Source organism: Streptomyces sp. NPDC047000 (assembly GCF_040644295.1).
Taxonomy (GTDB): domain Bacteria; phylum Actinomycetota; class Actinomycetes; order Streptomycetales; family Streptomycetaceae; genus Streptomyces.
Window position 1 is genome coordinate 203,550 of the sequence record NZ_JBEYWE010000002.1, and the last position, 57,671, is coordinate 261,220.

Genomic DNA, 57,671 nt, shown 5'->3' on the forward strand with positions numbered 1-57,671 from the left:
GACGGGCCCGCACCCCCCGGCCGGGGGGTGCGGGCCCTTCCGTGTCCGCTGTGGCGGCGGCTTCGCCTGCCCGCCCGCGGCCGTTGCGTGAGCCGGTGGCAGAGGCTGTTCAGCGGGTCTCCGGTACGAGACGCTCCGGGCCGCGCGCCGTCTCCTCACGCAACTTGTCGCGCAGGTCCTGCTGTGTCCGGGACGGCGGCCCCAGCGCCACCGCCGGCGGCAGCCCCCGGACCGCCCGCCCGGCCGGTACCGGCGGGTCGTAGCGGGTGGGCGCGGTGTGCAGGGTCAGGGCCGTCGCGCCCGCGATCACGGCGGTGAGGACGAACGCCGCCCGGGTCCTCGCCCGCACCCGCTGCTCACCGTCGGCCCGTACGTGCGGCGGGCGGCCGGGGTCGAGCCGCTCCGAGGAGGCGAGCAGGGTCAGCCGGTGGTGCAGCTCGGCGGGCTCGGCCAGTTCCGGGAGGTACGAGGCCGCCGTCTCGCGGGCGTGCACCAGCCGGTACGCCGTCGCGCGGGTGCTGGCCTCCGTCTCCGCCGCCGTCTCCGGGAGGCCGAGGCCGACACCGTCGTGGAGGAGGAGGGTGCGGCGGTGCGCGGGCGGGAGGCGCAGGAGTACGTCCATGAGGGCGCGGTCGGCCGGTGAAGGGCCGGGTACGGCGGGTGCGGCCGGGGGGAGGGGCGGTTCGGGGCGGCGGTGGCGGCGGTGGAGCCGGTGCCAGGGGGAGAGCGCGTACTCGTGGGTGGCCGCGCGCACCCAGCCCGCCGGGTCCCGGTCACGGGCCACCTCGGGCCAGCGTTCCCAGGCGAGTTGGAAGGCGCGCTCGACCGACTCGTGGGCCAGGCCGCGGCGGCCGGTGAGCAGATAGGACTGGCGTACGAGAGCGGGTGCGCAGAAGGCGTAGAGGGCGTCGAACGCCTGAGCGGGTGTCAGGTCGGGCGCATGCTGACCTCGGGTCACAGTGCATCCCTCCACAGAAAAAAGCACATAAGCGCATTTTGGGCGACACTGCGAAGGTCTGCCTGTTACGGGGGAAACGAGTGTGACGTTGGGAGCATGACGGGCGTGACGCAGACGCCCGAACGCCCGCCTTCGCCCCTCCGGCCCTTCCCGCTTCTCCGGATGCCCGACGGACTCGACCGCCGGAACCACCGGAACCGCGGAGACCGGCGGTGGTGGCGACAGCGGCCCGGTCGAGGGCCCGGACTGGCCGCGGGCGTGCTGGGCGGTGTGGTCGCGGCGGGCCTCGGACTCTGCTGGTCCGCGGTTCTCGTCATGGTGCTGTGGATCGCCTCCCCGTACCCCGACAACGGCCCCGGCGGCGCGCTGCACCTCGCCGCGGCCCTGTGGCTGCTGGCGCACGGGGCCGAACTGGTCCGCACCGACACGCTCACCGGCGCTCCCGCACCGATGGGAGTGACCCCGCTGCTGCTCCTCGCGCTGCCGGCGTGGCTGGTGTACCGGGCGGCCCGGGACGCGGCGGAGGCGGCGGAGGGGCCGGAACGGCGGGGTGACGACGCGGCGCCACCGCGTCCGAGCCCCGCTCACGCCCCCCGCGCGCCCCGCGTCGGCCACGCCGTCCGTGTCGCGCGGAACGTGTGGACCGGAGTGCTCCTCGGCTATCTGCCCGCCGGGGGCACCGCGGCGCTCTACGCCTCCGGCGGCACCCTGCGTCCGGAATGGGCCTGGACGGCGGTGTGCCTGCCGCTGCTCGCCGGGGCGGCGGCGGGCGCCGGCGTGTGGACGGCGTACGGCAGACCGCTCGAGCCGCTGCGCGGGGCGCTCGTACCGCTGCTGCCGGGGTGGCTGCGGCGGCTGCCGCCGGGTCAGGCCGCGGCGGTCCGCCTCGGTACGGCGGTGCGCGCGGCGGCGGCCGGAACCGCGGTGCTGGTCGTCGGCGGGGCGCTGCTGTTCGCGGTGTCGCTCGGCTGGCACGCGGGGGCGGCGCACACGTCCCTGGTCCGGGGGACGGGCGGCTGGCCGGGGCGGGTCGCGGTGCTGCTGCTCTGCGCGGCGCTGCTGCCCAACGCGGCGGTCTGGGGCGCGGCCTACGGCCTCGGTCCCGGTTTCGCCCTGGGCGTGGGACATCTGGTGACCCCGCTGTCCGCGTCGCCGGCCCCGCTTCTTCCCCGGTTCCCGCTGCTGGCGGCGGTGCCGGAGGCCGGGGCGGGTGCCTTGCCGAACTGGGCGGCGGGGGTCGTACCGCTCGCGGCCGCCGCGGCGGCCGCCTGGGTCACGGTGCCGCACCCGAGGAGGGCCGCGAAGGGGGCGGGAAGAGAGGCGGCGGGGAAGGGCACCGCGCCGGTGCGGCCGACGGCCCGCACCACGGCCGCCACCCCTGAGGTCACCACGGCCACGGCCGCCGCCGCAACAGCCACCGCCGGCCTGGCGGCCGTCCTGTGCGCGGCCGCGGTGGCGGCCTTGGCGGCGGTGTCGGGCGGACGCCTCGGCGTGGCCGCCCTCGCCGCGTTCGGCCCGGTGTGGTGGACGACGGGAGCGGCGGCCCTGGCCTGGCTGACCGTGGTGTCGCTCCCGCTGACCCTGGCCCTCACCCTCCTGCGCCGCAGACCGAAGGAGAGGGCCGCGACGGCGAGTGCGGGGACGGTTCCTGAGACGCGGCGGTGAGTACGTCGCTCCGGCCGCCGTCCGGGGGAGGTGCCGGCAGCGTGGCTACGGCGAGGTCGGGACGGCGGCGCAGCCCCCGGACGCGGTGAACGTTTCACGCCACGGCAGTGCCACGGCAGTGCCACAGCCGCACCGCAGCCACGCCTCCACCGCGCTGCGCTGCCGCTCTCCGCAGCAGCCGAACACCCCACGCTCGCGCGGGACGCGCGGCCGCAGTCGGCGGGCCGTCAGGCGTTGTTGCCCAGGAAGTTGCGCAGTTCCTTCGGCAGCAGGTCGGAGCAGGACTGTCTGGCCTGGTGGGTGAGGGCGTCGTTGGTGCAGGTGTAGTAGTCGCGGTAGACCAGATGGGTCGCGAAGGTCGCGGCGACCAGGACGAGGGCCAGGGACGCCGTGACCAGACCGCTGATCGCGGCCGTGGTCGGCGGCCTGCTCCGGGAGTCCCGGGCCGGCCCGGTGTCCGGGTCGGGGGCGCGGCGGGACGTGCCGCGCAGGCTGCTGATGCTCCAGTACACGGCGAGCGCACCCAGCAGCAGAGCCACGTACGGCCAGCCGAAAAGGATGAAGAAGAACGCCCACATACCGCACAGCAGTGAGTAGCGCGCCCGGCGCTGCACCGGATCCGTGGGGTCCCAGCGCATGCCCGGTCCCGACGGCCCGCCCGGCCCCTCCGGTCCGCCCTGCCCGCCCTGGCCCCCCTGGCCTGCCGGTCCGCCGTGCCCGCCCGGTGCGCCCGGACGCTCGCCGAAGCCGCCTCCCGCGGAGCGGCCCGGCTGCCGGTCGCTCCACTGACTGCCCCAGGGGACGTAGCCGCCGTCACCGGGGGAGTCGGAGTCGTCGTCCTTGCCGCCCGCCGGGCGCCGGGGCTGCCACGGACGGTCCGGGGTGCCCTCCGGCGGCGGTGCGAAGGGATTGCCGTCGTCCCGGCTCCCGCCGCCCTCGTCGCCGCCACCGCTGTCACCGCCACCGCTGTGGCCGCCACCGTCGCGTCCCTCGCCGTGCCGGCCGCCGCCCGTGCCGTTCCCGCTGCCTATCGGCGAGGAGGCGTCCGGGGGCGACGCCGGGCGCTCCCGCAACAGCGCGTGGCCGTCACTCGGCGCAGGGCCCCGCCCGGGCAGCGCGAGGCCGCCCCGCTGCCCTTCCTGCGGCGGTGTCTGCGGCGGGAGCGGGAGGAGTCGCAGGCTGCGGTCCGGCATCAAAGTGAGCGTCTTCCCCTTGTGGCGACGAAAGTCCGCCGACGAATGGACGAATGGACGAATGTCTGAGCGAGCTGAGTGAACCGAGCGAGCCGGGCGGGCCGGGAACGGAGTGGTCCGGACGACGTGAACGGGCTGGGTGAACAGGGCGAACCGAGTGAAGCTGTCATCTCGTGAACGTGCCGCGCACGGGCCGCGTTCCCGAACCGGGCTCCTCCCCAGACGCTACCTTCCGGCCACGCCCCCGTCAGGCGGGGGCCGTCCGATGTGCCGGTATCGTTGCTGACGGTCGTCCGCTTCGTACAGTTCCCCGTATCCACGGGCGCGAAGCATTCGTACGACCATACAAACGCTCTCCCGAGAAAGGGCCCCACCGTGGCCGCCAAGCCCGTGGCCAAGCGCCTCGTCGTGCTGGTCTCCGGATCCGGCACCAACCTCCAGGCGCTCCTCGACGCGATCGCCGATGCCGGTCCCGAGGCGTACGGCGCCGAGATCGTGGCCGTCGGCGCCGACCGCGACGGGATCGAGGGCCTCGTGCGCGCGGAACGCGCCGGACTGCCCACCTTCGTACGGAGGGTCAGGGACTACGCGACCCGCGAGGAGTGGGACGCGGCGCTCGCCGAGGCCGTCGCCGCGCACCGTCCCGACCTCGTGGTGTCCGCCGGGTTCATGAAGATCGTGGGGAAGGAGTTCCTCGCGCGCTTCGGAGGGCGGTTCGTCAACACCCACCCCGCCCTGCTGCCCAGTTTCCCCGGAGCCCACGGCGTGCGGGACGCACTCGCGTACGGCGCCCGGGTCACCGGCTGCACCGTCCACTTCGTCGACGACGGCGTCGACACCGGCCCGATCATCGCCCAGGGAGTGGTCGAGGTCCGGGACGAGGACGACGAGAGCGCTCTGCACGAGCGCATCAAGGACGTCGAGCGAAGGCTGCTCGTCGAGGTCGTGGGGCGCCTCGCCCGCAACGGCTATCGCATCGAGGGACGAAAGGTAGTCATCCAGTGACCGTCACCGCCGAGAACACCAAGCGGCCCATCCGACGGGCGCTCGTCAGCGTCTACGACAAGACGGGCCTCGAGGACCTCGCGCGCCGACTGCACGCGGCCGGTGTCGAACTCGTCTCCACCGGTTCCACCGCCTCCCGTATCGCCGCCGCCGACGTCCCCGTCACCAAGGTCGAGGAGCTCACCGGTTTCCCCGAGTGCCTGGACGGCCGCGTCAAGACCCTGCACCCGAAGGTGCACGCCGGCATCCTCGCCGACCTGCGCCTGGAGAGCCACCGGCAGCAGCTCGACGAGCTGGGCGTCGCCCCCTTCGACCTCGTCGTCGTGAACCTCTACCCGTTCCGCGAGACCGTCGCCTCCGGCGCCACGCCCGACGAGTGCGTCGAGCAGATCGACATCGGCGGCCCCTCCATGGTGCGCGCCGCCGCCAAGAACCACCCCTCCGTCGCGGTCGTCACCAGCCCCGCCCGCTACGCGGACGTGCTCGCCGCGGTCCAGGACGGCGGCTTCGACCTCGTCACCCGCAAGCGGCTCGCCGCCGAGGCGTTCAAGCACACCGCCGCCTACGACGTCGCCGTGGCCTCCTGGTTCGCGTCCGAGTACGCCCCCGTCGACGACTCGGACTTCCCCGACTTCCTCGGCGCCACCTGGGAGCGCGCGCACACCCTGCGCTACGGCGAGAACCCGCACCAGCCCGCCGCCCTCTACACCTCCCACGCCGGCGGCCTCGCCGAGGCGGAGCAGCTGCACGGCAAGGAGATGTCGTACAACAACTACACGGACACGGATGCCGCGCTCCGTGCCGCGTACGACCACGCCGGGCCGACCGTCGCGATCATCAAGCACGCCAACCCGTGCGGCATCGCGACCGCCGCGGACGTCGCCGAGGCGCACCGCAAGGCGCATGCCTGCGACCCGCTGTCGGCGTTCGGCGGCGTCATCGCCGTCAACCGGCCCGTCAGCAAGGAGATGGCCGAGCAGGTCGCCGAGATCTTCACCGAGGTCATCGTCGCGCCCGGCTACGAGGACGGCGCTCTCGAGGCGCTCACCAAGAAGAAGAACATCCGTGTCCTGAAGGCCGCGCACGGCCCGTCCGCCCCGGTAGAGGTCAAGCCGATCGACGGCGGCGCGCTGCTCCAGGCCGCCGACCGCCTCCAGGCCGACGGCGACGACCCCGCCCACTGGACGCTCGCGACCGGCGAGGCGCTGTCCGAGGCGGAACTCGCCGAACTCGCCTTCGCCTGGCGGGCCTGCCGGGCCGTCAAGTCCAACGCCATCCTGCTCGCCAAGGACGGCGCCTCCGTCGGCGTCGGCATGGGCCAGGTCAACCGGGTCGACTCGGCGAAGCTGGCGGTCGAGCGGGCGGGTGCCGAACGGGCACGGGGCTCCTACGCGGCGTCCGACGCCTTCTTCCCCTTCCCGGACGGGCTGGAGATCCTCACCGAGGCCGGCGTCAAGGCCGTGGTGCAGCCCGGCGGTTCGGTCCGCGACGAGGCTGTGGCGGAGGCCGCGCGGAAGGCCGGGGTCACCATGTACCTCACGGGGACGCGGCACTTCTTCCACTGACCGCCGCCGTTCCCCGGCTCGCCGGGCCGTACGACGAAGCGGCCGCCGGTTCCCGGAAGGGAACCGGCGGCCGCCGCCGTTCGTTCAGTCCTCGTGCCACCGGTGATTCCGGAGAACCAGCGGCTCAGTGACTCGGTGATTCAGCGACTCACTGCGAGCGTATGACGATCGAACCGCACACCTTGTCGGCGAAGGTCTGCCGCTTGGCGTCCCAGGCGGGCCACAGCCAGCCCAGGTAGCAGGCGATGCTGTCGAGGGCGTGGGCTATACGGCGGACGAAGGCCATGCCGACGCCGAGCGGCTGGCCGGTCTCCTCCTTCAGGAGGCGTATGCCGAGGGCCTTCTTGCCGAGGGTCTGGCCGGTGCGGCCCTCCATGATGAGCTGCCAGATCGCAAGACCCAGCAGGATGAGGATACCGACGATCATGAGCGCCGGGGTCTTCCTGCCGAAGAGGACGAGGAGGTACGGGACGAGGAAGACCAGACCGTCGACGAGGGTGCCCAGGAACCGCTGGCCCCAGTTCGCGTACGCCGGCTGCGCGCCGTAGCCCGGAGCGCCGTAGCCAGGGGTGCCGTAGCCCGGCTGAGCCTGCTGCGGGTAGCCGTAACCGGGCTGGCCCTGCTGCGGGTAGCCGTAGCCCGGCTGGCCCTGCTGGGGGTAGCCGTAACCCGGCTGCTGCGGGTTCTGCGGCTGACCGTAAGGATTTTCGGGCGAGCCGAAACTCATGACTGTCTTCCTCCGTTGACGAACTGGGGACGACGCGGATGGCGCGGAGGATCGTCAACGAACGAGCGGTTTGCCCCCCAACACGGACCGCGGCACTGCGCCGCTCATCGTCGTAGCACAGACAAGTGGTTGTCCAGCTCAAATGGTCAGTAGTTGTGCAAGTGCAACATCCTGGATCATGACGGGCGGGGCGGAAGCAGAGGCGTGGGAAAGACGTGGGGAGAACAGTGGGTACGGGCAGCGAAACAGCAGGGGACACGCACGGAGCGGTGACCGGCGGCAGCACCCGGGGGTCCGGGGCACCCGAATTGAACCGTGCGCCCGCGATCCGCGAGGATGGAGTCATGACCGCCCAGATTCTCGATGGCAAGGCCACCGCCGCCGCGATCAAGTCCGACCTTGCCACCCGGGTCGCAGCGCTGAAGGAGAGGGGCGTCACGCCCGGCCTCGGCACGATCCTCGTCGGGGACGACCCCGGCAGCCAGAAATACGTGGCAGGCAAGCACCGCGACTGCGCGCAGGTCGGCATCGCCTCCATCCAGCGCGAACTGCCCGCCACCGCCACGCAGGAGGAGATCGAGGCGGTCGTCCGCGAACTGAACGAGGACCCCGCCTGCACCGGTTACATCGTCCAGCTGCCGCTGCCCAAGGGCATCGACGAGAACCGCATCCTCGAACTGATGGACCCCGACAAGGACGCCGACGGCCTGCACCCGATGAACCTCGGCCGCCTCGTTCTGGGCGAACCCGCCCCGCTGCCCTGCACGCCCAACGGGGTCCTCACCCTGCTGCGCCGCTACGGCGTGGAGCTCAAGGGCGCCGAGGTCGTGGTCGTCGGCCGCGGCATCACCATCGGCCGCCCGATGCCGCTGCTGCTGACGCGGCGCAGCGAGAACGCCACGGTGACCCAGTGCCACACCGGCACGCGCGACCTGTCGGCGCACCTCAAGCGCGCCGACGTCATCGTCGCCGCGGCGGGCTCCGCCCATCTGATCCGCCCCGAGGACGTCAAACCGGGCGCCGCCGTGCTCGACGTCGGCGTCTCCCGGACCGCCGAGGGCAAGATCGTCGGCGATGTCCACCCCGGTGTCGCCGAGGTCGCCGGCTGGATCTCCCCGAACCCGGGCGGCGTGGGCCCGATGACCCGCGCCCAGCTGCTCGTCAACGTGGTGGAGGCGGCGGAGCGCGGTGTCGCCTGACGCGAGCAGCAAGGAACACGCCCCCGGCCCCCTGGCCGGGGACCCGGAGCAGGCGCCCACCCCACCCAGGCCGACGTCGACGGCCAAGCCTGCGTCCGCGCCAAGGGATGCGTCCACGGCCAAGCCGACGTCCGTGGCCGAGTCGGCGTCCGTGACGAAGGGGGCCCCTGTGGCCAAGGGTGCCGCCGTCGACCTGAGGGGCGCGGGGAACTGCGCGACCGGCCACGACGAACCGGTACACGACACCGAGCCCGACCGCACCGCGTCCGAAGCCGCCGCCGCTGAAGCCGCCGAGGCGGCGGAGGCGGCCGAGGCCGTGGAGGCCGCCGCGGAGCAGACCGTCCGCGACGCGATCAGCGTGCCCGACGTCCAGGGCCGCGCCCGCCGGGTCACACGCCGGTTCCCCCTGTTCACCAGGGACACCGCGCGCCCGGAGGGCGGTGGCCGTGCCGCGCCGGGTGACGCTCCCGCGCCCGCCCGGCAGTGGCCGATACTCACCGTGCTCGGGCTCGCCGCCCTGGGGCTGCTGGTCATCGCCCTCGACCAGTTCCGGGCCGGCACGCTGCTGATCGGGACGGCGCTGCTCGCCGGAGCCGTGCTGCGCTGGGTGCTCCCCGGGGTCGGCATGCTGGCCGTGCGCTCCCGGTTCACGGACATCGTCACCTACGGGGTGCTCGGCGGCGCGATAGTGCTGCTGGCGATGATGGCCCAGCCGCATCCCCTGCTGGAGATCCCGTTCCTCAAGGACACCCTGCATTTCACACTGAACAACTGAGGCACCCGGCCCCCCGCCGCCGGGTGACCCGCGGCCCCGGCGCACACGGGTACGGCGGACCGTCCCCTCCCCCGAGAAGGACGGTCCGCCGTCCCGCCCCACTCTTCTGCACCGCGGTCGGTCCGATCAACGCCTGTCAGAGCCCTGTGGCACGGAAGTGACCGTTCCGCTACGTGCTCGCGGCAGGACGGCGCGCGGCGGACCGCGCCGATGCCCTGGCGTGGCCCGGAAGACCCCGTGCGCCTCCGCTCCGGGAACTGAGATCCTCGAAGCACGCATCCCTGTGAGTAACCACCCCCGGGTACTCGTCAGGAGCCCCACGCGCGGGGGAGGCGCGGCGGACACGCGGTGGCACATCGGTACGGACCCGGGGGAGGAGGGGGAAGGAATGCCTCGCTGGAGGGCCTTGCCGGACGATCTCGATCCGCAGGTCAAGGAGTTCGCGGAGCAGTTGCGGCGGCTCGTGGACCGCAGCGGTCTCGGCGTCGCGGCGCTGGCCGACCACACGGGTTACAGCAAGACGTCCTGGGAGCGCTACCTCAACGGCAGGCTTCTCGCACCCAAGGGTGCGGTCGTCGCGCTGGCCGAGGTCACCGGGACCAGCCCGGTTCACCTGACGACGCTGTGGGAACTCGCCGAACGGGCCTGGAGCCGGTCCGAGATGCGCCATGACATGACCGTGGAGGCGATACGGATCTCCACGGCGCGCGCCGCGTCGGCGGGGACCGGGACGGTGGCCTCCCCGGCCCCGGCGCACACGGGCGGCAGGCCGTCGGCCCCACCGCCGTCGCCGGCACCCGCCAGGCCCGGCGTGACCGAACAGGCCGGGACCCGACCGGCCGGAAGCGGACCGGCGGTGCCGCGGTCCGCCCCGCCGGAGGACGCCGTCCCCGGCAAGGCCACCTCCGGCGCCTCCGGCGGAAACGGCGGGGACGGCACCGCCAACTCGTGGGGGGTTTCCGGGTACCGGGGTCCCTCGAGGTCCGGCGGCCGTCCGGCACCGGGTACGGCGGCGGCGTCCGGCGGTACCGCGCGGCCCGGACCGGCGACCCCGGACGCCGAGACCCCGTTCGGTCCGCAGGGTGAACCGCCGCGGGCCCGCGCACCCCGGCCGGCCGGTCCGGCGGGCGGACCGGGAAGCCCCGGCAGGTCCCGAGGCCCGGGTGGATCCGGTGCTGCCGGGGGCTCCGGCGGCCTGGGCGGCCCGGTGGGCGGACGACGGCTGGTGATGTTCGCGGCGGGCCTGGTCGGTGTGCTGGTCGTGGTCGCGGTGGCGCTGTTCCTCACCCGTGACGACGGCGGGAACGGCGAGGCCGCGCATCCGAAGGCGAAGCCGTCGGCCACCGCCACGCGGAAACTGCCGCCCGGGGTGAAGTGCGCCGGGACCGGCTGCACCGGCAAGGACGCGGAGGCCATGGGCTGCGCCAAGGACACCACCACGGTGAGCACGGTGAAGAGCGCGACCGTGGGCACGACGCTCGTCGAGGTCCGCTACAGCACGGTGTGCGGTGCCGCGTGGGGCCGTATCACCTCGGCGGCGCCGGGCGACCGGGTGACGCTGACCGCGGGCACGAAGAAGGTGTCGGACGGCATCACCACGGCCGGTGACACCATCGCGTACACCCCGATGGTGGCGGCGAAGGACGGCTCCGCGGCGAAGGCGTGCGTGACCCTGGCGTCAGGACAGCAGGGCTGTACGCCGTAGGGCCGTAGGGAAGTCCGTCCCCGTCCGGCATGAAGCGGTCGGCGGTGGGCACGCGCTCGGTATCCCCCCACGGGATTCCGGTCGTGTGCCGGTGCCCCGTCCGGCGGCCGCCCCTCCTCTCCCCTCTCCCGGACGGGGCGGCCGTCCGGTGTGCCCGGGGCATGGCGCGACCGGCGACAGGCGGTGTGCGCCGCACGACCCGGCTCGGCGGTCGTGGTCGTGGTTGTGGGACGGGCCACACGAGCCCGGGCGTCCGGTATCGGGGAGGCGCGCGATAGCCTGGCGGCCGGATCTCTCTTGACGCCAAGATATCGATCATCTGTGCAGGTGATCGCTCATCGCGGCGGCACCGGCCCTGGGCCGGCACCGGTCACGAGCCGGTACCGGCCCGGTCCGGGACGGGGGATCCCGTACCCCCGGGGCGGGGACGCCCCACCGCCAGCTGTCCTACGGAGAACGCCATGACCCGCACTCCCGTGAACGTCACCGTCACCGGCGCGGCCGGCCAGATCGGTTACGCCCTGCTCTTCCGCATCGCCTCCGGCCAGCTGCTCGGCGCGGACGTGCCGGTCAAGCTGCGTCTGCTGGAGATCACCCCGGCGCTCAAGGCGGCCGAGGGCACCGCCATGGAGCTCGACGACTGCGCGTTCCCGCTCCTCCAGGGCATCGACATCTCGGACGACCCGAACGTCGCCTTCGACGGCACCAACGTCGCCCTCCTCGTCGGCGCCCGCCCCCGCACCAAGGGCATGGAGCGCGGTGACCTGCTGGAGGCCAACGGCGGCATCTTCAAGCCCCAGGGCGCGGCCATCAACGCCCACGCGGCCGACGACATCAAGGTCCTCGTGGTCGGCAACCCGGCCAACACCAACGCGCTCATCGCCCAGGCCGCCGCGCCCGACGTACCGGCGGAGCGGTTCACCGCGATGACCCGCCTGGACCACAACCGCGCGCTCACGCAGCTCGCCAAGAAGACCGGCACCACGGTCGCCGACATCAAGCGCCTCACCATCTGGGGCAACCACTCCGCCACCCAGTACCCCGACATCTTCCACGCCACCGTCGCGGGCAAGAACGCCGCGGAGGTCGTGGGCGACGAGAAGTGGCTGGCCGAGGACTTCATCCCGACCGTCGCCAAGCGCGGCGCCGCCATCATCGAGGCGCGCGGTGCCTCGTCGGCCGCCTCCGCCGCCAACGCCGCCATCGACCACATCCACACCTGGGTCAACGGCACCGCCGAGGGCGACTGGACCTCCATGGGCATCCCGTCCGACGGCTCCTACGGTGTCGCGGAGGGCCTGATCTCCTCCTTCCCGGTCACCTGCAAGGACGGCGTGTACGAGATCGTGCAGGGCCTGGACGTCAACGAGTTCTCCCGCACCCGCATCGACGCCTCCGTGCAGGAGCTCTCCGAGGAGCGCGACGCCGTGCGCGCCCTGGGCCTCATCTGATCGTCGGCACCCTTCGCGGTGGGCCGTGTTCCGGTTCCGACCGGGACGCGGCCCACGCCTGTTTCCCCTGGTGCCGTCGTGAGCGGTGACGCCGCATGCGATCCGCGCTCCTCACGCGATTGCATCGAGCGGGTGATACTCGCTGTCCCCGTCCCTCTTGTCCCCCTATGCTGATGTGATGTCAGCTCGCTTTTCTGCGGGCTGAGTTCCACGCATCGGGGGATCCGTGTGAGCACCGCGTACCTGCCAGGGCAGCAGAATCCGGAGCCGGCGCCACGCCCTGTCGGCCCGGACGCCGTCGCGCCCGTGCCGCCGCACGCCAGTGAGGCCACGCGCCTGCTGTGCGCGGGCACCTATCTGGACGCCGGTTACCGCGACCGGGTGATCGAGCAACTCCATCTCCACATGCAGCGCTTCGTGGCGCCGTCGCTGGGACTGGACGCGGCCCGGGTCCTGGCGCACGCGCTGCGCGCCCGGCGGCGTGAACTCGGCTGGGCGGGCCTCTCGCTGGGGCTGTGGGCGGCGGGTGGCGCGCTGACCCGCGGTCTGGTCCTCTTCTTCCTCGCGCCCAGCGTCAGCCTGTGGATCGGGAGATGGATCAGGGGCCGTGCCGAACAGCCGCCGGTGTACCGCAGAGTGCTGGCCTTCTACTTCCGCTGGGGCGGGCGGCTGGAGTTCGCCGCCCTGTGCATCGGCACCGTCCTCGCCGCGTTCGGAGCGGGGGGCGGCGGCTCTTCCGTGGCCTCCTCGTCCGAACCGCCCAGTGCGTTCGATCTGATCACCTTCAAGGCCGGGACGGACGTGCTGGCGGGCGTGTTCAAGCTCTGGGAGGCGTGGGCGGCGATCGTCCTGCTCCTGCTCATCGCGGGCTGTGAACTCGCCGGCCGGATCGAGTTCGCCGCGAGCATGGCGGCCGAGCTGTCCCCGCGGCGATTCCCGGACGCCGCCGCCGACCCGGCCGAGCGGAGCGAAGGACAGCGCTTCCGCCGGCTGGCCCACCGCATCCGGACCGAGCAGCACGCACCCCTGATCATGTACGAGGAGGCACGTCCCTTCCGCGGGGCGGGCGAGGCCTACGACATCTGGGTGCTGTCCGTCGAACTGCGGCCCGACGAGATGAAGAAGCAGCAGCCGATCAGCAACCGGGCCGTCCTGGAAAGGATCCGGCCGTTGCTCGAACGGCTCCGGCTGCCCGCGGAGTACGCGGGACCCGGGGTGCGTGACCGGCTGCGCGCGCTGGAGATCGACGAGTGCGTGTTCCTGCCCGCCGAGGGGCTGCTGCGGCGCGACGAAGCGCCCTATCAGCCCCAGCAGTTCGAGTTCCACCGGGCGCAGGCGGTCGAGGAGGGCGCCGAGAAGCGGCGGCACTTCCTGCGGATCCGGGTCGGGGGCTGGGAGGAGGAACTGGTGGTCACCGTGTTCGTCCGTATCCACACCCAGGGCAGGATGCTGATGCTGGAGATCGCTCCGCATGTGCTCCAGCCGGTGCGCGAGGATTTCAAGGACGCCGACCGCGCGGCGCACCGTTTCCGCCACAACAACCACCTCGGCAAAGCAGTCTGGGCCCTCGCCCGGGTGCCCGGCTCACCGGCCCGCTGCATCGTCGTCATCGGCAGGATGGTGGCGTACCTCTGGCGGCAGCTGACCGGGGGCTACACCAACGCGCTGCCCGAAGGCCCCGCCCTGTCCGTGCGGGAACTGGGCGCGGCCGAGGCGGGATCCTTGTTCCACGAGATGGACGTCCTGCGGTACCTGAAGAGCATCCAGGACCGCGTCGCGAACGGTGTGCGGTCCGCGCTCGCCGAATGCGGTTACCAGACAGGCGAGTTCGTTCAGCAGGTCAACAACATCAGCAACGGGGGCGTGCACATCCGGGACATCTCCGGAGGCACCTTCGCCTTCGGCGACCACGCGCGTGTGTCCTCGTCCACTTCGCCGGCCCCGTCCGCCTCGACCCCTTCGTCCGCCGCGTCCACCCCCCTCGGCGGAGGCGGCGCCAAGCCGTAGAACGCCGCACGCCGAAAGCCGCACGCCGCGCGTCACAAGCCGAACGCCGAACGCCGAAAGGAGCCCGCGCCCATGGGGTCGGACGAATCCAGGATCAGCATCCGCGACATCTCGGGGGGCACCTTCGCCTTCGGCGACCACGCCCACGTCGAGAGCCACCACACCACCGGCGCGGAACCGGCCGACGAGACGTCGCGCGAACTGCTGCTCGCGGTGAGGGAGCTGCGCGCCGACCTGGCCCGGGTGCGGGCCACCGAGCAGACCGCGACGCTGGACGCGGCGCTCGCCGACACCGAGGACGAGATCACCCGCACCGGCCGGGCGGCCCCCACCCGCCGGGAGCGGCTGCGTGAACTGCTCGCCGATTCCCAGGCGCTGCTGACCGTCCTCGCCTCGGCGGGCGCGGTGGCCGGGCTGGTAGGGCTGTGAGAGGAGCACCGTGAGCGGGGGACCGAGACACTGGAACGAGGAGACCCAGCGCTGGGAGGACCCGGGCGGCGCCGCGGCCGTGAGCCCCCCGACGCTGCCGGGCCGGACCACGCCCCACCCCATGACGCCACCGACGCCGTCGACGCCACCGGCGGCACCCCCGGTCCCCCCGTCGTGGTACGACCCGGAGCCCGGCACCCCGCTCCCGGCCCCTCCGCTCCCGCCCGCCCCGGACACCGCCACCTGGCCGTCATCACCACCCCCGGACCCGGGCGGCACCCCGCCCGGCGGCGGCCACGGCGGGCGCCTCGTCCTGACCGTGATCGTCGGTGCCGCCGCGGCCGGAGTGGCCGTGAGCCTGGTCCTGACCCTGGTGATCGGTGGCGGCGGCAAGAACGACGCCCGTCCGAGGACCACCCCGACGGCCACCACGGCACACGCCTCCCCGACCCCGACCACGCTCCCGACCTCCACCACCCCGACCACGGCCCCGGGGTCCCCGGGCTCGCCGTCGGCCACGCCCACGGGCATCGCGACCGCCCCCTTCCAAGGCGGCGCCCGGCTTCCCGCGGGTTACGAGGCGTACCAGGACGACCAGGGCTTCCGGATCGCCCGGCCCAAGGGCTGGAGCCGTACCACCACCGCCTCGGTCTTCGGTTTCGCCGTGGTCAACTACCGCAGCCCGGACAGGAAGCAGCGTCTCCAGATCTACCAGGTGGAGGAGGCGTCACCGGACGCCTCGTTCGATCTCTTCCTGTCCGACCAGACCGCCAAGCCCGCCGGTTTCCGGTCGGTGTCCCGCGAGAACCTGGACACCGCGGACTTCACCGGCACCCGGGTCGCCTGGACGGCCACACGCATCAAGGGCGAATCGGACGTGGGCACCTGGCACGTCTACGACGAGCGCTTCGTGGCCCCGGACGGCAAGATCTACGCCATAGCGGCGTACGGCCCCGACACCGGCGGTCACCGCACCCGGGAGCTCCGGAACCTCACCACGGCACTGACCTGGTTCTGCCCGACCGGCGCGACCTGCGAGACCCCACAGGACTGACAGGACTGACAGGACGGGCACGACGGGCAGGACGGGCAGGACCGGAGGGGTCTCGTCCCGGGTCTAGGCCGCGGGCAGCCGGCGGGGAGGACCCTTCTCCGCCGCCCCCTCCGCGGGCGCCTCCCCGAACCGCGCCAGCAGCAGCGCCCCCGCCACCGCCACCGCGAACCCCAGCACCGCCAGCCAGGCCAGGCCCTCACGGGTCCGGTCGCCGAGCCACACCACACCCACCACCGCCGGGCCCACGGTCTCCCCGACGACCGTCCAGGCGGTGGCCGTCGTCACCGAACCCCGTTGCAGGGCCGAGGTGAGCAGCAGGAACGCGGCTCCGCCGCCGATCAGCAGGGCGTACACCGCCGGGTCGGTGAGCAGAGCGGGCAGGCGCAGCGAGTCGATCAGCCGGACCGCCACCTCCACCACCCCGAAGCCGAAACCGGCCCCGAGCCCCAGCACCAGGGACCGCGTCCGCCCCTTCAGCCGTCCCCCGAGCGGCGCGAGCGACAGCACCGCGACCGCCGTCGCCAGCACCGTGTACCGCAGTGCGGTGGTACCGCTCCCGGCACCCTCCGGGCCCGCCGCCAGGCCGAGCATCGCGAGCCCGGCGCACACCACGGCCACCGCGCCCCACTCGACACCGCTCAGCCGCACCTTCAGCAGCCGTGCCGCGACCACCGCCGTCACCGCGAGACTGGACGCCAGCGCCGCGCTCACCGCGTAGATCGGCAGCGACCGCAGTGCCGCGATCTGGAACAGGAAGCCGAGTCCGTCCAGCACGAGACCGGCGAGGTAGCGCCACTGGCGCACCGCCCGCAGGAAGAGCGCGGCGTCCCCGCCGCCGCTCCCGTCTCCTTCCGCGGCCACCGCTCGCGCCGCCCCCGCCTGGAGCACCGTCGCCGTACCGAAGCAGACCGCCGCGCCCAGGGCGCACACCATTCCGAAGAGCACGGACCGACTGTAGAGCGCGCCACCGCCCGCGACCGCCCGGTCGTGTCCTCTTCGCCCGGATCGTGGACGGCGGACCTGACGCTTCCGGAGCGGGCGATAGGCTGGCTGCGGGCCGTGACTGGCGCGCTGGGATGGGACGGACCATCGGGGAGCGGCCCGGCAGTGAACGATCGTGTGCCGTGCGCCTGGGCCGAACCGTGAACGCAGATACGTGAAGATGTGCACACGTCGTCCGGAGGTCCGTATGTCAGCCACTCCCGAGCAGCAGCCTCTCTCCGAGCAGTCCCCCGCCACGCAGCAGCCTGCCTCCCGGCAGTCCCTCTCCGCGGAGTCCACCGCCTTCCGCGCCGCGCTCGACGTGATCCGCGCCGTGGAGCCGCGCGTCGCCGACGCGATCGGGCAGGAGGTCGCCGACCAGCGCGAGATGCTCAAGCTGATCGCCTCCGAGAACTACGCCTCCCCGGCGACGCTCCTGGCGATGGGCAACTGGTTCAGCGACAAGTACGCCGAGGGCACCGTCGGCCGCCGCTTCTACGCCGGCTGCCGCAACGTCGACACCGTCGAGTCGCTCGCCGCCGAGCACGCCCGCGAACTGTTCGGCGCCCGGCACGCCTACGTCCAGCCGCACTCCGGCATCGACGCCAACCTCGTCGCCTTCTGGTCCGTCCTCGCCCAGCGCGTCGAGGTCCCCGCCCTGGAGAAGGCCGGTGTCCGCCAGGTCAACGACCTCTCCGACGCCGACTGGGCCGAACTGCGCCAGGCCTTCGGCAACCAGCGCATGCTCGGCATGTCCCTCGACGCCGGCGGCCACCTCACCCACGGCTTCCGCCCGAACATCTCCGGCAAGATGTTCGACCAGCGTTCCTACGGCACCGACCCGGCGACCGGGCTGGTCGACTACGACGCCCTGCGCGCCGCCGCCCGCGAGTTCCAGCCGCTGATCATCGTCGCCGGCTACTCCGCCTACCCCCGCCTGGTGAACTTCCGGCTGATGCGGGAGATCGCCGACGAGGTCGGTGCCACCCTCATGGTCGACATGGCGCACTTCGCCGGTCTGGTCGCGGGCAAGGTCCTCACCGGTGACTTCGACCCGGTGCCGCACGCCCAGATCGTCACGACCACCACCCACAAGTCGCTGCGCGGCCCGCGCGGCGGCATGGTGCTGTGCGACGACAGCCTCAAGGACCAGGTGGACCGCGGCTGCCCGATGGTGCTCGGCGGCCCCCTGCCGCATGTCATGGCCGCCAAGGCCGTCGCCCTCGCCGAGGCCCGGCAGCCGGCCTTCCAGGACTACGCCCAGCGCATCGTCGACAACGCGCGCGCCCTCGCCGAGGGCCTGATGCGGCGCGGCGCCACCCTGGTCACCGGCGGCACGGACAACCACCTCAACCTCATCGACGTCGCCGGCTCCTACGGTCTCACCGGCCGCCAGGCCGAGGCCGCGCTCCTCGACTCCGGCATCGTCACCAACCGCAACGCCATCCCGTCCGACCCCAACGGCGCCTGGTACACCTCCGGCATCCGCATCGGCACCCCCGCTCTCACCACCCGGGGCCTGGGCACCGCCGAGATGGACGAGGTCGCCGCCCTGATCGACCGTGTCCTCACCGCCACCGAGCCGGGCACCACCAAGTCCGGCGCGCCGAGCAAGGCCGCGTACGTCCTGGACGGGAAGACCGCCGACGAGATCTCCCGCCGCGCGACCGACCTGGTCGCGGGCTTCCCGCTCTACCCGGAGATCGACCTCGGCTGAGCCGCCCCCACCCGACGCGGGGGACCGCGCGGCCGTCCTGTCACGGCCCGCGCGGTCCTCGCGTGTTTCCCGTGCGTTCCTCGTGTGTGCCCTGCGTGTTCCCCGCGGACCGAGGTCCCTTCCCGCTCTGCGACAATGAAAAACATGGCCTCTGATCGACCCCGTGTGCTCTCCGGAATCCAGCCCACCGCAGGTTCGTTCCACCTCGGCAACTACCTCGGTGCCGTACGCCAGTGGGTGGCCCTCCAGCAGACGCACGACGCGTTCTACATGGTCGTCGACCTGCACGCGATCACGATTCCGCAGGACCCGGCCGAGCTGCGCGCCAACACCCGCCTCGCCGCCGCCCAACTCCTCGCGGCCGGTCTCGACCCCGAGCGCTGCACGCTGTTCGTCCAGAGCCATGTCCCCGAGCACGCCCAGCTCGCCTGGGTCATGAACTGCCTCACCGGCTTCGGCGAGGCCTCCCGCATGACCCAGTTCAAGGACAAGTCCGCCAAGCAGGGCGCCGACCGCGCCTCCGTCGGCCTGTTCACGTACCCCGTCCTTCAGGTCGCGGACATCCTGCTCTACCAGGCCCACGAGGTCCCCGTCGGCGAGGACCAGCGCCAGCACATCGAGCTGACCCGCGACCTCGCCGAGCGCTTCAACGGCCGCTTCGGCGAGACCTTCACCGTCCCGAAGCCGTACATCCTCAAGGAGACGGCGAAGATCTACGACCTCCAGGACCCGGGCGTCAAGATGAGCAAGTCGGCGTCCACGCCGAAGGGCCTCATCAACCTCCTCGACGAGCCGAAGGCCACTGCGAAGAAGGTGAAGAGCGCCGTCACCGACACGGACACCGTGATCCGCTACGACGCCGCCGGGAAGCCCGGCGTGAGCAACCTGCTCACCATCTACTCCACCCTCACCGGCACCTCGGTCGCCGACCTGGAGAAGCGGTACGAGGGCAAGGGCTACGGCGCCCTCAAGACCGACCTCGCCGAGGTCATGGTGGACTTCGTGACGCCGTTCCGGGAGCGCACCCGGCAGTACCTGGACGACCCGGAGACGCTCGACGCCGTCCTCGCCAAGGGCGCGGAGAAGGCGCGTGCCGTCGCGGCGGAGACGCTGGCCCAGACCTACGACAGGGTCGGCTTCCTCCCCGCCAAGCACTGAGACCGGAGCGCTGGGACCGAAGCACTGGGACCGGAACGCTGTGACCGGAGCGCTGTGACCGGAGCGCTGTGACCGGCACACCGGTCACAGCGGCCCCCGCGGTCACACCGGCCACACGCACCCCGGCACGTCCGGCACGTCCGGCACCTCCCGGACGGCGGAGCGGGCGCACACCACCCGGGCGCACGGCCGTACGCACGTCGTCGCACGGCCGTGCGCATGCCCTGCTCCCGAAGCGCCGCACATCACTCCCGCTGCGCCTGCCCACGACCCGGTCGTGGTCGTACAGTCGATGGCGGACGGCAAACAGCACAGACGACTCACAACTCACCGGAAACCGCCGGATCCCGTCGGACCGCCCCGGACCACACCGGAACGCACGGGGCCCGGCCGGCACGACGGAACCGGCACGACGAGAAGGAGACGAGACGTGGGGACCGTAACGATCGGCGTGTCGATCGCGGTTCCGGAGCCTCACGGCAGCCTGATCCAGGCGCTGCGCACGGGCTTCGGCGACGCCGCGGCTCTCGGTATCCCCACCCATGTCACCCTGCTCCCGCCGACCGAGGTCGCCGAAGACGACCTCCCGGCCATCGGGCGGCACCTCACCGAGGTCGCCCGCTCGGGACGCCCGTTCCCGATGCGGCTGTCCGGCACCGGAACCTTCCGGCCCATGTCGCCGGTCGTGTACCTCCGGATCGCCGAGGGCACCGAGTCGTGCACGTGGCTCCAGAAGCAGGTCCGTGACGCGTCGGGACCGTGCGCGCGGGAGCTCCAGTTCCCGTACCACCCGCACGTCACCGTGGCGCACGGCATCGGCGAGGCCGCCATGGACCGTGCCTTCGAGGAACTCGCCTCCTACGAGGCGGACTGGTCCTGCACCGGCTTCGCGCTCTACGCGCGCGGCAGCGACGACATCTGGCGCACCCTGCGCGAGTACGCCTTCGGCGGTGCGGTCGTGCCGCCCCAGATACCCCACCCGGACCGGGACCTCGGCCGGGACCGGGGCACGATCCCCAGCCGCTGAGCACACCCGTCCGCCGGACACCCCGCCGGGCGTACGGCCGGACATCCGGCCGCCGCGGCGGGAATCTCTGACCCGTTCGTGTCCCCGCAGGTCACACTTCCGCGCTTTCGGGGAACCCGCAGATCCGGGAAACCCGGAACCCGGGTTCCCGTGGACCGCGCGGAGGGCAGGACCGGATCATGGACTGGCTGAAGAGACTCCCGGTCGTGGGCCCCCTGGTGGCGCGCCTCCTGCTGACCCACGCATGGCGCTCGTACGAGCGTCTCGACCGGGTCAAGTGGACCCGGCTGGCCGCCGCGATGACGTTCATCAGTTTCATCGCGCTCTTCCCGCTGCTGACCGTCGCCGCGGCCGTCGCCGCCGCCACCCTCAGCCCCGGGCAGCAGCGCGACCTCGAGAGCAAGATCACCGAACAGGTGCCGGGCATCTCCGGGCAGCTGGACATCAACGCCCTGGTCCAGAACGCGGGCACCGTCGGCCTGATCGCCGGTGCCGTGCTGCTGCTGGCCGGCATCGGCTGGGTCGGGCAGGTGCGGGACTGCCTGCGCGCGGTGTGGGAACTGCCCGACCGTGAGGAGAACCCCCTGGTGGCCAAGGCCAGGGACGCGGGGGTCCTGGTCGGCCTCGGCGGTGCCGTCCTCGTCACCTTCGCCGCGTCCGCCCTGGGCTCGGCCGCCGTGGGCTCGGCCCGGGGGCTCGGCCTCGCCGAACACGGCTGGGGCAGCGTCCTGCTGCGCGTCGCCGCGTTCGCCGTGGCCGTCCTCGCCGACTTCCTGATGCTGCTCTACGTCCTCACCCTGCTGCCCGGCGTGGAGCCCACCCGCCGCCGCCTGTTCGTCGCCGCGCTGCTCGGCGCGATCGGCTTCGAACTGCTGAAGCTGCTGCTCAGCGGCTATATCCAGGGTGTCGCCGCGAAAAGCATGTACGGCGCCTTCGGGGTGCCCGTCGCCCTGCTGCTGTGGATCAACTTCACCTCGAAACTCGTCCTGTTCTGCGCGGCCTGGACGGCGACACCGAGCAAGGCGAGCGAACGGGGCGAGGCGGACGAGCCTGCCGACTCGGCCGAGCCTGCCGAGTCGGTCGAGACGGGTACGACCGGTACGACCGGTGAGCCCCGTGAACCCGGCGCGCCCGGTGACGTCACTTACGGCGGCGCACCAGGTCGGGCAGCGGCCACCGGCGGTTGACCAGGTAGCCGCCCGCCGCCAGCAGGACCACCACCCCGCCCGCTATCCCCGCCGCGATCCCCACGCCCCCGGAACCGTTCCCCGCCTGCGCCGCGGCCACCGGCGCCTTCGCGTCCCCGGCCGAGCCGCTCCCGCCGCCCGCCCGGCCCCCGGCCGCCGTGGCCCCCGGCTGCGGGCTCGCCGACGCCGAGGCCGCGGTGCCCCTGGGCGCCACCAGCGTGCCCACCGGAGTCACCTTCCCGGCCGCCTGGAACCCCCAGTCGAACAGCTTGGCGGTCTCCTTGTAGACCTCGTTGTGCTCCGCGGTCTCCGGCCTCATCACCGTGACGAGCAGCACCCGGCCGCCGCGCTCCGCCACCCCCGTGAAGGTGGCGCCCGCGTTGGTGGTGTTGCCGTTCTTCACCCCGGCGATGCCCTGGTAGACGGGTACGTCGGTGTCACCGCTCAGCAGCCGGTCGGTGTTCTGGATCTCGAAGGAGCCGCGGACCTTCTTGCCCTTCTTGTCCTTCTTCGTCTCGCCGGGGAACTGCGCCCGCACGGTCGAGCAGTAGGTGCGGAAGTCCTTCTTCTGCAGCCCGGAGCGGGCGATCAGCGTCAGGTCGTACGCCGACGACACCTGGCCGGGAGCGTCGTAGCCGTCGGGGCTCACCACATGCGTGTCGAGGGCCTGGAGCTCGTCCGCGTGCGCGTTCATGTCCCGCACCGTGTTCTTGACGCCGCCGTTCATCGCCGACAGCACGTGCACGGCGTCGTTCCCGGACCGCAGGAACACGCCCAGCCACAGATCACGGACGGTGTAGCTCTCGCCCTCCTTCACCCCGACCAGGCTGGAGCCCTCACCCATGCCCGCCAGATCGGCGGGCACCACCTCGTGCTCCTCGGAGCTGGGGAACCTCGGCAGCACGGTGTCCGCGAACAGCATCTTCATCGTGCTCGCCGGGGGCAGCCGCCAGTGCGCGTTGTGCGCGGCGAGCACCTCGCCCGACTCGGCGTCGGCCACGATCCACGACCGTGCGCTGAGCCCCTTGGGCAGCACGGGCGCCCCGGCGCCGAGCTCGGCCTGCGTCCCGGTCTGCCCGAGCCGGGTGCCGCCCACCGTCGACATGGCCGCCGGGGGAGTGGCCGAGGGACTCGTGGTCGGTTTCGGCGCGGCGAGGGCGGCACCGGGGACGGTGAGAACGAGGGACGAGGCGAGGGACAGCGTGGCGGCGGAGGTGAGCAGCGCGTGGCGGGTACGGGGCGTCATGGCGGTTATCAGGCGTCCGGTCGTGAGGGGGGTGGTGGTCAGGGGTGCGGGCACGTCCGAGAAGGTACCCGCCGTGAGCTCCGGGGCCACAACGCCCGCCCCACCCCGGCCGTGGAACCGGCCACCGGGCAGAGATACTGAACGTATGAAGCTCAGCCGCCCCGTCTCCTGGTTCCTGCTCGCCTTCGGGGCGTGGAGCTGGATCATCTGGGTCACTTTCGTAAAAAACCTCATCAAGGACAGCAGCGGGCAGGCCTTCCACGACGGCCACGCCACGGCGTTCTTCTGGGTCCATCTGACGCTGGCCGTCGTCTCCTTCGTACTGGGGACGGTCGTGGGGGCCATCGGGTTGCGCGGACTGCGCGCACTGCGCCGGACGTCATAGCGGGCCGCGGACAAAGTGGTCATCGTCTTCGTTCTCGTCGCGCTCCTCGTCCTCGCGGCCGTGGCCGCCCTGCACCGGTACGTGTGGAGCCGCCTCGTCCGCGACACCACCCGCGGACCCGGTCCCGCCCGCCGCGCCGGTACGGCGGTGTTCGTCGCCGGGCCGGTGCTGATGGTGGCGGCCCTGGTCGCCGAGCGGGCCGGCGCGCCCTTCTGGCTCCAGCGCGTCCTCGCGTGGCCGGGGTTCCTCTGGATGGCGCTCGCGCTGTACCTGCTGCTCGCCGTGATCGCGGGCGAGGCCGTACGGCCCCTGCTGCGCCGCGCGCTGGACCGCGAAGGCGCTCGCGCGCGGGAGGACGGTGAACCGGAACGGGAGCCCGTGACGACGCCGGCGGCCAGGGCGACCGAACCGACGGACGCGACGGAGCCCCCGGCCACGGACCCTCCGGCCGCCGACGCCCCGCACCCCGACGCCCCGGCCGCCGGGACACCGGCCCCCGCGCCCGCGCAGTCCGCGCCCGTGCGGTCCGCGCCCGCGTCCGCGCCCCGGCCGTCCGCCCCTTCCCGCCGCCTGTTCGTCTCCCGCGTCGTCGGCGGTGCCGCTGCCGCCGCCGCGGTCGGCACGGTCGGGCTCGGCACCTACGGCGTGCTGCGCGGCCCCGCCGTGAAGCGGGTCACCGTGCCGCTGGCCCGGCTGCCCCGCGCGGCGCACGGCTTCCGTATCGCGGTCGTCAGCGACATCCACCTGGGCCCGGTCCTGGGCCGGGACTTCACACGGAAGGTCGTCGACACCGTCAACGCCACCCGGCCCGACCTGATCGCGGTCGTCGGCGACCTCGTCGACGGCAGCGTGCGTGACCTCGGTCCGGCGGCAGCGCCCCTGGCCGGGCTGGAGGCACGGCACGGGGCGTACTTCGTGACCGGCAACCACGAGTACTTCTCCGGTGCCGCGCAGTGGATCGAGGAGGTGCGCCGGCTGGGACTGCACCCGCTGGAGAACGCCCGCACGGAGCTGCCCGCCTTCGACCTCGCCGGGGTCAACGACCTCCAGGGCGAGAGCGAGGGCCACGGACCCGACTTCGGCCGGGCGCTCGACGGCCGGGACACCTCACGCGCCTGCGTGCTGCTGGCCCACCAGCCCGTCCAGATCCACGAGGCGGTACGCCACGGCGTCGACCTCCAGCTCTCCGGACACACCCACGGCGGCCAGCTGTGGCCCGGCAACCTGATCGCCAAGGCGGCCAACCCGACCGTCGCGGGCCTCGCACGCTACGGCGACACCGAGCTCTACGTCACCCGCGGCGCCGGAGCCTGGGGCCCGCCGACGCGGGTGGGGGCACCGTCGGACATCACGGTGATCCAGCTGGCGTCGAAGCAGACGTAACAGCAACCCCGGCCACCCCCGACCCACCGGCCCCCTCTTCGCCCCGCACCCCGGGCGTTTCGGCGCCCCGCGCCCCGGGGGTCTCCGCAGGGCGGAGGTCGTGGCCGCCCGTCGGCAGGGTGACCGTGATCGCGAGTCCCTCCCCGGGGGCCGTGCGGACGCCCACCTCGCCGCCGTGCGCGTGGACCACGCCCTGCACGATCGCCATGCCGAGCCCGCTGCCCGCGCCGCCGCCCGCCCGGAAGAAACGGTCGAAGATCCGCGCCGCGTCGTCCTCCGCCAGCCCCGGGCCCTCGTCGGCGACACACAGCCGTACGACCCCGTCCGCCCGCTCCACGCCGAGCCGTACCGGCACCCCGGCGGCCGTGTGGACGCGTACGTTCGTCAGCAGGTTGCCCAGGACCTGGCGCAGCCCGGACTCGTCGGCGCGCACCAGCAGGGCACCGTCGGCGCGCACCGTGACCGGCCGTTCCGGCTGCTGCGCCCGCAGATCCTCGGCGGCCTCCCGTACCAGCCGGCTCACGTCGACGTTGCGGAAGCGCACCTCGGGCTGCTGGTCGAGCCGGGCCAGGGTGAGCAGTTCGTCGACGAGCCGCCCCATCCGGTCGACCTCGCCGTTCATCCGGTCCCAGGCCCGCTGCCGTTCGTCCCGCTCGCGCAGCATGCCCCGCTCGTACAGCTGGAGGTAGCCGCGGATCGCGGACAGCGGGGTGCGCAGCTCGTGGGAGGCGTCCGCGACGAACCGGCGCAGCTGCGCCGCGCTGCGCTCACGCGTCCGGTACGCCGACTCGACCTGGTGGAGCATCGAGTTGAGGGCGAGCCGCAGCTGCTCGACCTCCTGCGTCGGATGCCGGCTGGAGGGCACCCGCCGGGTCAGATCGCCCTCCGCTATCGCCGAGGAGGTCTCCACCATGTCCTCCAGCGGCCGCAGCCGGCGGCTCACCTCGACCATCGTCAGGCAGGCCAGCAGCCCCAGCAGGGCGGTGCCGACGGTCAGGTCGAGGCGCAGTGCCTTGGCTATGCCCTGGTGGAGGGCGTCGGAGGAGCTGGACATCTCGACGTAGGTGCCGTCGGCCAGCCGCACGGAGACGGCGCGGTAGGCGGCGCCGCGCACGCTGATCTCCCGGGGTTCGGAGGCGCGGGCGAGCCGCCCCGGGTCACCGACCGCGTCGGCGAGCGCCCGCTGGGAGCCGGACGGCGCGAAACCCGCGATGGGCAGGGCCGTGCCGTCTCCGTCGACCAGGGCGAACACCGAGTCGGGGCGCGGGCTGCCGGGCGTGGTGACGAACTTGTCCTGGATGACGGCGAGCGCGGCCAGCGAGTCGATCTGGTCCCGTGTCAGGGTCGTACTGCGCAGCGACTCACGGGTCTTGTTCAGATGGACGTCGATCTGGTCCAGCAGATAGTGCCGCATGCCCATCAGGCTCACGGCGGTCGCGACCACGATGCCGAGGGCGAGCAACGCCACGGTGGTCATGGTGAGTTTGCCGCGCAGCGAGTGGATGCCGTGCTTGCAGTGCAGCAGCGCGGGCAGCCTCATGCGAGGCCGCGGCGCCGGCGGCCCGGTGTGCGCCCGCGGCCGGAGCGGCCTCACGCCAGCCCGTATCCGACGCCACGCCGGGTGGTGATGACGGGCGATCCCGTCGGTCCGAGGGAGTCCAGTTTGCGCCGCAGATAGCTGATGTAGGTCTCGACGACGGTCGACTCGGCCGGGGCGTGCTCGTACTGCCAGACATGGCGCAGCAGTTGGTCCTTCGGCACGATCCGGCCGCCGTTGCGCACCAGGAACCGCAGCAGCGCGTACTCGGTGGGGGTCAGCTCCACCGTGCGGTCCGCGCGGCGCACCGAGTACGTGGCCTCGTCGAGTTCCAGGTCGCCGTAGCGCAGCGGCGGACGCTGCGGGAGGACGTCGTCCGGCCGGGTGCGGCGCAGCACGGCGCTGATCCGCGCGACGACCTCGTCGATGTTGAACGGCTTGGTGATGTAGTCGTCGCCGAAGCCGAGCGCGCCGACTATCTCGGCGGGCGAGTCCCGCGCGGTCAGGAAGACCAGCGCCAGATCCGGCCGCCGCCCGTGCAGTTCGCGGGCGAGGGCGCGCCCGTCGCCGTCCGGCAGCATCACGTCGAGCAGGGCCGCGTCCGGCCGGGTGCTCTCGGTGAGGGCGAGCGCCTCGCGGACCGTGCCCGCCGTCATCACTTCGAAGCCGTGGTAGCGCAGGGCGATGGCGAGGACGTCCGCGATGCTCGGTTCGTCCTCCACGACCAGCACGGTGCCTGGAGCCGTCATGCCCCCAGTATCGGATCCGCCACCGACAACGGGACAGGCCCGGTCTTTGGAGTTCCTTGAGAGTCATGGCGTGCCGCCTCCGCGCCCGCCCGGCGCGGCCGATTCTGGTGCGCAGGACCTGGGGGACCGACCGACCGCACAGACAAGGGGATCGAGCGTGGCGGCATGGGCACGATGGTGCTACAGGCATCGGCTGGTGGTCCTGTTGATATGGGTGGGGGCGCTGCTCGGACTGGGCTTCTCGGCCTCGTCGGCGGGCACGGAGTACGCGAACGTCTTCTCCCTCCCGAACACGGACTCCAAGAGCGCGTACGACCTGATGGAGAAGGCGTTCCCGGCGAGCGCGGGCGACACCGACACGGTGGTGTGGAAGACCGACGGCGGCTCGGTGCGGGACGCCGCCGTGAAGTCCCGTGTCCAGCCCGCACTCGACGAGATCGCCGGGATGAAGGGCGTCGGTGAGGTCACCGGCCCCTACGCGGGCGAGCGCGGGGCGGCGCAGATCAGCCGGGACGGGAAGATCGCGTACGCCCAGATCACCTTCACGGAACGCGCCAACTCCGTACCGAAGGAACTCGTGCAGGACGTCCTCGACACGGCGCGGCAGGCGGGCGGCGGGGGCCTCGACGTGGAGCTGGGCGGCCAGGCGATCCAGCGGGTGCAGGAGCCGCCGCAGGGCCTGTCGGAGTCGGTCGGCATCCTCGCCGCGGCCCTGGTGCTGTTCCTGGCGTTCGGGTCGCTGTTCGCGATGATGCTGCCCATCGGCATCGCCGTGTTCGGCGTCGGCACCGGCCTGTTCACCGTGCAGCTGCTCAGCCACACCACGGACATCCCCGACATCGCGCCGCTGCTGTCCTCGCTGATCGGCCTCGGCGTCGGCATCGACTACGCGCTGTTCATCGTCACCCGGCACCGGCGCGGGGTGCTGCGCGGCATGGACCCGGAGGAGGCGGCGGTCACCGCCCTCAACACCTCCGGCCGGGCCGTGCTGTTCGCGGGCGGCACGGTGTGCATCGCGCTCGCCGGGATGCTGGTGACGAACCTGCGCTTCCTGGACGGCGTGGTCATCGGCACGTCGGTCACCGTGGTGCTGAGCGTCCTCGCGGCCACCACCCTCCTCCCCGCCCTGCTGGGCTTCCTCGGCCCGCGGGTGCTCAGCCGCAGGCAGCGCCGCAGGCTCGCGGCCACCGGCCCGGAGCCGGAGCGGACCAGCGGCCCCGCGGCCCGCTGGTCGGCGACCGTGCAGCGCCGCCCGCGCTCGATCGCGGTGCTCGCCGTCGTGGTGATGGCCGTGCTCGCCCTGCCGGTCCTCTCGCTGCGCCTCGGCGCCACCGACCAGGGCAACGACGACGCGTCCACGACCACCCGCAAGGCGTACGACCTGCTCGCCGAGGGCTTCGGCCCCGGCTTCAACGGCCCGCTCCAGGTGGTGGTGTCCGCCGGCGACACCACCACCCTCGTCAAGGACATCCGGGGGACCGAGGGTGTGGCGCAGGCCGCCGCGCTGCCGCCCCGCGGGGGCGTGACCGTGGTCCAGGTCGTCCCGACCACCTCACCGCAGTCCGTGCAGACCGACGATCTGATCGACACGCTGCGCGACAGGGTGATCCCGGACGCGGGCGCGACGGCCCACGTCGGCGGTGTCACCGCCGTCTCCAAGGACTTCGCGACCGTCACCGGCGACCGGCTGCCGCTGTTCGTCGCCACGATCATCGGCCTGGGCTTCCTGCTCCTGCTGGTCGCCTTCCGCTCACTGGTCGTGCCGCTGACGGCCGCCCTGATGAACCTGATCGCCGCGGCGGCCTCCTTCGGTGTCCTCACCGCGATCTTCCAGTGGGGCTGGGGCCTGGACCTCCTCGGACTGGGCAAGGAGGGCCCCATCAACGCCTTCCTGCCGGTTATCATGCTGTCCCTGCTCTTCGGCCTCTCCATGGACTACCAGGTGTTCCTGGTCAGCCGGATGCACGAGGAGTGGGTCCACACGAGGGACAACGCCCGCGCGGTACGGGTCGGCCTCGCCGAGACCAGCCGCGTCATCAACAGCGCCGCGCTCATCATGGTGTGCGTCTTCATGGCCTTCGTCCTCAGCGGTGACTCCGGGGCGGCCATGGCGGGCGTGGGCCTGGCGGCGGCGGTCGCACTGGACGCGTTCGTGCTGCGTACGGCGCTGGTCCCGGCGGCGATGCATCTGCTGGGCCGCTCCAACTGGTGGCTGCCGCCGTGGCTGGAGAAGCGCCTGCCCCACCTGGCGGTCGAGCCCGCGGAGGACCCCTCCGGCCCCCACGGCGGCGGCAGCGGCGCCGGTGCGGGTCCCTCCACCGTCGTCCACGGCTTCATCCGCACCGCCGACGGCGACCCCGTCGAGGGCGCCACGGTCACCCTGCTGACCCGCGGGGGCCTGCGCCTGGACGAGGTCGGTTCGCTGGCCGACGGCTCGTACATCGTGGCGGTCCCGGCGCCGGGCGGCTATCTCCTGTCGACGACGGCGGACGCGTACGCCACGTCGGCACGGCGGATCGAGGTGCTGGACGGCCCGCTGGTCTACGACGTCGAGCTGGCGGAGGGCGGCGTGGACGCGGTGAACTGACCCTCAGGACACGGACCTCCCGCCGGGCCCGGATCACTTCCCGCCGGGCCCGGCGGACTTCCCACCGGGCTCAGGGGACTTGCCACCGGGCCCGGGCAGCACCCGTACCATCCCGGTCAGGCCCGGCAGGAAGTCGGTGAACAGCTCGTGCCCCTCCCGTACGAGGGGCCGCAGCATCCGGAACCGGGCCAGCGACACCGCCCGCGAGGCCAGCCGGGCACCCCGCTCGGCGAGCCGGTGGCTCTGCTCGCGGCCCGGGGAGCGGTCGAAGATCCAGTACAGCACGAGTCCCATCTGCGCCAGCCACATCATCTCGGGCAGCTCGTCGCGCAGCTCGTCGGGCACCTTGGTCTTCACGGCCCCGGCCAGCACCTCCCGGTGCACGGCGATCGCGGCCTCCCGCGCGGGCCCCGACTCCTCGGAGAACGGGCTGAGGGGGCTGCCCGGGTCGGCGGCGTTCTTGAAGAACTGGACGGCGAACTCGTGGTACGGCGTCGCGATGTCGAGCCACACCTTGAGCACCCCGGCGAGCCGGGCCTCCAGCTCGGTCTCCTGCTCCAGGATCGGCCGGACCGCCGTCCGGTGCTCGGCGGCGATCCGGTCGTAGAAGCCCTGGATCAGGTGTTCCTTGCCCTCGAAGTAGTAGTAGGCATTACCGGTGGAGACCCCGGCCTCCTGGGCGATGGCCCGCATGGTCGTCTTGTCGTACCCCCGTTCGCGGAACAACCGCATGGCGGTCTCCAGGATCAGCGCGCGGGTCTGCTCGGACTTGCTGGGACCGTCGTTCGTGGGTGGCACGCCGGGAAGCCTAACCAGTCACGCCGGACGCCTCCCGCCGCCGGTGCGGACGCGGACGCCCGAGCTCGGGCCGCTTGGTGTAGTCGGTGAACCCCAGGACGTTCCCCCAGGGATCGGCGACCTCGACGACCCAGCCGGTGGACACGGAGGCCGGCTCGTCGAGCGCCACGACCCCGGCACCGGCCAGCGCCTCCGCGGCAGCCCGCGCGTCCGGCACCTCCAGCCACACCCGGGGCGCGGCCCAGGGCGGCGGCCGGTGCCCGAGGGCCTCCTCCACCCGCAGCAGCACGCCCGGCGTCTCGCCCCCCACGCCCAGCAGCGCGATCCCGGCCTCGTCGAACCGGAAGCGCACGGTGAACCCGGCCCGCTCGTAGAATCCGACGGCCTCGCCGAGGTCCCCGACGGGCAGCAGCACGTTGTCGAACCCGAGCAGCTCGTACGACCCTTGCTCTGACATACCGTCAGATTAGGCACCGGGGACCGCCGGCGGCGGCTGACATGCCGTCGGCGCTACAGCGGAACCACACCTCTGAGGCATGATGACCGCACCGACATCGAACGATGACCGCACATCCCCGGTCTTCACCCGCTCAGGAGCAGTCCCCGTGTCCGAGACCCCGCCGCCCCCGCAGCAGCCCCCGTACGACCCGAACGCCTCCGGCCCCCAGCCCGGCTACGGCTACCCGGGCCCCCAGCCGGGGTACGGCCAGCCGGGCGCAGGCCCCCAGCCGGGGTACGGCCAGCCGGGACCCCAGCCGGGGTACGGCCAGCCCGGCCCCGGATACGGCTACGGCCCCGGCCCCGGCGCCCCCTACGGGGCCCAGCCCCCGTACGGCTTCACCCCGCCGGACCCGTATGCCCCCTTCGGCTACGACCCCTACGGCCGCCCGTACTCCGACAAGTCCAAGATCGTCGCCGGTGTCCTCCAGCTCCTCCTCGGCACCCTCGGCGTCGGCCGGTTCTACAAGGGCGACGTCGGCATAGGCATCGCCCAGCTGTTCACCTGCGGCGGTTTCGGCATCTGGGCCCTGATCGACGGCATCCTCCTGCTGACCGGCGACAGCCACACCGACTCCCAGGGCCGGATCCTGCGTGGCTGAGCAGAGGCCCCGCCCGGCCCCGCTGCCGGCCCTGCTGCGCGCCCCGGCCACCGCACCGGCGGCGGTGCTGGCCGCGGCCGCGGCGGGATCGGCGTACCTCTACACCACCAACCCGCACCAGCCCGGCCACCTCCTCCCGGCCTGCCCCTTCCGCCTGGTGACCGGCTGGCTCTGCCCGGCCTGCGGCGGCACCCGGATGGCCTACGACCTGATGCACGGCCACTTCACCCAGGCCTGGCTGGACAACCGGCTCCTCCTCCTGGCGTCCCCCTTCGCCCTGCTCCTCCTCACCCGCTGGACGGTGGAAGGCCTACGGGGCCGCACATGGCACCCGGCCCTGAGCCCGAGGACCCAACTGGCGGTACTGACGGTGGCGGTGGCATGGACGGTGACCCGGAACGCGGTGTAGCGGCCCCGCCTCCGAGCCGTGCGGGGGCAGCGGCACCCCCGCACAGCTCGGCACCCCCCGCATCCCCGTCGCTCCGTCTCACCCGATGGCGATGCGTGTCTTCCAGGCGCTCGTAGCGCCGATGATCTCCGTGCCGGACCCGGCCAGGACGGTCTTGCCGCCCACGTAGAACCGCACGGAGCCGTCGGACCGTACGGTCCATATGTCGGGGATGCCGTCACCGCTGATGTCGGGTGTACCGATCAGCAGGGGGATGCTCGTGCTGGACCATCCGGACGCGCCGTACACGGTGTCCACGCCGCCCGAGGAGTTCGCACCCGTCGCCAGTGAACTGAAGTCGACCCCGCCGCCGCTCGCGGCGATGCCCTTGCGCAGCATGAGCTGTGAGGAGACGTCGGTTCGGTAGACGATGTCGGTGACTCCGTCGCCGCTGACGTCCATGACGGTCACCAGATCACGCTCGGTCCACGGGGCGGATGTCAGGCGGACGGCCTGGTCGATGGTGGCACCGTGGTAGCCGGTGAAGGCCCACAGGGCGTCGCCGACGGTGGCGAGGAAGTCGGTGCGGCCGTCACCGGTCATGTCGCCCGCGGCGACGATCTGGGTGAGGCTCGACGGGCTGGGCGCCCCCTCCGGCAGCAGGATCTCCCGGCGCTTGTCGATGTCGACCGCCCCATAGCCGTCCCCGGGGTAGACGAAGAGCTTGCCCTCGACCCGGACGACGAGGTCCTGGAGGCCGTCACCGCCGTAGACATCACCGTTGTGGGTGATCAGGGCACCCTTGAAGTGCCCTGGGGGAGCGGCGACGAAGGGCGGCAGGTCGTCCCCGTCGGGATCCTTGGCGGGATTCCCGCGGTAGGCGCCGGACATCGAGTAGTCCAGATCGCCGGTCCCCTTGGTCAGGTCGGTGTTGTCGGCCTGGGAGGGATACAGCGCCAGATTGCCGCCCTCGGTCACGACCATGAGGTCGGCCATCTTGTCGCCGGTGAAGTCGCCCGGGGCGTCGACCTGGTCGCGGGGGGAGACGTAGAAGAAGTATTTCGTCGGGTCCGACACGTTGCCGGCACCGTCGACGGTGCGCACGTAGAGCACATTCGGACCAGCGGTCGGTGGCTTCGCGCCGGAGAGGGTGGCGCTGACGCTGGTGGCGGTACCCGCTGTCCGGTCGAGGTGGAACGGATAGCTGGGGCTGTTGAAACCGTACTCGTACCGGACGACATCGGTGCTGAGGGCCCGCACGGTGAAGGAGCCTGGGGTGCCGAACGGCTTCGCGCTCCAGTTGGCGTCGTCGGCGTCGTTCCCGAACCCGTTCTCGCTGCCGTCGGCATCCGGGAAGTCGGTGGAGCTGACCTTGGGCGGCCGGGGTGCGGCGGTGTCCAGGACGAACCGGCAAGGAGTGCCGGACGGTGCGTAGGACGACGAGCTCCCCGCGTCGTCCAGGGCCCTCACCCGCCAGGAGTAGAGGGTGCCGTTCTTGAGCTTGCCGGTGGAGAAGGTGGCCGTGCGCAGCGCGGTGCCGGTGTCACCGCCCACGGTCTTCTTGCCGTCGGACCCGAGCAGATCCCCGGTGCTGTCCCAGTTGCCCGTCGGCCAGAGGTCGAAGTCGAGATAGTCGAGATTGCTGTCCTTGTCGGTCCCCTTGGCGGTGAACGTCAGATTGCCGGAGCCCATGCGGACGTACGGAGTGGTCGTGGTGCATTTGGCGTCCGGACCCAGATCCAGGGAGCCGGAGACGATGGTGGGCTTGCGGTTGTACGTCAGCTCCAGGACGGGCGCGTTGTCGCCGTCGGCCTGGAACTTCTTCCACGCGTACTGGGAATCCTCGTCGCGGGCGCGCATGCCGAAGGTGATGGTGTCGTCACCGGCGTCGGCGGCCTTCTGCGCGCCCTTCTGAACGTCGAACGCCTCGTAGGCGTCCCGGCAGCTGCTGGATTTCCAGCCGTGCGCGAAGCTCTTGGTGGCCAGTTTGTTGCCGTCGTTGAGCCGTGGCGCGTTGGACCAGTTGGTGTGGGAGTCGATCTCGCCCGTGAGGTGCACGCTCATCGAGCGCTCACTGCAGGACCACGAGTAGGTCTCGAGCATGCGCAGCTTGGCGCTGGTGATCTTCGTGCCCTTCAGGTTCTTGTCGAACGTGATGTTGAAGAACGACCGGGAGGTGCCCCAGGTGTCGGACTCGAAGCCGACGCGGGCTTCGTGGGTGCCCCCCTTGTTGAAGCCCTTGCCGTTGTAGAAGGTCGCCTTGGGGAAGCGGTTGTAGGCGGTGGTCCAGTTCTGGATGTGCTTCTTGACCGACGGGTCGATGAAGACCGGATAGGTGGTCGCGGGGTCGGCCAAGAAGTCCTGGTCGGGCGTCAGCAGCCACTTGCCGGCCGACAGGTCGGTGTCCACCAACGACCCCAGCGAGTCGGGTGAGGGCCCGTCGAGCGAGGGCAGGCTCAGCGTCGCGGCCGAGCCCGTCTGGGAGGGGTCCGGAGTCGGCTCGGGCGGTGCGGACGGCAGCGGGGACTCCGAGACGGTGGGTTCGGGACCGTCGCTGGCCGAGGGGAGGACTTCACCCTCGGGATCGCTCTGCTCGTCGGACTCGACGGGGTCACCGGAAGTCGGCGAGGGGCTGTCGCCGGCGGTGGGATCGACGGAGGAGGCGCTGGGCTCCGGGGCTTCCGGCGCGGTCGGCTGGGCCGTCGTGCCCACCCCGCCGTCGCTGACGGCCGGTTCACCGCTGCTGTCCCACATCAGAGGGGTGGGCGAGACGGCCACCTCGTCACCGGAGGCGTTCTCGGCACCGACGATGCCGGAGCCGGGGTCGAGACGGAAGGTGAGGTCGGCGGAGTGCAGGCCGTACGCCAGCTGCCGCACATGGGGATCGGAGGCCGCCTGCCGGTTCTTGAGCACGATCAGCTGGGCGAATCCGTCGTCGTCGGCGGTGAGGACGAGGTCGCCTCCCGGGAAGATGTCCGGGTACAGGGCGCGGTTGCCGTCGATGACCGGTGCGGGAACGGTTCCGGGCCAGGTCAGCTGGATGTCGTGGTCACCGACGTGCAGGGTGACCAGCGGAGTGCCGGTGTCGCCCGCGGCGGCCTTCCCCAGCAGGGAGACCCGGCTCACGGCCGAGCGGGAGGAACGCCGTCCGCCTTCGCCGCGGGAACCCGCCGAGAAGACCACCCGGGTATTGGTGGCCCGGGGCTCCCAGCCCTCCTCCGTACGGTGAAGCCCCGGGTCGATCTCCTTCCACGCGCCGCCGACCTTCGCGCGGACGGGGGAGGAGTACAGCCTCTTCATCATGAGGCCGTCGGGGCGGGCCCAGGTGGTCGAACGCGCGGTACGGGCGGCTGTCACCTCGACGTTCCTGCCGGTCCGGGCCGCCCGTGTCAGCGCGTCGGACTCGGTCACGGTCTTCACCCGGCGCTGGTGGCCGGCCTCGTCCCGCGAGGTGCCACCGTCCATGCGGTACCCGGCGTAGACGACTCCGGTCGTGGTGAGCACTGCGGCGAGCAGCGCCGCGCCTGCCCTACGGCCAGGTACACGGCGCGAGTTGCGCGTCATCGGGCGTGGTCCCCTTCCCCCTCGTTCCCCCTGGGCCCCGGCGTGGGACAGGCCGTAGCCGGGCGAGCCGATGATGACCCATGAGGAATCTGTCGTCACCCTGTGGCGATCTTGTGCGTGCGGGATCAGGGCGGGGCGCGTGTTCCGAGGGCCTGGGTGTCGTGTAGCGGTCGCCTCTGCCGGAGGTAAACAAACAGCAAGTCGCACACGGTGCTGAATCATTACTTATCCCGTGAAAATGACCCGCCCTTTATCGGGTAATGACCGCGCCTGCCCTAAAGGCGATCAAAGGAAATGTCATCCCACGTAAAGCGCTTTCTGACGGCTCAGGCATTTCACTCCGTAACGAGTCGTTACGTACCGTGATGATGATCACATCGACTGGTCGGCCCTGGTGCTCCCTCACAGAGTGATCACAGAATCCTCACTGTCTGATACGTCGTCACGCGTGGTCCGTCTCACCGGTCCCGCTCCGAGTGGTCCGGGGGGACCTCGCCGTGCTTGATCGGTTTGCGCATGTCCCAAAACGGCGAGTCGCCCGCACTGCCGTGCCCGTCACCGCAGCCGCTCTGCTGCTGGGGCTGTTGCCCGCGCAGGCGTTGGCGCTTCCCCCGGATCCGGCGAAGGCGGAAACCGGACGCGAATCCCTGACGCTGGAGGACCTGGAACGCGATCTCCCGATCCCGGGCAAAGCGTTCAGCCGGCACCTCAGCACACTCAGGGCCGACCTTCCGGAGGAGCAACTCACCGCGCCGAGCGGCACGACCAGCCCGCCCTCGAATGTCCAGGGCTCGGTCACGTTCACCACGAGCACGACGACGCAGACGACGGCCCGCACGGCCACGGCCGACGCCGGCCAGACGGCACTCACCCCCGTCGGAAGCCTGCCCGTCAGCCTGGGGCAGGCCCCTGACCAGCCAGCACCGAGCGGCACATGGCAGGTCAGCATTCCCGATCGCTCTTCGTCGGTCAGCCAGGGTGTGGACGGGGCCGTCATCGTCGTGCAGGCACCCGACACCGGGGCCGTGCCTGTCTCCGTGAAGCTCGACTACGCCAGGTTCGAGAACCTCTACGGCGCCGACTGGGCTTCCCGGCTCCGTCTGGTCCAGTTCCCCGACTGCTATCTGACGACGCCGGACGACGAGGCGTGCCAGCATTACGAGGAACTCGAGACGACCAACGACTCCGCGTCCGACTCCGTCACGGCGACCGTCGACCCGGCGGCAGACGCCGCGATCAGCTCAGCGTCTGCCGGGACTTCCGTCCCGTCCGGCTCAGGGGTTGCCCAGGCGGGCTATCGGCGTTCCGGCTCCGCGACCGTTGCTGCCGCGGGCGGCAGCACGGCGGTCGTGGGCGCGTTCGACTCGGGCGGCAGCGTCTCCGGGACCGGCGGAGGCGGCACCTTCAAGGCCACGGCACTCGCCTCCGACGGCAAGTGGCAGGCGGGCGGCTCGTCCGGCGCGTTCACCTGGTCCTATCCGCTGGCACTGCCGGAGGCGCCTGCGGGGCCCGCTCCGAAGATCTCCCTCAACTACAACTCCCAGGCGGTGGACGGCCGTACGGCGGTCTCCTCCCCGCAGGCCTCCTGGATCGGCGAAGGCTGGTCCTACGATCCCGGGTACATCGAACGGCGCTACCGCACCTGTCAGGACGACCGCAAGACGCTGACGGCCGGTACGCCCAACAACGCGGCGAAGAAGGACAAGACGTCCGACCTGTGCTGGGTCTCGTACAACGCCGTGATGTCCCTGAACGGCAGGACCACCGAGCTGGTCCGCGACGCCTCCGCGGGCAGCGACCCCGAGAAGGACACCGAGCGCTACCGCCCTCAGGACGACGACGGCACCCGCGTGGAGCACCGGGTCGGCGGCAGCAACGACGACGACAACGGTGAGTACTGGGTGGTCACCACCACCGACGGCACCCAGTTCTACTACGGCCTCGACAAGGTGGGCGGTGGCCGGGCCGACACCGACTCGGTCTCCACCGTGCCGGTCTTCGGCAACCACCCCGGAGAGCCCTGCCACGCCACCGCCTTCGCCGACTCGCGCTGCGGAACCGGCAAGCAGCAGGCATGGCGCTGGGGGCTGGACAAGGTCGTCGACGTCCACGGCAACGTCATGGTGGCCGACTGGAAGCAGGAGACCAACTACTACGCGGTCCGCAAGAAGTTCAAGACGCCCGAGCAGTACGACCGTGCCGCGTACCCGGTCTCGATCGACTACGGCATGCGTGCGGACGACCTCACCAAGCCGGCGGCCACCGTCACCTTCGGCGTCAAGCAGCGCTGCCTGGCGTCCGATTCGGCCTGCGACGCGGCGAACTTCGCCAAGACCGGCGACCCCGGCGCCTACCGCCCCTGGTGGGACACCCCCGGCAACCTGAACTGCAAGTCCACGTCGAAGCTGTGCCCGGCCTTCCCGTCCTTCTGGACCCAGCTTCGGCTCGACACGGTGACGACGAACGCGGGCCGGGCCGGACAGGCCGGCCTCGGGAAGGTGGACGTCTACACCCTGCACCAGTCCTTCCCGGAGGACTGGTACGACACCTCTCCCGGCCTCTGGCTGAACTCCATCACCCGCACCGGCTACGGCCCCGGCGACACCACCGGAATCCCGCAGTCCAAGGACGGCGTCAGCTTCGCCCCGTACACCGTCGGCACCACCTCCCCCCTCCACGCCCGGCTGAAGGACCGCCAGCTCCCCAACCTGGTCAGCAAGGGCAAGAACGACCAGAACCCGGGCTTCACCCGGCCGCGCATCGGCACCGTGTCCACCGAGTACGGCGGGGACATCGAGGTGGAGTACACGGGCGGCTGCCAGGCCGAGCCCGCCACCGACAAGGGCAAGGACAACGACGAGACCTGCTATCCCGTCCGCTGGTCACCCGACGGCGACGAGCGAACCCCGGCCAAAGCATGGTTCAACAAGTACGTCGTCGACTCCGTCACCGAGACCGACAAGGTCACCTCGCACGGCAAGCCGATCGTGACCAGGTACAAGTACTCCGGAGCCGCGTGGGCCAAGAGCGACGACGAGTTCCAGCGCCCCGCCCTGCGTACCTACAGCGACTGGCGCGGTTACCGGCAGGTGGCGGTGACCAAGGGCAGCGAGTCCACTTCCGAGCAGGGTGATCCGCAGTCCCAGTCGTACTCGGTGACCCGCTACTTTCTGGGCACCGGCGGCGAGGTCAAGGACTCGACCGGCACCTACACCCTCCTCGCGGACGACAGTCCTCAGTACGCCGGGATGACCGCCGAGGCCATCACCTACCGCGACTCCGACGGCCAGATCACCAACCGCACCCTGAACTACCCGTGGTCGAAGCAGACTGCTTCCCGTCCCCGTGAGAACGAGGACGGCACCGACGCCGACCCGCTGCTGGCCCACCGCACCGGCATCAAGCGGACCGACGCCGTCCAGACAGTGGACAGCGACGGCAGCTGGCGGGCGGTGCGCACCCTCACCACGGTCGACGACGACTACGGGCTACCGATCCAGGTCGAGACGGCCGTGGTCGAGCCCTCCGGCAGCGGCGAGAAACTGTCCGACCAGACCTGCACCGTGACGTCGTACGTCCACAACACGACGGCATGGCTGATCGGCCTGCCGAAGGAACAGCGGTCCACCGGCACTTCCTGCGCGAACTACCCCGATGCCGACCCGGCGACGCAGCTCACCTCGGCCACGCGCAACACCTACGACGGCCTCGCCTACGGTGCGACCCCGACCAAGGGCCAGGTCACGTCGGTGGCCGAGATCAACGGCGCGGGTACGGCCTACGCCACCGCCAGCGACGTCACCTACGACGACCTCGGCCGGGTCCAGACGGTCACGAAGCCGGCCGAGGGCACCACGCGGACGGACTACGTCCCCGACAAGGGCGGTCCGGTCACCGGGACGAAACTCACCGACGCTCTCGGTCGCGCCACGACCACCACCTTCGACCCGGGCCGCAGCCTGCCGCTGACGGTCACCGACCCCAACGGCCGAGTCACCCGCAGCGAGTACGACGCCCTGGGCCGCCTGGTGAAGGGCTGGTCGGCCTCCCGCTCCTCGGGTGGCAAGTCGCCCGACGTGATGATCGACTACGCCCCGGCGGTCGCCACGAGCAGCGAGAACCGCCCGGCGGCGGTAACCGTCAGCACCCTCAAGGACGACGGTTCGTACGCCACGGGGATCACCCTCTACGACGGCCTGATGCGCCAGGTCCAGCAGCAGACGGAGGCGCACGGCCCCGGCCGCGTGATCACGGACATCTCGTACGACGACCACGGCCTGCCCGACGAGCAGACCAGCGCCTACCTGGCCAAGGGCGAACCGGACACGACACTCTTCGCACCTCGGTCCAAGTCCTTGATCCCCGCCTGGACCAAGCACCGCTACGACGGCCTGGAGCGCGAGGTCCGCGCGTCGGTCTACCAGGACGCGGACTTCAAGTACGCCACGTACACGACGTACGACCTCACCAGCACCTATGTCGACCCCCCGGGCGCGACGGCACCGAGGACGCGGACGTACTACGACGCCCTCGGACGCGTCTCCTCCGTCAAGTACTACGCACAGGGCCCGTCGTCGTCGACCGCCACCCGCGCGACGGCCTACGCCTACGACGCCCGCGGCAACCGCAGCACGGTGACGGACCCGGCCGGCAACGTCTGGTCGTACCTCTACGACGCGCGTGGCCGCCTCACCTCCGCCACCGACCCGGACACCGGCACCTCCTTCACGTGGTACGACGCCGCCGACCGCCCCAACCACACCCAGAACGCGCGCAAGCAGGACACCTACACCGAGTACGACCTCCTCGGACGTGTACTGAAGGTACGTCAGGGCTCGACGACGGTGACCCCGTCCGTGGAGTACACCTACGACGACGCCCCCGGCGGAATCGGCCAGCCCGCAAGCTCCAAGCGCCACACGGACAGCGGCGACTACGTCAGCACCGTCACCGGCTACGACGCGGACTACCACCCCACCGGCACGTCGACGGTCATCCCCTCCAACTCTCTGACCACCGGCCTGGCCGGCACGTACACCTACGCCTACACCTACACGCCCACCGGCAAGCCGCAGTCGGTCACCCTTCCCGCGGCGGGCGGCCTGGCGCGGGAAAAGGTCGTCACCCGCTACGACGGCGACGGCCTGCCGGAATCCACCTCCGGCCTGACCTGGTACACGGCCGACGCGACGTACTCGCCCTACGGCGAACCCCTGCGGACGGTCTCGGGAGCCCAGCCCTACCGCCTCTGGACGACGAACTTCGTCGACCCGCACACGGGCCGCCTCCAGCGCACGGTGACGGACCGCGAGACCGCCGGTCCGCACCGCGTCGCCGACGCCTACTCCTCCTACGACACCTCCGGCACGATCACCTCCAGCGCCCGCAAGCTCACCGACGCGGCGGGCGACACGTGGGACAACCAGTGCTTCACCTACGACGTGATGGGCGAGCTGGTGCACGCCTGGACGTCGAACATCGCGCCGGACGGCAGCGGCAAGGGCTGCAAGTCCGCCGACGGCACCCAGTGGGGCTACCGCACCGACTACGCGCAGTCGTCCGGCCCGGTGACGGACGCCCCCGACACGGCGAGCGACGCGACGAGCCCGGACAGCTCGCTCACCACCACCCTGGCGGCAGCGGCCCCCGCCACCACGACGACCTCCACGGACGCGACGGCCTACCGGCAGTCCTACACGTTCGACTGGCTCGGCAACCGCGCCACGATGACCGACTCCACCTCGGCGGTCACGTACACCTACGGCTACGGAAAACCCGCCGCAGGGGGCACGACCACCCAGCCGCACACCATGACGGGCGTCAGCTCCAGCCCCTCCGGCAAGGGCGGCGCCTACACCTACGACGACTCCGGCAACACCCTCGTCCGCGGCCTGGCCACCACGACCCAGAACCTGGTGTGGTCGCCGGACAACAGGCTCGACTCGATCACGGACGACGGCAAGAAGACGACGTACGTCTACGACGCGAGCGGCAACCGTCTCCTGGAGAACTCGCCGTCGGGCTCGACCCTCTACCTGGGCGAGACGGAACTGACGACGGACGCGACGGGCCTGCTCGTCCGGGCCTCCCGTTCCTACGGCCAGACCGGCGCCCCGACCGTGGTCCGCACGGCGACCAACGGCTCCACCACGGGTCACAAGCTCGCGGTCCTGCTGACCGACCAACTGGGCACGGCGAACACATCCGTGGATCTGGCCAGCGGCCAGACCGTCACCCGCCGCGCGTACAAGCCGTACGGCGAGACCCGCGGCACCAAGCCCACCGCCTGGCCCAACAAGCGCAGCTACCTCGGCGTGGGCATCGACGACACGGCCACCGGCCTGACCCACCTCGGCGCCCGCGAATACGACCAGAACACCGGCCATTTCCTCTCCGCGGACCCGGTGATCGACATCACCGACCCGCTTCAGATGAACGGCTACGCGTACGCGGACAACAGCCCCATCTCGCAGAGCGACCCGTCGGGGCTGTGCATGCGCGATATCTGCGGCGACGGTGTTCCGGTAGCGGGGGACCCGAAGCGCAACGGCTACACCGGCCAGCGCAAGGGCGAGAAATCCTGCTCGTTCTGCAACGGCCCGAAGACCAGCTACCACTACGACCCGGCGGAAGTCTTCCCGGGCGTCAAGGTGTCGACGAGCTGGAAGGGTCGCAAGGAGTTCATCCGGATCTTCACCCGGTACGTGACCGAGTACGCCAACGGCGGCATCCTCCCCGATTACCTGACCGACGGGGTGACGAACCCGGAAGCAGCGCAGGAACAGCTGGGGTGGTGGGGTCTCAGCACCTGCTACGAAATGCGGTCGTGCTCGGGGAACTTGATGAACAAGTTCCGCAGCATGTCGATGGGGTTCGGGGTAAGCATCAGCGCCATCGCCGGCAGCCCGTTCCACCCGGGTGTGGAGGCGCCCCCGGGGGCCGAAAGGGCCGGAGGCGCTCGGGGAGGCTGCAAGTGCTTCCTGGCAGGGACGAACGTCCTGCTGTCCGACGGCACCACCAAGGACATCGAGGACATCAAGCTGGGGGACAAGGTCCTGGCGACCGATCCCAAAACCGGTGAGACGGCCCCGAAGAAGGTCACCCGCCTGATTCGGACCGACGGTGACAAGTACTTCAACGAACTCTCGATAGCCACGAAGCAAGGCATCGAAAAGCTCACCGCGACCCACGAGCACCCCTTCTGGTCCCCGTCCCGGAACGACTGGGTCCCGGCCGGGAGACTCAAGCCGGGCATGACCCTGCGCACCGAAACCGGCCACACCGTCATCATCACGGGCAACCGGTCCTACACAAAGCACGCACGCACATACAACCTCACGGTTGACGACCTGCACACGTACTATGTGCTGGCGGGGGCCACGCCCGTACTCGTTCACAATTCAACACCGTGCCCTACCGCCATCAATCTTGGTCCGCGCCCCTCCGGCGTCGGTAACGATTGGGTGGGTCGACGCGCTGATAACGGAAAGGGGACTGTGTGGCAGAAGTCCGGGTCGGCCGGAAATTCTGACATGGTTCGTGTAATGGATCCGACCGGTAGGTATCCGAATGGCTATGTGCGCTTCCATAACAAGAGCGGCCAGCCGATCGGCCTCGATGGAAAGCCGGGTTCGAAAGCAGATACGCATATCCCCATGGAGCCCGATGGTACTTATCCGCTTCCGGCGGGGTGGAAGACATGAATCTGAACCTGCGGGGTCAAGCAGTCACCCGCGTCTGCTTCGACGCGGCTCTCACGGTCCTGACCAGTGGAGATTACGAACTGCGCGTTGAGACTGAGGCGATTCTTCAAGTTTCGGCGGAGGATCATGTGTATTTCGATCCAGAATCCCCGGCCGTTGTTGCTTCCCATCTCGTCGGGCTGGTCCGTGACGTGATTACTGTGGCTGAGGCGGGAAGCGTCGGTGATCTCGTGATCGAATTTGAAAGCGGCATGAAATTGACTGTCCTGCCGGATGAGGAGTACGAGGCCTGGGGGATTGTCGGGCTTAAGGGGAAGCGTGTGGTCTGCATGCCTGGAGGGGAGATTGCGGTGTGGAATGGTGAGTGATATGCGACTGTAACCGGAAAACCTGATCTCGCTTTCCTTTTACGAACTGTCGGTGCGCCGGCCGGACCGTGCGTGGGCGAGATCCGTTGCCGTCATCGCCCACTGTCCGGGCGGTCGCTGGGCTCACTCGGTGGGTTCGGCACAGGGCCGAGGTCGCCGTCGGGGTCGCGCGTGAGGATGGCGTGGAGTGCTGGGTCGGCGTGGACCTCGGCGCTGTGCCGCCATTGGGCCAGCAGAAGGGCGATGGGTGCGAGGTTCTCCAGTGCGGCGGCTCCGCGAGCGGTGTCCACCAGCTCGCCGAGCATCAAATCGACATCGTCCTCGGGGAGGAAGACCGACCAAGGCAGGGCATCCGGCAGCGCCTGGCGCAGTGCGGCGGTGTTCTCGGTCCGGAGCAGCCCGGCCAGTAGGCGGGCGGTGAAGCCGACGACGGTGGAGTCCTGTTCCAACTGGTCGGCGCGGATCAGGGCCAGGTCACCCGCGTCGCGTCGCCGCAGGCGTAGTGCGCGGACTGCGTCCAGGCGCCGGGCGGTGGCAGCGGGGTGATGCAGCAACTCGCTGAAGGGCACGTCCCCGTAGGCCGGCGTCATGACATCCACAGTAGCTCGGATGTCCTCGACGCCGTTCGGTGACTTTCATGCCGGGATTTGACCAGCTGTTGACTTGATCACGGTACGGGAACGAAAGTTCGATCGCCTTCCCGGGGTCCCGGGTGTGTCCCTAAGCTCCCACGTCACGGGGGGATGATCGTGCGGGATCGTCGTGTGGTGATTCCTCCTGGGCTGGTGCCGGGGCTACCCAACCCGGCCGTGCCGTCTCTCATCTGACTGATATTCCAGGAGCACCTGCCATGACCGTCCCCACTCCCGATGCGCCCTACGGCTTCGACCCGCAGGGTCGTCCGTACTCCGACAAGTCCAAGATCGTCGCGGGTATCCTGCAGATCTTCCTCGGCGGCCTCGGCGCCGGGCGCTGGTACGTCGGCAACACCGGCGTGGCGATCGCCCAGCTGCTCACCTGCGGTGGCCTCGGGATCTGGGCGCTGATCGACGGCATCATCTTCCTCACCAGCAACGACCGCACCGACAGCAAGGGCCGTGTGCTCAAGGGCTGAGGCAGTGGACGGACGAGGGCCCGCTTCCCGGGGTCGGGAAGCGGGCCCTCGTGTGTCGTCCGCCGGGTGAGGTCAGAAGCGGCGGGTGATCAGGGCCTTCTTGACCTCGGCGATCGCCTTGGTGACCTCGATGCCGCGCGGGCAGGCGTCCGTGCAGTTGAAGGTCGTGCGGCAACGCCACACGCCGTCGCGGTCGTTGAGGATCTCCAGGCGCTGCTCGCCCGCGTCGTCACGGCTGTCGAAGATGAAGCGGTGCGCGTTGACGATGGCGGCCGGGCCGAAGTACTGGCCGTCGTTCCAGAACACCGGGCAGGACGATGTGCAGGCGGCGCAGAGGATGCACTTCGTGGTGTCGTCGAAGCGGGCGCGGTCCTCCGCCGACTGCAGGCGTTCGCGGGTGGGCTCGTTCGTGTCCTTGGTGACCAGGAACGGCATGACGTCCCGGTACGCCTGGAAGAACGGGTCCATGTCCACGACCAGGTCCTTCAGGACCGTGAGGCCCTTTATGGGCTCGACCGTGATCGGCTTGGACGGGTCGATGTCCTTGATCAGCGTCTTGCAGGCGAGGCGGTTCTTGCCGTTGATCCGCATCGCGTCGGAGCCGCAGATGCCGTGGGCGCAGGAGCGGCGGAAGGTCAGCGTGCCGTCGAGCTCCCACTTGATCTTGTGGAGGCCGTCGAGGACGCGCTCCTTGGGGTCGATCTCGAGCTGGAAGTCCTGCCAGACCGCCTCCGCCGCGACCTCCGGGTTGAAGCGGCGGATCCGGAAGGTGACCGTGATGTAGGGAGAGGCGGCGGAGTCCGCCTCGACCTTGTCCAGAACGGGGGTTGCCATCAGTACTTACGCTCCATCGGCTGGTAGCGGGTCTGGACGACCGGCTTGTAGTCCAGGCGGACGGACTCGGTGCCGTCGTCGCCCACCTCGCGGTACGCCATGGTGTGGCGCATGAAGTTGACGTCGTCGCGGTTCGGGTAGTCCTCGCGGTAGTGACCGCCGCGGGACTCCTTGCGGGCGAGCGCGGAGACCGCCATGACCTCGGCGAGGTCGAGCAGGTTGCCCAGCTCGATGGCCTCCAGGAGGTCGGTGTTGAACCGCTTGCCCTTGTCCTGGACCGCCACGTTCCGGTACCGGGCGCGCAGTTCGGCGATCTTCTCGACCGCCGTCTTGATGGTCTGCTCGGTGCGGAACACCATCACGTTGGCGTCCATGGTCTCCTGCAGCTCGCGGCGCAGGGTCGCGACCCGCTCGGTGCCGGTGGAGGTGCGCAGCCGCTCGATCTGCTCCACGACCAGGGACGCCGGGTTCTCCGGGAGGTCCACGTACTCGGCGGTCCGGCTGTAGTCCGCCGCGGCGATGCCGGCCCGGCGGCCGAATACGTTGATGTCCAGCAGGGAGTTGGTGCCGAGGCGGTTGGCGCCGTGCACCGAGACGCAGGCGACCTCACCGGCGGCGTACAGGCCGGGCACGACCGTGGTGTTGTCCGAGAGGACCTCGCCCTGGACGTTGGTGGGGATGCCGCCCATGGCGTAGTGCGCGGTCGGCTGGATCGGGATCGGGTCGGTGTACGGCTCGATGCCCAGGTAGGTGCGCGCGAACTCGGTGATGTCCGGGAGCTTGGCGTCGAGCTGCTCCGGGGGGAGGTGCGTGAGGTCGAGGTAGACGTGGTCGCCCTCGGGGCCGCAGCCGCGGCCTTCCCGGATCTCCGTGTAGATGGAGCGGGACACGACGTCGCGGGAGGCGAGGTCCTTCATGACCGGCGCGTACTTCTCCATGAAGCGCTCGCCGTCCTTGTTGCGCAGGATGCCGCCCTCACCGCGGGCGCCTTCCGTGAGCAGGATGCCCATGCGCCAGATGCCGGTCGGGTGGAACTGGAAGAACTCCATGTCCTCCAGCGGCAGCCCGCGGCGGTAGACGGCGGCCTGGCCGTCACCGGTGAGGGTGTGCGCGTTGGACGTCACCTTGAAGAACTTGCCGCAGCCGCCGGACGCGTAGATCACGGCCTTCGCCTGGAAGACGTGGATCTCGCCGGTCGCCAGTTCGTAGGCGACGACGCCGGCCGACCGCTTGACGCCGTCGACCTCGGTGATCAGCTGGTCGAGGACGTAGAACTCGTTGAAGAACTCCACGCCCTCCTTCACGCAGTTCTGGTACAGCGTCTGGAGGATCATGTGACCGGTGCGGTCGGCCGCGTAGCAGGAGCGGCGTACGGGGGCCTCGCCGTGGTTGCGGCTGTGCCCGCCGAAGCGGCGCTGGTCGATGGTGCCGTCCGGGGTGCGGTTGAACGGCAGGCCCATCTTCTCCAGGTCGAGGACGGAGTCGATGGCCTCCTTCGCCAGGATCTCGGCGGCGTCCTGGTCGACCAGGTAGTCACCGCCCTTGATGGTGTCGAAGGTGTGCCACTCCCAGTTGTCCTCCTCCACGTTGGCGAGCGCGGCGGCCATGCCGCCCTGCGCCGCGCCCGTGTGGGAGCGGGTGGGGTAGAGCTTGGTCAGCACGGCGGTGCGGCTGCGCTTGGTCGACTCGATGGCGGCGCGCATGCCCGCGCCACCGGCGCCGACGATGACGGTGTCGTACTTGTGAATCTTCATGAGTGGTTGCCTCAGCCCCGTGACTAGCGGATGTTCGGGTCGAAGGTGAAGATCACCAGCGTGCCCAGCAGGACGGTGAACACCGTGGCGGTGTAGAGGAGGGCTTTCAGCCACAGCCGGGTGTTCGCGCGCTCCGCGTAGTCGTTGACGACCGTACGGAGACCGTTCGCGCCGTGCAGCATCGCGAGCCAGAGCATCAGCAGGTCCCAGACCTGCCAGAACGGGGAGGCCCAGCGGCCCGCCACGAACGCGAAGCCGATCTTGGAGACACCGCCGTCCAGGACGAGCTGGATGAGCAGGTGGCCGAGGACCAGGACGACCAGGACCACGCCGGACAGGCGCATGAACAGCCAGGCGGCCATCTCGAAGTTGCCCCGGGTGGACTTCGGGGTCTTCGCGGTGCGCTTGCGCGGTGCCTCGATGAGCGGGGCCGGGTGGTCGGCGTCGTAGTACGACGCGCTCTCGACGGGGCCGATCCCGGAGGCGGGGGACTCAGTGGTGGACATGGGCGTCAGCTCCCGAACAGGACACGAGCGGCGTGGCCGAGGACCGGGTAGATCGCGCCCGCCATCAGGACGACCCAGACGGCGACGACGGTCCACAGCATCTGCTTCTGGTAGCGCGCGCCCTTCGACCAGAAGTCGACGGCGATGACCCGCAGGCCGTTGAGCGCGTGGAACAGGATCGCGGCGACGAGTCCGTACTCCAGCAGCGAGACGATCGGCGTCTTGTAGGTGGCTACGACCTTGTCGTAGTCCTCGGGCGAGACACGGACGAGCGCGGTGTCCAGCACGTGGACGAACAGGAAGAAGAAGATGAGGACGCCGGTGACTCGATGAGCCACCCAGGACCACATTCCTTCCCGTCCGCGGTACAGCGTTCCAGCCGGCACGGAAGAACCCTCCGGGAGCGGGGACTGAGGGCCGCGCCGGCTTCGGGGTCGGTCGGGCCCGGCCGGGGCGGTCCACCGGCCCCCAGCATCGTAGCCAGCCGCTGGGCGCCCGCTCAGTGGGGGGCTGGTTGTGTGATCCAACTGGCACCGAACGAGTGAGGCGCGCCGGGCGGTCTGCGGTGCGGTGTCCGGTTATGGGTGGGGTCGAAGGGGGTCAGTCACCGGGCATCGGGGCCAGCGCATGGCCCAGTCGGGCCCTTGCCAGGCGGCGCAGCTGTTCGGCGGCGACGGCGCGTTCCTCGTCCGGATCGTTCGCCAGCCGTGACCGGATGCCCTCCAGGGTGCGGTCCAGGGCCTCCTCGGGTGCCACCTCGGCCAGACAGATGACGAACGGATGTCCGAACTTGGCCGCGTACGCCGAATGTGCCGCGCTCAGGGCCGTGCGGGCCGCGAGATAGGTGGAGTACGTCGGGCGTGGCGGGCCGACCGTGCCCGCGCCGTCCGGCAGGGGCTCGCGGCCCAGCGCCGCCGTGACGTCCTCGGGCGTCAGGTCGTACGCCGCCTCGTCCGACGCGGCGAGGAGGGCGGCCAGGTCGGGGTAGGGGCGGTGGGCGGCCATCCGGTCGGCCCACCGGGGGGAGGGCAGACAGGCCAGCAGGGTGCGGCGGGCCTCGTCCGCGGGCGCGGTGTTCAGATCGGTGAGCGTCACGTGAGTGTCGGCGGGGGATCCTGTGGGAGATGTGGTGCCATGGTACCGATCTCGGTCGCATCCTGTCCCTCGAATGCCTCGATTTCACCCGGATGGGAGAGTTTCCGAACGTGAGGTGGACGGTCGGCCGCGCCATTGGGCTTAGGTTGGCGGGGTGAGCCAGCACAGGCGCCGGCCCCCGGCGAAGACGGCGAAGACGGTCCAGCGACGACGCGCGGTCGTCGGCGGAGTGTTCGTGGCGACCGTCGCGCTCGGAGCGGGTGTCGCGCTCGCCTTCTCCGGAGGCGGCGGCGGAGCCTCGACGGACACGGCGGGCGCCCGGCCCCCCGGCGGCTCCCCGTCCGCCCACGACACCGCGGACGGCGGGCTCGCGACGCCCGGCCCCACCCGCTCCTATGCCCTGTCCTCGGCGCCCCGCGTCATCCCCGCCGTACGCAGCCACACCCCGGCGCGCGGCCCCGGCTGGCGGCCCTCCAGGTCGTACCGCGTGGTGGTGAGCGACCCGAGGCTCGCCGACGAGGGACGGCTCGTCGCCGGTGAGCTGGGCCTCGCCTACGCCGGGCGGCGCACCGACACCCGCCCCGGCGACGTACGGCTGGCGCTCGGCGGCGGTGGCGACGCGGAGTCGTACACCATGACCGTGCGCGGCGGCGGGGTCAGCATCAGCGGACCCTCCGACGCGGGCGTCTTCTACGGCACCCGCACCCTCAAACAGGAGGTGCACGGCGGCGGTACGGCACCGGAGGGCGTCGTGCGGGACACACCGGCCAAACCGGTGCGCGGCTTCATGCTGGACATCGCCCGCAAGCACTTCACCGCCGGCTGGATCGAGGACCGGGTACGGGAGCTCGGCGACCTCAAGTTCAACCAGCTCGGTCTGCACTTCTCCGACGACCAGGGCTTCCGCATCGCCTCCGCCTCGCACCCGGAGATCGTCTCGGCGCAGCACCTCACCAAGGCCGAGGTCGGGAGGATCGTCGCCCTCGCCGCGGCCCGGCACATCACCGTCGTGCCCGAGATCGACTCCCCCGGCCACCTCGGCGCCGTCATCGCGGCCCACCCCGACCTCCAGCTGCGCAGTGTGCGGGGCACGGCGCCGCGCGGCACCGTCGACATCTCCAAGCCGGCCGCCGCGAAGATCGTCGACGACCTGCTGAAGGAGTACGCCGGTCTGTTCCCCGGCGGCTCCTGGAACCTGGGCGGCGACGAGTACCAGGCGCTCGTGACGAAGGACCCGGCCGCCTCCTACCCGCAGCTGGCCGCCGCGGCCCGGCGCAGGTACGGCCCCTCCGCCACCGTCTCCGACCTGACCACCGGCTGGCTCAACGACCGGGCCGCCACCGTCCGCGCCGCCGGGCACGCCACCCTGCGGGCCTGGAACGACGGTTTCTTCCGCACCACCTCGGTCACGCCCGCCAAGGACCTCCAGGTCGGCTACTGGACCGGCAGGGAGTACGGCGCCCGGCAGCCGCTGGAGTACCTGAGCGCGGGGCGCAAGGTCGTCAACTACAACGACGCGTACCTCTATTACGTGCTCGGCCAGCCCAACAACTTCGTCTACCCGACGGGGCAGCGCATCTACGAGCAGTGGAACCCGCGGGTGCTGCGCGGCGGCACGGCGGTGCCGTCCCGCTACGACGGGCAGATCCTCGGCGGCTCCTTCGCCGTGTGGTGCGACCTGTCCCGCTCCCAGACCCAGGACCAGGTGGCCGCGGGCATCCGGATGCCGCTGCGCGCGGTGATCCAGAAACTGTGGGACCCCGGCACGCCCGGGATGCCGTGGGCGGACTTCCGCAAGCTCGCGGACCGGCTGGGCTGAGCCTTTCCCGGCCGGGCTGAGATTTTTCCGGCCGGGCGCCCGACTCGCCCGCGGCGGGCGCCGAACTCCCCCCGTCCCGGCATGGATTCACCGGTTCCGGTTGTGTACGGCGGGCGAGCGACCGTGCGTGACCGGTGATTTTATGCTCTGAGCGAACGTCTGGCGGGGGGATCTGCCATTGGCCGAAAACCGCTTCTTCCGTATGCTCGGCCGACCCGGCGCGGTGCTCCGTGATGCTCACGGTCCGTCGCGCCCGGTAAGCGAAGTGCGGGCTCCGTACCGGAATGGCGCCCCGTCGAGGGAGGCGTGCATGAATCTGGTGGACCTGGTCGCAGAGGCCGACGAGCGGGGACTGGCCGCGAGCGGACTGGCTTGTCTTGATCGCTGCGTGCCGCTGCTCGGCGGTGACGACGACCTGCTGCGGCCGCTGTGGAGCTGCCTGACCGGCGAACCCGGCAGCGGCGACTGGGGCGAGCTCCTGGACGAGGTGCGCGCCAGGCTCGTCGCGGAGGGCGCCGACGGCGCGGACGGAGGCGCTGACGCCGGTACCGGTGACGCCGGTGACGAGGCCGTGCTGCTGGCCCGCGCCATGCTCGCCGCCGCCCCCGCCGAGCGCACCCCGGACGAGCTGCGCACCTGGGCCGACGCCTGCTCGGTGACCTCGCTGCGCATCCACCGGCTGCTCGACCCGGCCGGGGGCTCGCGGGCCCCGGTCGACGGGTTCCGGGAGGGCGGCACCGAGGGCATGCCACCGCTCGTCGCCGTCGAACTGCGGCGCCAGACCACCGTCCTCGAACTGCTCGCCGAGCACGGGGCGGCGGGGCTGCGGCCCGCCCTCGAGGTGTGCACGGAGGGCCGCCGTGTGCTGCGCGCGGTGGTGCACCGCCGGGCACGGAGCCGGGCGTAGGCGGGACCGACACCGATACCGGAGCCGGGACCGGGACCGACACCGGGTCAGGGACCGGTATTTCCGTGGTTCCCGTGGTCCTGCGGCACCGGTCGGAGCGGTGCTCCGGGCGCTGTCACGGGAGCAGCAGCCACTTCACCACCGCGTCGCCGCAGGTCGTGGTCTGCCGGTAGAACGCCGTCAGGTCGGCGTGGGCCGCTTCGAACAGCCGGCGCGTACGCGGTTCGGCGGGGGCTCCGCCGTAGCGGGGCATGAGGTCCGCGCGGGCGAGCTGCCACAGGGAGTCGAAGTCGGCCGCCCCGAGGAACGCCGAGATCCGTGCCACCTGGGCCGCGGTGAGCAGCAGGAACGGCGGTTCGGCCTGGTCGGCGGTGTACACCGGGCGGCCGCCGAGGATCACCTGGGCGCGCGGGCCCTCCTCGTCGTGGTACGGCGGGGCACCGGCGTACAGCAGATCGTGATCGAGGTAGTGCCGGTCCAGCAGCCCCTCGCGACGGCGGTCGACCCGGAGACGCACCGTGTCCCAGTCGTCCTCGAACAGCTTCCGCATCCAGTTGGCACTGTTGCGCAGCGCCGACGGGGGCACCGCGCGCAGATGGAAGTACGTGTTCATCACCCTGAGGAGCGCACGGGGTGGGCCGGGCATCACTTCCGCCGTGAAGGCGCAGGTGCGGGCGCTGCGCGGTGGGCGCGCGGTGGACGGACGGCATGGGCGCGGTGGGCGTGTGGCGGCTGTGTGGCCGTCGTGCGGCGGAACGGCGGCGGAGTTGCGCCGGTCCTGGGCGGATTCCGGATCCCGGGTGACGATTGCGCCGCTGACCTCGCTCTTCCGTATGTGACGACTGTGACGGCGTTTCAGGAGAGCAGGGGCCATGCCGCGGCGAAGCCGGTGCGGTGGGCGGCGGACATGGTGGCGACCATGCGCGAGGGCGCGCGGCTGTACCTCGACTACTCGGCGCAGAGCCTGTGGCGCGTCGACCGGGTGATCGAGGACCTGCGCCGGGAGGGCACGCCCCGCCAGGCGGTGGACAGCGTGCTGCGCGGGTTCGGCGCGTACACCGGCGAGGTGATCGCGCGTCAGACCGGCGGCGAGTGGGTGAGCGAGGGCGAACACCGGCTCCGCACCCCGGACGGCCGGCTGTGGGACCCGATCGACGAGGCCCACCGCTGTTTCGCCGGACACGGATCGCTGAGGCTGCTGTGCCGGGACGCCACGGACGTGCCACGGACGCGGTGACACGGCCGCCGTGACACGGCCGCCGTGACACGGTGACGCGGTGAGCGGGCACCCGGGCGCGGCGCGGGCAGGCAGCGGCGGACGGGCAGCGGCGGACGGGCGGGCGCGGGCAGGCGGGGGCGGCGGGCACCGGCGTGCGGGAATCGTCCGGGGCGCGCCGGCGCAGCCGTGGCGGAGCCCTCGCGGAGGCCCGGACGCACGGCAAAAACGAGGCAATAAGAGACGGTGGCGTTCCCAAACGGCCGGTGCCGGGCGCAGGATGACTGCATGGCCGACACTCGTCGTTGGTGGGCGCTGGTTGTCATCGCGCTCGCCCAGTTGATGGTCGTGCTGGACATGACCATCGTGAACATAGCCCTCCCGTCCGCGCAGCGCGCGCTGGACATGTCGGACGGGAACCGCCAGTGGGTGATCACCGCCTACACCCTCGCGTTCGGCGGTCTGCTCCTGCTCGGCGGCCGGGTCGCCGACCTGGCGGGCCGCAAGAACACCTTCATGATCGGACTCATCGGATTCGCCGCCGCCTCCGCGCTGGGCGGCGCGGCGGCGAGCGCGGGAATGCTGTTCGGCGCCCGTGCCCTGCAAGGTGTGTTCGCCGCGCTGCTCGCACCCTCCGCGCTGTCGCTGCTCGCGACGACGTTCACCGACCCCAAGGAACGCGGCAAGGCGTTCGGCATCTTCGGTGCCATCATCGGCGCCGGTGCCGCGATCGGACTGCTCGCGGGCGGTTTCCTCACCCAGTATCTGGACTGGCGCTGGTGCCTGTACGTCAACGTCCCCATCGCCCTGGTCGCCTTCGCCGGCGCCTGGGTCCTGCTGGTCCCCGGTGAACGGCACCCGGACGCCCGTTTCGACGTACCGGGCGCCGTGCTCGGCTGCGGCGGGATGCTCGCGCTGGTCTACGGCTTCTCCGAGGCCGAGTCGCGCGGCTGGCGGGACGGCCTGGTGCTCGGGCTGCTGTTCGGCGGCCTCGCGCTGCTCGGGCTCTTCGGGCTGTGGCAGACCCGGGCGCGGGTGCCGCTGCTGCCGATGACGGTGGTGAAGGACCGGCAGCGCGTCGGCGCGTTCCTCACCGTCCTGCTCGTCACCGTCGGCATGTTCGGCGTCTTCCTGTTCCTGACGTACTACATGCAGGGTGTCCTCGGATACTCGCCGGTCAGGACGGGCGTCGCCTATCTGCCCATCACGGTCGGCATGGTCACCGGCTCCACCCAGGTCGCCGCCCGGCTGCTGAACCGGGTGCCGCCCCGGCTGCTGATCGTCCCCGGGCTGCTGCTGGCGGCGGCCGCGCTGGCGCTGATCGCCCAGGTCGGCGTGGAACCCGCGTACGCCTCGCACATCCTGCCCGGGATGCTGATGCTCGGCCTCGGCATGGGTACGGCGATGATGACGTCCGTCTCGCTGGCCACCGGCAGCGTCGCGCCCCGGGACTCCGGCGCCGCGTCCGCGACGTTCAACACGGCCCAGCAGGTGGGCGGCTCCATCGGTACGGCGCTGCTCAACACCATCGCCGCGAGCGTCACCACCCGCTACGTCACCGCCCACGGCGGTCCCGGCACCGACCGGCGGCTGCTGGGGGCCCAGGCCACGGTGCACGGCTTCAACGTGGCGACCTGGTGGGCGATGGGCGCGCTGCTGATGGGCGCCCTGATCGCGGGCACCGTCATCGACGCGCCGCACGCGCCGGTGCCGCACCCGGCCGACGAGCCGGTGCCGCAGCCGGTGGAGAGCGCGCTCTGACACCGGCACGGGTACCCGAGCCCGTACCCGTGCGACCGGTCGGGGCCGTCCGCCCCCTGTACGTGACCGTTCCGGGTCCCGCCTGCCGAGCGGGACCCGGAACGGTCTTCGCGTGTCCGCGGGGCCCCGGAAGGAGCGGCGGGCCCGGGGCGCGTCCGGAGGAACTGTGACACTTGTGTGAGCTGCGACGCTGTTGACCGTGGGGGCCTGCGGTGCCGGACACCGGACCGCAGGGTGCTGAAGTGCCCCGGGTCCGCCGCCGACCGGACGCGGGCTTCCGACAGACAGCTCGGTACGGACGAGGACGGTTCTTGGGCCACGGAGGGGTACCGCGTCGCGCGCAGGCGTACGACGGGGAACTGGGCGCGGCGGTCGCGCGGGCCCAGGAAGGTGACGAAACGGCTTTCGCGGTCGCCTACCGGCTCGTGCAGCCGGGGCTGCTGGGCTACCTGCGCGGCATCGTCGGCGACGACGCCGAGGACGTGGCCTCCGACGCGTGGCTCGAGATAGCCCGCGACCTGGGCCGGTTCCGGGGCGACGGCGCGGGCTTCCGGGGCTGGACCGCCACCATCGCCCGGCACCGGGCCCTGGACCATCTGCGCCGCCAGAAGGTACGGCCCCGCTCGGCGGGCGTCGAACCGGAGCTGCTGGACCTGCCCGGACCGCACAGCACGCACGAACAGGCGTTCGAGTCGATGTCCACGGAGCACGCGCTCGGCCTGGTCCGCGAGCTGCCCCGCGACCAGGCGGAGGCGGTGCTGCTGAGGGTCGTCGTGGGGCTCGACGGTCCTGCCGCCGCCCGGGTGCTCGGCAAACGCCCCGGCGCGGTGCGTACCGCCGCCTACCGGGGACTGAAGGGACTCGCCCGCAGGCTGGGCGTCGAGGCGCCGTCGGACAACGGTGCGACGAACAGAGGTGTGACGGATGGGACCCCCCGGACGCTGGGGGAGTCGAATTGAACAGTCACGGCGGGAAGCCGTACAGATCCAGTGGCGCGCACGGGTCGCGGCGGCCTGACAGGAACGGGAACGGACGGACATGGGTGATCGGCTGAGCGGTGACGGGGTGCCGGACCGCCGGCGTGCGCACCCCGGCGGTCCCGTGCCCGGTGCCCGGCGGGTGACGGCCGACGGCGGACTGGAGGCACTGCTCGCCGCGGCGATCCGCGTCGACGAGGTGGACCCCGCGGCCGAGCGGCGGGCGGTGGCCGCGTTCGGCGCCGCCCGGGACGCGGGCGCGCTCACCGCGCGACCCCGCGGCCGTGACGACTGGCGGCCCCGCGCGGCCCGCCGCGGCCGCCGCTCGCTCAGGGTCACCCTGTCCGTGGCCGCCGCCGGACTCACCCTCGGCGGCGTCGCCTACGCCGGTATCGGCGTCGCGGGTTCCAGGAGCGCGGAGGCCCACTCCGGCCGGGACGGCGCGGCGCGCCACTCGGCCGGCGCCCGGAGCACCGCGGCCGGTGTGACGCCGGACGCGGCGGCCCCGTCCGGCTCCGCGCGGGCCGAACACCCCAAGACCGCCCAGGACACCGAGGCCCACTGCCGGGCGTACGAGCAGGTCAAGGAGCACGGCAAGGCGCTGGACGCCACGGCCTGGCGGCGGCTGGCCGACGCCGCGGGCGGCACGGCGAACGTCGAGGCGTACTGCGCGGCCCGGCTGGCCGGGGCCGCGGGGGACAAGGCCGCCGGGAACTCCGGCACCGCCCCGGCACCGGCGGCCGACGCGAACCCCCGGTCGACGGCCGACGGCAACGCGAACGGCGGCGCCGGCGGCAACAGCGGAGCGAACGGAACGAACGGCACGAACGGCAACAGCGGAGCGAACGGCTCGGGCGGCGCGAACGGGAACGCCGGGCAGAAGGCCACCAAGGCTCCCGCCGGGCAGTGAGCCCGGGACCGGGCAGAGGACCTGATCGCGTCGAACGGAGTCGCAGGACCCGCCCCGGGGCCGCGGCCGGCGGTGCTGCCGAGGCGACGGCCGGGGCCGCCACCCCCCACAGGAGAGGCCCCGGCCGCCGCGCGGCACGGGTCGCGCGGCGGCCCGTATCCTCTACAGCGCCGTAGGTGCGTTTTCTGTCACACCCCGCCTCGATCCGCGTTACGTGCATGGTGAACTGATCCGGACAGACGTGGACGAAGAACGGACTGAGGTCGTAACGTGCCCTTCTCGCCGAGTGCGGGAAGGCCGTCGATCTGAGACGGGACCGGGACGGACGGCCGCCTCGGCTCATTCGGGGGCGCCGGACGGGGCCTAGAGGGGCATGCGGGTGCTGGGGGACGACGCGGAGCTGACCGCCGCGGTGCTTGCGGCACAGGACGGGGACGAGACCGCGTTCCGTACTGTGTACCGCGCCGTGCACCCACGGCTGCTCGGGTACGTGCGCACGCTGGTCGGCGAGACGGACGCGGAGGACGTGGCGTCCGAGGCATGGCTCCAGATCGCCCGGGACCTGGACCGGTTCTCCGGCGACGCGGACCGGTTCCGCGGCTGGGCGGCGCGGATCGCCCGCAACCGGGCCCTCGACCACGTCCGGATGCGCGGCCGCCGTCCCGCGATCGGCGGCGACGAGACCGAGCTGACCGGCCGGGCCGCCGAGTGCGACACCGCGGGCGAGGCCATCGAGGCCCTCACCACCGACCGCACCCTCTCCCTCATCGCCCAGCTGCCGCAGGACCAGGCCGAGGCGGTCGTGCTGCGCGTCGTCGTCGGTCTCGACGCCAAGACCGCGGCCCAGACCCTCGGCAAACGCGCCGGTGCCGTCCGCACGGCCGCGCACCGCGGTCTGAAGCGGCTCGCGGAGCTGCTCGGCGCCGATCCGGAAGCGGCCGGTGTGCTCGGCGCCGTGCCGCCCCGGCGAGAACCGCGGGACCGCGCGGTGACGTCCGCCACTGTGACGCATCCGCGTCCGCGGACGCAGAAGGACATGTGATGGCCGACGAGCAGTACAGATGGCTGGACGGAGAGACGGCGGAGCTCCTGCTGCGCGGCGACTCCGTGAAAGCCGTCGGATCCGTCGACCCGTCGGCCCGTGACCAGGCAGAACGGCTGGCCGGG

Annotated in this window: 47 protein-coding genes and 1 riboswitch (1 of these 48 only partly in view); of the genes, 30 read left to right on the top strand and 17 right to left on the bottom strand. The window is 71.7% G+C overall.

What is annotated here, in order from left to right; genetic code table 11:
• Positions 1-109: 109 nt before the first annotated feature.
• Positions 110-1,330, bottom strand: coding sequence for a hypothetical protein (locus ABZ862_RS04285; RefSeq protein WP_360951953.1), 1,221 nt, complete (start codon positions 1,328-1,330; stop codon positions 110-112).
• Between ABZ862_RS04285 and ABZ862_RS04290 the strand changes: the two genes are divergently transcribed.
• Positions 1,217-2,623, top strand: coding sequence for a DUF6350 family protein (locus ABZ862_RS04290; RefSeq protein WP_360951956.1), 1,407 nt, complete (start codon positions 1,217-1,219; stop codon positions 2,621-2,623). The genes ABZ862_RS04285 and ABZ862_RS04290 overlap by 114 nt on opposite strands.
• A 227-nt stretch (positions 2,624-2,850) precedes the next feature.
• Here the strand turns inward: ABZ862_RS04290 and ABZ862_RS04295 are convergent, their stop codons facing one another.
• Positions 2,851-3,816, bottom strand: a complete 966-nt coding sequence (locus ABZ862_RS04295; protein WP_360951959.1) for a hypothetical protein — start codon at positions 3,814-3,816, stop codon at positions 2,851-2,853.
• A 375-nt stretch (positions 3,817-4,191) separates the two neighbouring features.
• Between ABZ862_RS04295 and purN the strand changes: the two genes are divergently transcribed.
• Positions 4,192-4,821 (top strand): phosphoribosylglycinamide formyltransferase, encoded by a 630-nt coding sequence (purN, locus tag ABZ862_RS04300; RefSeq protein ID WP_360951962.1) that lies wholly within the window; start codon positions 4,192-4,194, stop codon positions 4,819-4,821.
• Complete coding sequence (gene purH, locus ABZ862_RS04305; protein WP_360951965.1) at positions 4,818-6,386, top strand: bifunctional phosphoribosylaminoimidazolecarboxamide formyltransferase/IMP cyclohydrolase; 1,569 nt, start codon at positions 4,818-4,820, stop codon at positions 6,384-6,386. Before purN ends, purH begins: the two co-directional genes overlap by 4 nt.
• Positions 6,387-6,534: 148 nt before the next feature.
• Here the strand turns inward: purH and ABZ862_RS04310 are convergent, their stop codons facing one another.
• Positions 6,535-7,113 (bottom strand): RDD family protein, encoded by a 579-nt coding sequence (locus ABZ862_RS04310; RefSeq protein ID WP_360951968.1) that lies wholly within the window; start codon positions 7,111-7,113, stop codon positions 6,535-6,537.
• 344 nt (positions 7,114-7,457) lie between these two features.
• Here ABZ862_RS04310 and ABZ862_RS04315 point away from each other — a divergent pair, with 344 nt between their 5' ends.
• The 7 genes from ABZ862_RS04315 to ABZ862_RS04345 all read left to right on the top strand — a co-directional run bounded on the left by ABZ862_RS04315 (position 7,458) and on the right by ABZ862_RS04345 (position 15,733).
• Positions 7,458-8,312: a bifunctional methylenetetrahydrofolate dehydrogenase/methenyltetrahydrofolate cyclohydrolase gene (locus ABZ862_RS04315; protein ID WP_360951971.1), complete on the top strand. Its 855-nt coding sequence runs from the start codon at positions 7,458-7,460 to the stop codon at positions 8,310-8,312.
• Between the two features lie 169 nt (positions 8,313-8,481).
• Positions 8,482-9,087, top strand: a complete 606-nt coding sequence (locus tag ABZ862_RS04320) for a DUF3017 domain-containing protein (protein WP_360951974.1) — start codon at positions 8,482-8,484, stop codon at positions 9,085-9,087.
• Between the two features lie 388 nt (positions 9,088-9,475).
• Entirely contained in the window at positions 9,476-10,792 is a 1,317-nt protein-coding gene (locus ABZ862_RS04325; RefSeq protein WP_360951977.1) for a DUF2690 domain-containing protein, read from the top strand.
• Between the two features lie 461 nt (positions 10,793-11,253).
• Complete coding sequence (locus tag ABZ862_RS04330) at positions 11,254-12,243, top strand: malate dehydrogenase (protein WP_360951980.1); 990 nt, start codon at positions 11,254-11,256, stop codon at positions 12,241-12,243.
• 228 nt (positions 12,244-12,471) lie between these two features.
• Positions 12,472-14,250 carry a hypothetical protein gene (locus ABZ862_RS04335; protein ID WP_360951983.1) on the top strand — a complete coding sequence of 593 codons (1,779 nt, stop codon included), beginning with the start codon at positions 12,472-12,474 and terminating at the stop codon, positions 14,248-14,250.
• A gap of 72 nt (positions 14,251-14,322) precedes the next feature.
• On the top strand, positions 14,323-14,679 hold the full coding sequence (locus ABZ862_RS04340; protein ID WP_360951986.1) for a hypothetical protein: 357 nt from the start codon (positions 14,323-14,325) through the stop codon (positions 14,677-14,679).
• A gap of 10 nt (positions 14,680-14,689) precedes the next feature.
• A complete protein-coding gene (locus ABZ862_RS04345) occupies positions 14,690-15,733 on the top strand; it encodes a hypothetical protein (protein WP_360951989.1) in 1,044 nt (347 codons plus the stop codon).
• A 63-nt stretch (positions 15,734-15,796) separates the two neighbouring features.
• On the opposite strand, the gene ABZ862_RS04350 is transcribed toward ABZ862_RS04345, so the two are convergent.
• On the bottom strand, positions 15,797-16,666 hold the full coding sequence (locus ABZ862_RS04350; protein WP_360953062.1) for a hypothetical protein: 870 nt from the start codon (positions 16,664-16,666) through the stop codon (positions 15,797-15,799).
• A 116-nt stretch (positions 16,667-16,782) separates the two neighbouring features.
• Positions 16,783-16,876: riboswitch (ZMP/ZTP riboswitch) on the top strand.
• A gap of 46 nt (positions 16,877-16,922) precedes the next feature.
• Between ABZ862_RS04350 and ABZ862_RS04355 the strand changes: the two genes are divergently transcribed.
• The 4 genes from ABZ862_RS04355 (at position 16,923) to ABZ862_RS04370 (ending at position 21,803) form a co-directional block, all read left to right on the top strand.
• Positions 16,923-18,431, top strand: a complete 1,509-nt coding sequence (locus ABZ862_RS04355) for a glycine hydroxymethyltransferase (protein WP_360951992.1) — start codon at positions 16,923-16,925, stop codon at positions 18,429-18,431.
• A 144-nt stretch (positions 18,432-18,575) separates the two neighbouring features.
• The gene (trpS, locus tag ABZ862_RS04360; protein WP_360951995.1) at positions 18,576-19,589 is read left to right on the top strand and encodes a tryptophan--tRNA ligase; all 1,014 of its coding nucleotides are present in this window, start codon (positions 18,576-18,578) and stop codon (positions 19,587-19,589) included.
• A gap of 430 nt (positions 19,590-20,019) precedes the next feature.
• Positions 20,020-20,616 (top strand): 2'-5' RNA ligase family protein, encoded by a 597-nt coding sequence (locus tag ABZ862_RS04365; protein WP_360951998.1) that lies wholly within the window; start codon positions 20,020-20,022, stop codon positions 20,614-20,616.
• Positions 20,617-20,795: 179 nt separating this feature from the next.
• Complete coding sequence (locus ABZ862_RS04370; RefSeq protein WP_360952001.1) at positions 20,796-21,803, top strand: YihY/virulence factor BrkB family protein; 1,008 nt, start codon at positions 20,796-20,798, stop codon at positions 21,801-21,803.
• Here the strand turns inward: ABZ862_RS04370 and ABZ862_RS04375 are convergent.
• Positions 21,757-23,049: a D-alanyl-D-alanine carboxypeptidase gene (locus ABZ862_RS04375; protein ID WP_360953065.1), complete on the bottom strand. Its 1,293-nt coding sequence runs from the start codon at positions 23,047-23,049 to the stop codon at positions 21,757-21,759. The two genes, ABZ862_RS04370 and ABZ862_RS04375, sit on opposite strands and share 47 nt — an antisense overlap.
• A gap of 145 nt (positions 23,050-23,194) precedes the next feature.
• Here ABZ862_RS04375 and ABZ862_RS04380 point away from each other — a divergent pair, with 145 nt between their 5' ends.
• Both ABZ862_RS04380 and ABZ862_RS04385 read left to right on the top strand, forming a co-directional pair.
• Positions 23,195-23,434: a hypothetical protein gene (locus ABZ862_RS04380; RefSeq protein WP_360952004.1), complete on the top strand. Its 240-nt coding sequence runs from the start codon at positions 23,195-23,197 to the stop codon at positions 23,432-23,434.
• A 15-nt stretch (positions 23,435-23,449) separates the two neighbouring features.
• Complete coding sequence (locus ABZ862_RS04385; protein ID WP_360952007.1) at positions 23,450-24,817, top strand: metallophosphoesterase; 1,368 nt, start codon at positions 23,450-23,452, stop codon at positions 24,815-24,817.
• Here ABZ862_RS04385 and ABZ862_RS04390 read toward each other — a convergent pair.
• Positions 24,783-26,357, bottom strand: a complete 1,575-nt coding sequence (locus ABZ862_RS04390) for a HAMP domain-containing sensor histidine kinase (protein WP_360952010.1) — start codon at positions 26,355-26,357, stop codon at positions 24,783-24,785. The two genes, ABZ862_RS04385 and ABZ862_RS04390, sit on opposite strands and share 35 nt — an antisense overlap.
• Positions 26,358-26,407: 50 nt before the next feature.
• On the bottom strand, positions 26,408-27,103 hold the full coding sequence (locus ABZ862_RS04395) for a response regulator transcription factor (RefSeq protein WP_360952013.1): 696 nt from the start codon (positions 27,101-27,103) through the stop codon (positions 26,408-26,410).
• Between the two features lie 157 nt (positions 27,104-27,260).
• On the opposite strand from ABZ862_RS04395, the gene ABZ862_RS04400 reads away from it, so the two are divergent.
• Positions 27,261-29,690, top strand: a complete 2,430-nt coding sequence (locus ABZ862_RS04400) for an MMPL family transporter (protein ID WP_360952016.1) — start codon at positions 27,261-27,263, stop codon at positions 29,688-29,690.
• Between the two features lie 33 nt (positions 29,691-29,723).
• On the opposite strand, the gene ABZ862_RS04405 is transcribed toward ABZ862_RS04400, so the two are convergent.
• On the bottom strand, positions 29,724-30,488 hold the full coding sequence (locus ABZ862_RS04405) for a TetR family transcriptional regulator (RefSeq protein WP_360952019.1): 765 nt from the start codon (positions 30,486-30,488) through the stop codon (positions 29,724-29,726).
• A 10-nt stretch (positions 30,489-30,498) separates the two neighbouring features.
• Positions 30,499-30,945 carry a VOC family protein gene (locus ABZ862_RS04410; protein WP_360952022.1) on the bottom strand — a complete coding sequence of 149 codons (447 nt, stop codon included), beginning with the start codon at positions 30,943-30,945 and terminating at the stop codon, positions 30,499-30,501.
• A 148-nt stretch (positions 30,946-31,093) separates the two neighbouring features.
• Between ABZ862_RS04410 and ABZ862_RS04415 the strand changes: the two genes are divergently transcribed.
• Together ABZ862_RS04415 and ABZ862_RS04420 are read left to right on the top strand one after the other, a co-directional pair.
• The gene (locus ABZ862_RS04415) at positions 31,094-31,588 is read left to right on the top strand and encodes a TM2 domain-containing protein (RefSeq protein ID WP_360952025.1); all 495 of its coding nucleotides are present in this window, start codon (positions 31,094-31,096) and stop codon (positions 31,586-31,588) included.
• Positions 31,581-31,997, top strand: a complete 417-nt coding sequence (locus tag ABZ862_RS04420; RefSeq protein WP_360952028.1) for a DUF2752 domain-containing protein — start codon at positions 31,581-31,583, stop codon at positions 31,995-31,997. Before ABZ862_RS04415 ends, ABZ862_RS04420 begins: the two co-directional genes overlap by 8 nt.
• A gap of 78 nt (positions 31,998-32,075) precedes the next feature.
• Here ABZ862_RS04420 and ABZ862_RS04425 read toward each other — a convergent pair whose 3' ends face one another.
• Positions 32,076-35,540: a DNRLRE domain-containing protein gene (locus ABZ862_RS04425; protein ID WP_360952031.1), complete on the bottom strand. Its 3,465-nt coding sequence runs from the start codon at positions 35,538-35,540 to the stop codon at positions 32,076-32,078.
• A 548-nt stretch (positions 35,541-36,088) separates the two neighbouring features.
• Here ABZ862_RS04425 and ABZ862_RS04430 point away from each other — a divergent pair.
• Positions 36,089-43,243, top strand: a complete 7,155-nt coding sequence (locus tag ABZ862_RS04430; RefSeq protein ID WP_360952034.1) for a polymorphic toxin-type HINT domain-containing protein — start codon at positions 36,089-36,091, stop codon at positions 43,241-43,243.
• Positions 43,240-43,611 (top strand): DUF6188 family protein, encoded by a 372-nt coding sequence (locus ABZ862_RS04435; protein WP_360952037.1) that lies wholly within the window; start codon positions 43,240-43,242, stop codon positions 43,609-43,611. The genes ABZ862_RS04430 and ABZ862_RS04435 overlap by 4 nt, the downstream gene beginning before the upstream one ends.
• 92 nt (positions 43,612-43,703) lie before the next feature.
• Here the strand turns inward: ABZ862_RS04435 and ABZ862_RS04440 are convergent, their stop codons facing one another.
• Complete coding sequence (locus ABZ862_RS04440; protein WP_360952040.1) at positions 43,704-44,201, bottom strand: hypothetical protein; 498 nt, start codon at positions 44,199-44,201, stop codon at positions 43,704-43,706.
• Positions 44,202-44,461: 260 nt separating this feature from the next.
• Between ABZ862_RS04440 and ABZ862_RS04445 the strand changes: the two genes are divergently transcribed.
• Positions 44,462-44,725, top strand: a complete 264-nt coding sequence (locus ABZ862_RS04445) for a TM2 domain-containing protein (protein ID WP_360952043.1) — start codon at positions 44,462-44,464, stop codon at positions 44,723-44,725.
• 72 nt (positions 44,726-44,797) lie between these two features.
• Here ABZ862_RS04445 and ABZ862_RS04450 read toward each other — a convergent pair whose 3' ends face one another.
• The 5 genes from ABZ862_RS04450 to ABZ862_RS04470 form a co-directional block, all read right to left on the bottom strand.
• On the bottom strand, positions 44,798-45,559 hold the full coding sequence (locus tag ABZ862_RS04450) for a succinate dehydrogenase iron-sulfur subunit (RefSeq protein ID WP_360952046.1): 762 nt from the start codon (positions 45,557-45,559) through the stop codon (positions 44,798-44,800).
• On the bottom strand, positions 45,559-47,313 hold the full coding sequence (sdhA, locus tag ABZ862_RS04455) for a succinate dehydrogenase flavoprotein subunit (protein WP_360952049.1): 1,755 nt from the start codon (positions 47,311-47,313) through the stop codon (positions 45,559-45,561). The genes ABZ862_RS04450 and sdhA overlap by 1 nt, the downstream gene beginning before the upstream one ends.
• A 23-nt stretch (positions 47,314-47,336) precedes the next feature.
• Positions 47,337-47,819, bottom strand: coding sequence for a succinate dehydrogenase hydrophobic membrane anchor subunit (locus tag ABZ862_RS04460; protein ID WP_360952052.1), 483 nt, complete (start codon positions 47,817-47,819; stop codon positions 47,337-47,339).
• A 5-nt stretch (positions 47,820-47,824) separates the two neighbouring features.
• A complete protein-coding gene (gene sdhC, locus ABZ862_RS04465) occupies positions 47,825-48,205 on the bottom strand; it encodes a succinate dehydrogenase, cytochrome b556 subunit (protein WP_360952055.1) in 381 nt (126 codons plus the stop codon).
• A 214-nt stretch (positions 48,206-48,419) separates the two neighbouring features.
• A complete protein-coding gene (locus tag ABZ862_RS04470) occupies positions 48,420-48,914 on the bottom strand; it encodes a 2-oxo-4-hydroxy-4-carboxy-5-ureidoimidazoline decarboxylase (protein ID WP_360952058.1) in 495 nt (164 codons plus the stop codon).
• A gap of 154 nt (positions 48,915-49,068) precedes the next feature.
• On the opposite strand from ABZ862_RS04470, the gene ABZ862_RS04475 reads away from it, so the two are divergent.
• Both ABZ862_RS04475 and ABZ862_RS04480 read left to right on the top strand, forming a co-directional pair.
• Entirely contained in the window at positions 49,069-50,733 is a 1,665-nt protein-coding gene (locus tag ABZ862_RS04475) for a glycoside hydrolase family 20 protein (RefSeq protein WP_360952061.1), read from the top strand.
• Between the two features lie 310 nt (positions 50,734-51,043).
• Complete coding sequence (locus tag ABZ862_RS04480; protein WP_360952064.1) at positions 51,044-51,640, top strand: hypothetical protein; 597 nt, start codon at positions 51,044-51,046, stop codon at positions 51,638-51,640.
• Positions 51,641-51,755: 115 nt separating this feature from the next.
• Here the strand turns inward: ABZ862_RS04480 and ABZ862_RS04485 are convergent, their stop codons facing one another.
• Positions 51,756-52,253: a DUF1877 family protein gene (locus tag ABZ862_RS04485; RefSeq protein WP_360952067.1), complete on the bottom strand. Its 498-nt coding sequence runs from the start codon at positions 52,251-52,253 to the stop codon at positions 51,756-51,758.
• Between the two features lie 231 nt (positions 52,254-52,484).
• On the opposite strand from ABZ862_RS04485, the gene ABZ862_RS04490 reads away from it, so the two are divergent.
• The 6 genes from ABZ862_RS04490 to ABZ862_RS04515 all read left to right on the top strand — a co-directional run.
• A complete protein-coding gene (locus ABZ862_RS04490; protein ID WP_360952069.1) occupies positions 52,485-52,877 on the top strand; it encodes a hypothetical protein in 393 nt (130 codons plus the stop codon).
• Positions 52,878-53,144: 267 nt separating this feature from the next.
• Positions 53,145-54,617: an MFS transporter gene (locus ABZ862_RS04495; RefSeq protein WP_360952072.1), complete on the top strand. Its 1,473-nt coding sequence runs from the start codon at positions 53,145-53,147 to the stop codon at positions 54,615-54,617.
• 311 nt (positions 54,618-54,928) lie between these two features.
• Positions 54,929-55,576 (top strand): RNA polymerase sigma factor, encoded by a 648-nt coding sequence (locus tag ABZ862_RS04500; RefSeq protein ID WP_360952075.1) that lies wholly within the window; start codon positions 54,929-54,931, stop codon positions 55,574-55,576.
• 79 nt (positions 55,577-55,655) lie between these two features.
• Positions 55,656-56,504 carry a hypothetical protein gene (locus tag ABZ862_RS04505; RefSeq protein WP_360952078.1) on the top strand — a complete coding sequence of 283 codons (849 nt, stop codon included), beginning with the start codon at positions 55,656-55,658 and terminating at the stop codon, positions 56,502-56,504.
• A 379-nt stretch (positions 56,505-56,883) separates the two neighbouring features.
• On the top strand, positions 56,884-57,546 hold the full coding sequence (locus ABZ862_RS04510; protein ID WP_360953068.1) for an RNA polymerase sigma factor: 663 nt from the start codon (positions 56,884-56,886) through the stop codon (positions 57,544-57,546).
• Positions 57,546-57,671: the 5' end (the start) of a hypothetical protein gene (locus tag ABZ862_RS04515; RefSeq protein ID WP_360952081.1), read on the top strand. Its footprint extends 987 nt past the window's final position; 126 of the gene's 1,113 nt are visible here — the first part of the coding sequence; it begins with the start codon at positions 57,546-57,548; its stop codon lies off the right edge, out of view. Before ABZ862_RS04510 ends, ABZ862_RS04515 begins: the two co-directional genes overlap by 1 nt.

Coding starts and splice junctions, on each gene's coding strand:
- sdhA (WP_360952049.1), bottom strand. CDS start 47,313: ATGAAGATTCACAAGTACGACACCGTCATCGTCGGCGCCGGTGGCGCG.
- ABZ862_RS04310 (WP_360951968.1), bottom strand. CDS start 7,113: ATGAGTTTCGGCTCGCCCGAAAATCCTTACGGTCAGCCGCAGAACCCG.
- trpS (WP_360951995.1), top strand. CDS start 18,576: ATGGCCTCTGATCGACCCCGTGTGCTCTCCGGAATCCAGCCCACCGCA.
- ABZ862_RS04435 (WP_360952037.1), top strand. CDS start 43,240: ATGAATCTGAACCTGCGGGGTCAAGCAGTCACCCGCGTCTGCTTCGAC.
- ABZ862_RS04460 (WP_360952052.1), bottom strand. CDS start 47,819: ATGTCCACCACTGAGTCCCCCGCCTCCGGGATCGGCCCCGTCGAGAGC.
- ABZ862_RS04425 (WP_360952031.1), bottom strand. CDS start 35,540: ATGACGCGCAACTCGCGCCGTGTACCTGGCCGTAGGGCAGGCGCGGCG.
- ABZ862_RS04380 (WP_360952004.1), top strand. CDS start 23,195: ATGAAGCTCAGCCGCCCCGTCTCCTGGTTCCTGCTCGCCTTCGGGGCG.
- ABZ862_RS04480 (WP_360952064.1), top strand. CDS start 51,044: ATGAATCTGGTGGACCTGGTCGCAGAGGCCGACGAGCGGGGACTGGCC.
- ABZ862_RS04375 (WP_360953065.1), bottom strand. CDS start 23,049: ATGACGCCCCGTACCCGCCACGCGCTGCTCACCTCCGCCGCCACGCTG.
- ABZ862_RS04440 (WP_360952040.1), bottom strand. CDS start 44,201: ATGACGCCGGCCTACGGGGACGTGCCCTTCAGCGAGTTGCTGCATCAC.
- ABZ862_RS04330 (WP_360951980.1), top strand. CDS start 11,254: ATGACCCGCACTCCCGTGAACGTCACCGTCACCGGCGCGGCCGGCCAG.
- ABZ862_RS04355 (WP_360951992.1), top strand. CDS start 16,923: ATGTCAGCCACTCCCGAGCAGCAGCCTCTCTCCGAGCAGTCCCCCGCC.
- ABZ862_RS04390 (WP_360952010.1), bottom strand. CDS start 26,357: ATGAGGCTGCCCGCGCTGCTGCACTGCAAGCACGGCATCCACTCGCTG.
- ABZ862_RS04450 (WP_360952046.1), bottom strand. CDS start 45,559: ATGGCAACCCCCGTTCTGGACAAGGTCGAGGCGGACTCCGCCGCCTCT.
- ABZ862_RS04495 (WP_360952072.1), top strand. CDS start 53,145: ATGGCCGACACTCGTCGTTGGTGGGCGCTGGTTGTCATCGCGCTCGCC.
- ABZ862_RS04485 (WP_360952067.1), bottom strand. CDS start 52,253: ATGAACACGTACTTCCATCTGCGCGCGGTGCCCCCGTCGGCGCTGCGC.
- ABZ862_RS04325 (WP_360951977.1), top strand. CDS start 9,476: ATGCCTCGCTGGAGGGCCTTGCCGGACGATCTCGATCCGCAGGTCAAG.
- ABZ862_RS04395 (WP_360952013.1), bottom strand. CDS start 27,103: ATGACGGCTCCAGGCACCGTGCTGGTCGTGGAGGACGAACCGAGCATC.
- ABZ862_RS04315 (WP_360951971.1), top strand. CDS start 7,458: ATGACCGCCCAGATTCTCGATGGCAAGGCCACCGCCGCCGCGATCAAG.
- ABZ862_RS04445 (WP_360952043.1), top strand. CDS start 44,462: ATGACCGTCCCCACTCCCGATGCGCCCTACGGCTTCGACCCGCAGGGT.
- ABZ862_RS04295 (WP_360951959.1), bottom strand. CDS start 3,816: ATGCCGGACCGCAGCCTGCGACTCCTCCCGCTCCCGCCGCAGACACCG.
- ABZ862_RS04340 (WP_360951986.1), top strand. CDS start 14,323: ATGGGGTCGGACGAATCCAGGATCAGCATCCGCGACATCTCGGGGGGC.
- ABZ862_RS04505 (WP_360952078.1), top strand. CDS start 55,656: ATGGGTGATCGGCTGAGCGGTGACGGGGTGCCGGACCGCCGGCGTGCG.
- ABZ862_RS04350 (WP_360953062.1), bottom strand. CDS start 16,666: ATGGTGTGCGCCCTGGGCGCGGCGGTCTGCTTCGGTACGGCGACGGTG.
- ABZ862_RS04410 (WP_360952022.1), bottom strand. CDS start 30,945: ATGTCAGAGCAAGGGTCGTACGAGCTGCTCGGGTTCGACAACGTGCTG.
- ABZ862_RS04370 (WP_360952001.1), top strand. CDS start 20,796: ATGGACTGGCTGAAGAGACTCCCGGTCGTGGGCCCCCTGGTGGCGCGC.